This window comes from Solibacillus sp. CAU 1738 (genome assembly GCF_039888725.1).
In the GTDB taxonomy this organism is placed as follows: Bacteria; Bacillota; Bacilli; order Bacillales_A; family Planococcaceae; genus Metasolibacillus.
The window spans coordinates 57672-115342 of the sequence record NZ_JBDQQN010000003.1 but is presented as its reverse complement, the minus strand read 5'-3'; the positions used below and the strand labels follow the sequence as shown (position 1 = coordinate 115342).

The 57671-nt window shown below is 37.2% G+C and carries 41 protein-coding genes, 1 pseudogene and 2 riboswitches (1 of these 44 only partly in view); of the genes and pseudogenes, 14 read left to right on the top strand and 28 right to left on the bottom strand.

Translation table 11 applies throughout. The annotated features are described in order from the left end of the window. Positions 1-172: the 5' portion of an amidohydrolase gene (locus tag AAFN87_RS10105; protein ID WP_347790941.1), read on the bottom strand. 1124 nt of this gene lie to the left of the window's left edge; only the first 172 of its 1296 coding nucleotides appear in the window; its start codon is at positions 170-172; its stop codon lies off the left edge, out of view. Positions 173-225: 53 nt separating this feature from the next. Next, positions 226-432: pseudogene (locus AAFN87_RS10100) on the bottom strand (AbgT family transporter); the annotation flags it as partial. Between the two features lie 122 nt (positions 433-554). Here AAFN87_RS10100 and AAFN87_RS10095 point away from each other — a divergent pair. Then, positions 555-1877: a helix-turn-helix domain-containing protein gene (locus tag AAFN87_RS10095; RefSeq protein ID WP_347790940.1), complete on the top strand. Its 1323-nt coding sequence runs from the start codon at positions 555-557 to the stop codon at positions 1875-1877. A gap of 1195 nt (positions 1878-3072) precedes the next feature. On the opposite strand, the gene AAFN87_RS10090 is transcribed toward AAFN87_RS10095, so the two are convergent. The 5 genes from AAFN87_RS10090 to AAFN87_RS10070 form a co-directional block, all read right to left on the bottom strand. Further along, positions 3073-3390: a hypothetical protein gene (locus tag AAFN87_RS10090; RefSeq protein WP_347790939.1), complete on the bottom strand. Its 318-nt coding sequence runs from the start codon at positions 3388-3390 to the stop codon at positions 3073-3075. Between the two features lie 212 nt (positions 3391-3602). Then, the gene (locus AAFN87_RS10085; RefSeq protein WP_347790938.1) at positions 3603-4892 is read right to left on the bottom strand and encodes a nucleobase:cation symporter-2 family protein; all 1290 of its coding nucleotides are present in this window, start codon (positions 4890-4892) and stop codon (positions 3603-3605) included. A 99-nt stretch (positions 4893-4991) separates the two neighbouring features. Then, positions 4992-5564, bottom strand: a complete 573-nt coding sequence (locus AAFN87_RS10080; RefSeq protein ID WP_347790937.1) for a xanthine phosphoribosyltransferase — start codon at positions 5562-5564, stop codon at positions 4992-4994. Positions 5565-5707: 143 nt separating this feature from the next. After that, positions 5708-5809, bottom strand: a riboswitch (purine riboswitch). A 138-nt stretch (positions 5810-5947) separates the two neighbouring features. Then, the gene (locus AAFN87_RS10075) at positions 5948-6631 is read right to left on the bottom strand and encodes an RNA 2'-phosphotransferase (RefSeq protein WP_347790936.1); all 684 of its coding nucleotides are present in this window, start codon (positions 6629-6631) and stop codon (positions 5948-5950) included. Between the two features lie 260 nt (positions 6632-6891). Next, positions 6892-8346: an amino acid permease gene (locus AAFN87_RS10070; protein WP_347790935.1), complete on the bottom strand. Its 1455-nt coding sequence runs from the start codon at positions 8344-8346 to the stop codon at positions 6892-6894. A gap of 84 nt (positions 8347-8430) precedes the next feature. Next, a riboswitch (Lysine riboswitch) is annotated at positions 8431-8608 on the bottom strand. 154 nt (positions 8609-8762) lie between these two features. Here AAFN87_RS10070 and AAFN87_RS10065 point away from each other — a divergent pair. Then, complete coding sequence (locus AAFN87_RS10065) at positions 8763-9965, top strand: CynX/NimT family MFS transporter (protein WP_347790934.1); 1203 nt, start codon at positions 8763-8765, stop codon at positions 9963-9965. Positions 9966-10138: 173 nt separating this feature from the next. On the opposite strand, the gene AAFN87_RS10060 is transcribed toward AAFN87_RS10065, so the two are convergent. After that, a complete protein-coding gene (locus AAFN87_RS10060; RefSeq protein ID WP_347790933.1) occupies positions 10139-10336 on the bottom strand; it encodes a hypothetical protein in 198 nt (65 codons plus the stop codon). Between the two features lie 226 nt (positions 10337-10562). Between AAFN87_RS10060 and AAFN87_RS10055 the strand changes: the two genes are divergently transcribed. Beyond that, positions 10563-11114 (top strand): restriction endonuclease, encoded by a 552-nt coding sequence (locus tag AAFN87_RS10055; protein ID WP_347790932.1) that lies wholly within the window; start codon positions 10563-10565, stop codon positions 11112-11114. A 79-nt stretch (positions 11115-11193) separates the two neighbouring features. On the opposite strand, the gene AAFN87_RS10050 is transcribed toward AAFN87_RS10055, so the two are convergent. The 5 genes from AAFN87_RS10050 to AAFN87_RS10030 form a co-directional block, all read right to left on the bottom strand. Next, positions 11194-12240 (bottom strand): nitric oxide synthase oxygenase, encoded by a 1047-nt coding sequence (locus AAFN87_RS10050; RefSeq protein WP_347790931.1) that lies wholly within the window; start codon positions 12238-12240, stop codon positions 11194-11196. Between the two features lie 221 nt (positions 12241-12461). Beyond that, positions 12462-13433, bottom strand: a complete 972-nt coding sequence (locus AAFN87_RS10045) for an agmatinase family protein (RefSeq protein WP_347790930.1) — start codon at positions 13431-13433, stop codon at positions 12462-12464. Further along, a complete protein-coding gene (gene hutI / locus AAFN87_RS10040; protein WP_347790929.1) occupies positions 13430-14698 on the bottom strand; it encodes an imidazolonepropionase in 1269 nt (422 codons plus the stop codon). Before hutI ends, AAFN87_RS10045 begins: the two co-directional genes overlap by 4 nt. 6 nt (positions 14699-14704) lie before the next feature. Then, positions 14705-16366: a urocanate hydratase gene (hutU, locus tag AAFN87_RS10035; protein WP_347790928.1), complete on the bottom strand. Its 1662-nt coding sequence runs from the start codon at positions 16364-16366 to the stop codon at positions 14705-14707. Between the two features lie 15 nt (positions 16367-16381). Continuing rightward, the gene (locus AAFN87_RS10030) at positions 16382-17716 is read right to left on the bottom strand and encodes a YjiH family protein (protein WP_347790927.1); all 1335 of its coding nucleotides are present in this window, start codon (positions 17714-17716) and stop codon (positions 16382-16384) included. 162 nt (positions 17717-17878) lie between these two features. Here AAFN87_RS10030 and AAFN87_RS10025 point away from each other — a divergent pair, with 162 nt between their 5' ends. The 3 genes from AAFN87_RS10025 to ahpF all read left to right on the top strand — a co-directional run bounded on the left by AAFN87_RS10025 (position 17879) and on the right by ahpF (position 21808). After that, the gene (locus tag AAFN87_RS10025; protein WP_347790926.1) at positions 17879-19336 is read left to right on the top strand and encodes a helix-turn-helix domain-containing protein; all 1458 of its coding nucleotides are present in this window, start codon (positions 17879-17881) and stop codon (positions 19334-19336) included. 364 nt (positions 19337-19700) lie between these two features. Further along, positions 19701-20264: an alkyl hydroperoxide reductase subunit C gene (gene ahpC, locus AAFN87_RS10020; protein WP_347790925.1), complete on the top strand. Its 564-nt coding sequence runs from the start codon at positions 19701-19703 to the stop codon at positions 20262-20264. A gap of 14 nt (positions 20265-20278) precedes the next feature. After that, positions 20279-21808 carry an alkyl hydroperoxide reductase subunit F gene (gene ahpF / locus AAFN87_RS10015; protein WP_347790924.1) on the top strand — a complete coding sequence of 510 codons (1530 nt, stop codon included), beginning with the start codon at positions 20279-20281 and terminating at the stop codon, positions 21806-21808. A gap of 304 nt (positions 21809-22112) precedes the next feature. Here the strand turns inward: ahpF and AAFN87_RS10010 are convergent, their stop codons facing one another. The 6 genes from AAFN87_RS10010 to AAFN87_RS09985 all read right to left on the bottom strand — a co-directional run bounded on the left by AAFN87_RS10010 (position 22113) and on the right by AAFN87_RS09985 (position 29615). Then, the gene (locus tag AAFN87_RS10010) at positions 22113-23909 is read right to left on the bottom strand and encodes an ABC transporter ATP-binding protein/permease (protein ID WP_347790923.1); all 1797 of its coding nucleotides are present in this window, start codon (positions 23907-23909) and stop codon (positions 22113-22115) included. Next, positions 23909-25852 (bottom strand): ABC transporter ATP-binding protein/permease, encoded by a 1944-nt coding sequence (locus AAFN87_RS10005; RefSeq protein ID WP_347790922.1) that lies wholly within the window; start codon positions 25850-25852, stop codon positions 23909-23911. Before AAFN87_RS10005 ends, AAFN87_RS10010 begins: the two co-directional genes overlap by 1 nt. A gap of 20 nt (positions 25853-25872) precedes the next feature. Continuing rightward, on the bottom strand, positions 25873-26547 hold the full coding sequence (locus AAFN87_RS10000) for an ABC transporter ATP-binding protein (RefSeq protein ID WP_347790921.1): 675 nt from the start codon (positions 26545-26547) through the stop codon (positions 25873-25875). Positions 26548-26558: 11 nt separating this feature from the next. Then, positions 26559-27968 (bottom strand): ABC transporter permease, encoded by a 1410-nt coding sequence (locus AAFN87_RS09995; protein WP_347790920.1) that lies wholly within the window; start codon positions 27966-27968, stop codon positions 26559-26561. Between the two features lie 266 nt (positions 27969-28234). Beyond that, positions 28235-28663, bottom strand: coding sequence for a hypothetical protein (locus tag AAFN87_RS09990; RefSeq protein WP_347790919.1), 429 nt, complete (start codon positions 28661-28663; stop codon positions 28235-28237). A 295-nt stretch (positions 28664-28958) separates the two neighbouring features. Further along, positions 28959-29615 carry a DUF4097 family beta strand repeat-containing protein gene (locus AAFN87_RS09985; protein ID WP_347790918.1) on the bottom strand — a complete coding sequence of 219 codons (657 nt, stop codon included), beginning with the start codon at positions 29613-29615 and terminating at the stop codon, positions 28959-28961. A gap of 152 nt (positions 29616-29767) precedes the next feature. Between AAFN87_RS09985 and AAFN87_RS09980 the strand changes: the two genes are divergently transcribed. Genes AAFN87_RS09980 through AAFN87_RS09970 form a run of 3 tightly spaced genes read left to right on the top strand, consistent with a single transcriptional unit; the run spans position 29768 to position 31367 of the window. Next, positions 29768-29917, top strand: a complete 150-nt coding sequence (locus tag AAFN87_RS09980) for a hypothetical protein (RefSeq protein WP_347790917.1) — start codon at positions 29768-29770, stop codon at positions 29915-29917. 23 nt (positions 29918-29940) lie between these two features. Further along, on the top strand, positions 29941-30714 hold the full coding sequence (locus tag AAFN87_RS09975; protein ID WP_347790916.1) for a MerR family transcriptional regulator: 774 nt from the start codon (positions 29941-29943) through the stop codon (positions 30712-30714). Further along, positions 30711-31367: a GAP family protein gene (locus AAFN87_RS09970; RefSeq protein ID WP_347790915.1), complete on the top strand. Its 657-nt coding sequence runs from the start codon at positions 30711-30713 to the stop codon at positions 31365-31367. Before AAFN87_RS09975 ends, AAFN87_RS09970 begins: the two co-directional genes overlap by 4 nt. A 268-nt stretch (positions 31368-31635) precedes the next feature. Here AAFN87_RS09970 and AAFN87_RS09965 read toward each other — a convergent pair whose 3' ends face one another. The 3 genes from AAFN87_RS09965 to AAFN87_RS09955 form a co-directional block, all read right to left on the bottom strand. After that, positions 31636-32775, bottom strand: a complete 1140-nt coding sequence (locus tag AAFN87_RS09965) for a sensor histidine kinase (RefSeq protein WP_347790914.1) — start codon at positions 32773-32775, stop codon at positions 31636-31638. Next, on the bottom strand, positions 32775-33458 hold the full coding sequence (locus AAFN87_RS09960; protein ID WP_347790913.1) for a response regulator transcription factor: 684 nt from the start codon (positions 33456-33458) through the stop codon (positions 32775-32777). The genes AAFN87_RS09965 and AAFN87_RS09960 overlap by 1 nt, the downstream gene beginning before the upstream one ends. 228 nt (positions 33459-33686) lie before the next feature. After that, positions 33687-35540, bottom strand: a complete 1854-nt coding sequence (locus tag AAFN87_RS09955; RefSeq protein ID WP_347791448.1) for an SLC13 family permease — start codon at positions 35538-35540, stop codon at positions 33687-33689. Between the two features lie 431 nt (positions 35541-35971). Between AAFN87_RS09955 and AAFN87_RS09950 the strand changes: the two genes are divergently transcribed. Then, a complete protein-coding gene (locus AAFN87_RS09950; protein WP_481886470.1) occupies positions 35972-37468 on the top strand; it encodes a catalase in 1497 nt (498 codons plus the stop codon). Between the two features lie 162 nt (positions 37469-37630). Here AAFN87_RS09950 and AAFN87_RS09945 read toward each other — a convergent pair whose 3' ends face one another. Then, positions 37631-38560, bottom strand: coding sequence for an AEC family transporter (locus tag AAFN87_RS09945; protein WP_347790912.1), 930 nt, complete (start codon positions 38558-38560; stop codon positions 37631-37633). Between the two features lie 116 nt (positions 38561-38676). Beyond that, the gene (locus AAFN87_RS09940; protein WP_347790911.1) at positions 38677-43683 is read right to left on the bottom strand and encodes an S-layer homology domain-containing protein; all 5007 of its coding nucleotides are present in this window, start codon (positions 43681-43683) and stop codon (positions 38677-38679) included. Between the two features lie 272 nt (positions 43684-43955). Between AAFN87_RS09940 and AAFN87_RS09935 the strand changes: the two genes are divergently transcribed. Then, entirely contained in the window at positions 43956-44987 is a 1032-nt protein-coding gene (locus AAFN87_RS09935) for an S-layer homology domain-containing protein (protein WP_347790910.1), read from the top strand. Positions 44988-45049: 62 nt separating this feature from the next. Here the strand turns inward: AAFN87_RS09935 and AAFN87_RS09930 are convergent, their stop codons facing one another. Further along, on the bottom strand, positions 45050-49396 hold the full coding sequence (locus AAFN87_RS09930; RefSeq protein ID WP_347790909.1) for an S-layer homology domain-containing protein: 4347 nt from the start codon (positions 49394-49396) through the stop codon (positions 45050-45052). A gap of 561 nt (positions 49397-49957) precedes the next feature. Beyond that, positions 49958-51559, bottom strand: coding sequence for a gamma-glutamyltransferase family protein (locus tag AAFN87_RS09925; protein ID WP_347790908.1), 1602 nt, complete (start codon positions 51557-51559; stop codon positions 49958-49960). A 224-nt stretch (positions 51560-51783) separates the two neighbouring features. Here AAFN87_RS09925 and AAFN87_RS09920 point away from each other — a divergent pair, with 224 nt between their 5' ends. Together AAFN87_RS09920 and AAFN87_RS09915 are read left to right on the top strand one after the other, a co-directional pair. Further along, the gene (locus AAFN87_RS09920) at positions 51784-52968 is read left to right on the top strand and encodes a CaiB/BaiF CoA transferase family protein (RefSeq protein ID WP_347790907.1); all 1185 of its coding nucleotides are present in this window, start codon (positions 51784-51786) and stop codon (positions 52966-52968) included. Positions 52969-53130: 162 nt separating this feature from the next. Further along, complete coding sequence (locus AAFN87_RS09915; protein ID WP_347790906.1) at positions 53131-53709, top strand: hypothetical protein; 579 nt, start codon at positions 53131-53133, stop codon at positions 53707-53709. On the opposite strand, the gene AAFN87_RS09910 is transcribed toward AAFN87_RS09915, so the two are convergent. Then, positions 53689-55116 (bottom strand): Fe-S-cluster redox enzyme, encoded by a 1428-nt coding sequence (locus tag AAFN87_RS09910; RefSeq protein WP_347790905.1) that lies wholly within the window; start codon positions 55114-55116, stop codon positions 53689-53691. The genes AAFN87_RS09915 and AAFN87_RS09910 overlap by 21 nt on opposite strands. Positions 55117-55404: 288 nt before the next feature. Here AAFN87_RS09910 and AAFN87_RS09905 point away from each other — a divergent pair, with 288 nt between their 5' ends. Then, the gene (locus AAFN87_RS09905) at positions 55405-57009 is read left to right on the top strand and encodes a Na/Pi cotransporter family protein (protein WP_347791446.1); all 1605 of its coding nucleotides are present in this window, start codon (positions 55405-55407) and stop codon (positions 57007-57009) included. 87 nt (positions 57010-57096) lie between these two features. Here AAFN87_RS09905 and AAFN87_RS09900 read toward each other — a convergent pair whose 3' ends face one another. After that, a complete protein-coding gene (locus AAFN87_RS09900) occupies positions 57097-57627 on the bottom strand; it encodes a PadR family transcriptional regulator (protein WP_347790904.1) in 531 nt (176 codons plus the stop codon). Positions 57628-57671 lie beyond the last annotated feature (44 nt).

Here is a 57671-nt window from a genome sequence, read left to right as displayed (position 1 = left end):
CTACAACAACTTCCTTGCCAACTTTTACATCATATCCCCAATCGTTCAAATAATTCGCAATAATAGATGATGTACGAAACTCCAACCAACCTACTTCTGGATACTGGTGGAAATCACGACGCCATTCAATTAATGTTTGTAAATAATCTTTATCTAGTTGGATGGATTTCATTTTAAACACCTTTCTAGTTTAATAAGTGATGTACTCCTAGACCAATCGGGATATTAAATAGTACAAATACTAGCATGAATAGGATCCGCAATTAAAAAGACAATCGTATACGGAATCATTAATGACATCAATGTGCCGATACCTGCGCGTTTGTTATATACTTGCATAAACCCTAGGATAATAACAAAATAGGTGTTTAACGGAGTTACCATATCTATTGATAACTCATCTATACGATATGCTAATCGAATAAACGCTGGGTGATAACTAAGTACTTAATATCCGCCTTTTTTTTATTCTGGACATATTTTTGCAATGTCTTAAAATAAATTTAAACTAAACTGAAAATTAATACAATAGGGAAAATAGGGGGAATTTAAAATTGTACAAAATCTGCATCTTCTCTACGAAATACTCTTATGTTTGGATGGAAAAAATTAAGCAGCTACAATTAGATAATGTGTCATATACTTTTTATTTTTATAACTCTTCGATAGAACTAGAGGCGTTATTTTTGGAGCATGCAAATAAGTTTGACGGCATAGCGTTTAGTGGTCAAATTCCATATTTACATATTCAAAGCAAGCTTCCTAACGAGGCGAATTTTGTCCCAAGAACGTTTTTTGATATTTCACAAAGGGATTTTTACTATACACTAGCTGAAATTCAGTATAAAGACCCTAGCTTTTCATTAAAGGAATCTATTATTGATTTTATCTATAATGAAAATAATTACTTAGACTTAAAACAGTGGTTACCACAAGAAGATTTTCCTTATATTTTAAGTGATACAATCGAAATATTTGGCCATCCAGATACCTATGACATTGTTAGTAATCGTCATTTATCGTTGTGGCGTGAAAAGAAGGTGCGCTATTCCTTTACGCGTCTAACGAATTTACATCAACACTTGAAAGAAGATCATATTGAGCCCATTCTAGTCGTACCAACTGAGTATAGTATGGTTATTACTTTAACAAAGCTTATTAAAGAAATTGAACTTGTACAGTTAACTAATAGCCAAGTAGTAACAGGTCGCCTTATTTTCTCAACAGCTCAAAATGATGCACATGAAATTGAATATCGTCAAATCGCATTATATAAAGCAATTTTAGATTTTAATCGTGAACTCGGCATTCCATTAATTACTTTTAAAAGTGCGATCCACTATGAAATCATCACAAATTACATCGACTTGTTAACGATTACAAACAATTTAAAATCTTGTTCTCTTACGGACTTTCTTGAAAAAGAACTTCCTTTTAAAGTTAAAATCGGATGGGGTATAGGAAAAACATTAGATGAATCACGTTTACAGGCAGAAAAAGCAGCAACATTTTGTCAAGGTGGATTTACACAAAGCTATGTACTAACAAAAGAAAATCAGGTAATCGGTCCACTTGATGGTCAAAGCCAGATGACACCGGCAATGAATGACAAAGAATTAAATGAAGTAGCAGAACAAACAAATTTGGCGCTATTTCAACTCCAAAAAATTAGTGCCGTGTTAGAAAAATTAAAGACAGATGAAGTGATGGCGGAAGATTTGGCAGCACATTTATCTATCTCTATTAGAACAGCTAATCGCATTTTAAAAAGATTACAAGAAACAGGTTACGCAACTGTGTTAGAAAAGAAACTTTTACACGTAAAAGGTCGTCCGCCTAAAGTTTATAAAATATCATTACACAAAACGGTAGAGTAAACTTTCTAACATACTATAAAAAATGACAAAACTTTATTTTGTTACAAATCATATACAACATATTTAAAAATAAGTGCCATTCCGAATGTTTAATTATTAATATTAAAAAGCATTCGGAAATGCACTTATTTATTTTTAAGTCGTATGTCAATTTTGAGAAAATGGCTTTTTACTCAAAAAATATTTTGAATTCAATAATTACCGCATATTTTTCATAAGTTGATTGTTAGAAATCACAAATAATTATTACTAACTCTTTTATTTGATTCGCTTTTATATGATGTTTTAGTTCATTTTTAACTTAGAAGGCGTCTGTTTTTTCAAAGCAATACTTAGTGAGACTCTATAAAAAGCGGACAATTCTTTAAGACGTTTATACCGAATGGCTCAAATTAGAGAGTTATATATGGATTATTTTGATCTTCACCATAACTTGGGGTTGATTTCCGTTCCCCCAGCGTGCTTTCCTGGGGGCGTCCGATGAGCCGCTTCACTCGCAAGCTCGCTCCAGGGTCTCGGGCCAACAGGACGTTGGTCACGAAGGCGTTGTCACATGATGTGACGATCCTAGCCTTTGTACATATTTGACGCTAATCCCCAAGGAGTCACGCTGGCTCCACTCCAATCAACAAGTGCTTTATAAATAATTTCATCTTCTAATTCTAATAAAGAGCCATTTTATCCAATATACATATATTGCTATTTCTTCGCTGTAATTTGTTGATAAAATTTAGCGAAATACAGAGCGGCGAGGAGACGGAAGCAACTTTCCCGTTCGATTGCGACCTCGAAGGGCTGAGCGCTGAAGCTAGACACTGCTAGAACTTCAGAAATTTATATTTATCTTTCAAAAAAAAAGCTTCGAAGTTTTATACCTCGAAGCATTTTCATTAGCAATATATTCTAATATGAAATAATCACACACTACTTAAACTAAAGCTCATTTTTAATCATGCGTTTCACTTTTATAATCAATTGAATTCGCAATCTGAACCATCACTTCAGCTGTTACTGTTTCCGAAACTCTATTATCAATACTGAATATATATTGCCATTGATCTTTTTAGAATACTAAAAAATTAAAAGGGAAATTAGGCACCTCCATATATTTCGCTTCACTACCATTACTTAGTTTGAAGATTTTTGTAATAAATTTACCGAAATCCATTTTATTCCTTATAGGGCGAACACTAATTTAAAAATGGTTTTCCGGTATTTGATCACTAATAAATTTCACTTCAAAGGAATCTTTTATGCTGTCATTCGAACGAATAAATTGCCCGAAATGATGTGTAAAACTTATCGGTGATACACTAAGTGGCAGCTTAAGTTTTTGTTTATAATAATCTTCAAATTCCTCAAGTCCTGCCTCAACCGTTTTATACCCACCCTTTGTAAAAATCTCTTCAAATGATTCAGGCCGAGGAACATCTTTGGAATTTGCATTTATTGAGTCATAGCTCAACCAATATATGAATAATCCAAATAAAAACAAAAAAAATCTTTTGTTCAAATGCAACACTCCAAATCTATAGTTAGGAATATGTTCTCCGTTTGAACTGAAACTATCCTCTCGTTAACTCACATTTTGTTGAAAATAATGTTTCCCGCAATACTTCACTACGTAAAAAATCACCTACCTTAACTAGATTAAATAGTTAAAGTAGGTGATAACATTCCAATTCCAATGAAAATGTGGGGTATTCACTGAAATCTTTATTCACATTAGAAATGCATTGGGTCTTCTTTTTTCGGTCCAATCATATTGAATACGATGTTTAGGAAAATCGCTGTTACAGAACCACAAACAATACCGTTTGAAGTTAAAATATTCAAACCAAATGTTGTTGGTAATGCTGCGAATAAGCCTGGTACTACCGATACGCCGACCCCAAGACCAACCGCAATAGCTGCTACCATCGCATTTTCCATTGATTTCATAATTTCTGGTGCTAGCATTTTAATACCTTGCGTAACAACCATACCGAACATCGCTAACATCGCCGCACCAAGTACTGGTGTTGGAATGATTGTTGTTAAAGCAGCAACTTTTGGTAAGAAACCAAGTACAAGTAGCATACCACCTGTAATGAAAATTACTTTACGGTCACGCACGCCAGACATTTGGATAAGACCAACGTTTTGCGAGAAAGTTGTATAAGGGAATGCGTTGAAAATACCTCCAATAATTGAAGCTAGTCCTTCTGCACGATACCCTTTTGATAAGTCTTTTGAAGTTAAATCCTTTTTACAAATATCACTTAAAGCATAGTAAACACCTGTTGACTCAACTAGAGAAACCATCGCAACAAGTGTCATCGTTACGATTGCAGATATGTCAAATGTCGGTGTTGCAAGATAGAACGGTTTAGCTACATGTAGCCAAGAAGCCTCTACGACTGGCGCTAAGCTTACTTTCCCCATAAATCCACCAACAATAGTTCCAAACAATAAACCTAATAAAATCGAAATAGCACGAATGAATCCTGTTGAAAATCGGTAAATTACTAGAATAATAAGCAAAGTAATGAACGCCAGTGCAACATTAGAGCCTGATGCAAAATCAGGTGCTCCTTGGCCACCGCCCATATTATTAATAGCAACGGGAATTAAGCTGACACCAATAATTGTTACAACAGACCCTGTTACAACTGGCGGGAAGAACGGTACCAGTAAACCAAAAACGCCTGAAATGATTACGATAATAATACCAGAAGCGATAATTGCTCCGTAAATATCGCCTAAGCCACCTGATTTACCAATTGCTATTATTGGGCTCACTGCAGTAAATGTACAGCCAAGTACGACAGGCAAACCAATTCCTACGAATTTACCTCTCCACACTTGTAGTAATGTTGCGATCCCGCACATCATAATATCGATAGCTACTAAATACGTCAATTGCGCTGAAGTGAAGCCAAGCTCGCCTCCGATAATGAGCGGGACTAAAATAGCCCCCGCATACATCGCAAGCAAATGCTGAATACCAAGTGTCGTTGCCTTAAAGTTATTCATAAAAAGAAAATCCTCCTAAGTTAGAAAAGAGCTAAGCGCTTGTCCTTTCGAGCGCATCCGTCTTGACAGAATGAAAACTTCTTTAACCTGAGCTATTTATTAATCAAAAAATTCAACTTTACCATTTGCTAAAGATTTAATATTTGCTAATGATTCAATGCGGAGACCTTCTTCACGTAATTGCTTACCACCATCTTGGAAACCTTTTTCGATGACGATACCAGCACCAACAACATTGGCACCTGCTTGTTTAGCGATATCTAGTAAACCTCTAAGTGCTTCGCCGTTTGCTAGGAAATCGTCGATAATGATGATATTATCATCTGCTGATAGGAAGCTTTTTGAAACAGAAATTTCATTTGTTTCATTTTTTGTGAAAGAATGTACTTTTGAAGAATATAAGTTATCTGTTAAAGTTAATGATTTGCGTTTACGAGCGAATACTACTGGCGCTCCAAGTGTTAAACCTAAAAATGTTGCTGGCGCAATACCAGAAGATTCAATTGTTAATACTTTTGTAATGACTTGATCACTAAAGCGATTCGCAAATTCCTCACCAACCTCTTTCATTAACATTGGATCAATTTGGTGATTTAAAAATGAATCTACTTTTAGTACAACGTCCGATAATACTTTTCCTTCTTGCTCAATTTTATCTTTTAAAAGCTTCATAAAAAGCTCCTCCTCTATTTAGCTGAAACTTTACTAATATAAAAAACCCGAAAGGCCCCCTTTCAAAAAAGAGAAGAGCCTTCCGAGTTTTAAAAATCGAAAGAAATATTAGCAAACGACAAAATACGCCATGAACATTCGCCTTGCTAACTACTACTTCCCATAGTCGACTTCTTTACGGTAAGTCGGTAGAAACTCGCAAGCCCTATCCTCGCTATTATATGAGTAAAGTTTTAAGTTTTATAAGAATGTTCCAATTATAATCTTCGTATTTTCGAAATGCAATGGTATATAAAATAATAAAACGATTCGGATTTTTCGGAATTCAGCATGTTATTTATCCATTTCATAATACAATGTTCGTTTTTACCGAATTACTACATTTAGACGTATAATTCGCGAATACGTTCCTTAAAGTTTGCAAAAGATGCACCGTCTTTTCCAAAATACCTCATACTACGACAAGCCAGCACTTGAATTTTATGACCATTTTCTAGTTGTATTTCAGCAAAAACACCTAATTCCTCTAAATGTTGCACTTTGTCAATGGACGCTTTATCATCTATTAACTGCCCATCCAAAAGTAATCGAAACTGCTGCACCGCTTGCGTACCATGTAAAATAATCGTATCCGGCTGAAATTCATGTACAACCTCTTTAAATATTTGTTGTCCCTTGAAATATGCGTCTGGCATTTGTTTGCGTGCCTGTTTTAATTCCTCTGCACTGTTCGTTTGTAGTGCGTTAACATAAGTAACAACTACATTTTCGTCAAACTCCTGCTTCATCCATTGAACAAAGCTAAGTGTACCACTATATTCGCGGGATTGTTTCACGATTTGATAGCCGTATAATTCTTCAAACAAATCACCATATACTAATGAGTCAATATAAACACTTTCGCTAGTTGATTCACTGTCAATTTTTGGTGTAGGGTGTGCCCCTACTAAAAAGACACGCGATTTATATGGATTGCCGTCTACTTGGAAAGGTCGAAAATCAATTTCACCAGATGAACCGATTACCCATTCACGAATTTTTTTATAAAATCCTACTGATACCGTCATATACTCGCTTCCTTTAGCATTCATCCTTTGCAAACTGCTTACCCAACATTGTTTGTATATACGGGAATAGCATTGCAATTAGATAGTGAATTTTTATTTCTTCTATAATACTACGATAATACCATCTATGTTTGGGTTTCATTAATTTCACATTAAAAACTTCAATATTTTTATTATAGCATTACCTATTGGAAAAATATCCAATTATTAGAATACATTAAAAATCGGCAAAATTCACGTAAGGAACTTTGCCGATTGTTTTAATAATCCAAATCACATTCTTGTAGCGGAATGAGTTTTGTTTTGTATTTAATTTTATAGCCTAACCACAGTGCTCCGAATAGTGGAATACCGATATAAGAAATGATTATGCCCTCCCAGTCAATGGAACCACCAGTAAATGCCGTATAGTTTTGTCCTAAAATAACAATTAAGCACATTGTAAAGGCAAAAAGTGGACCGAATGGATATAGCTTTGCACGGTATGGTAATGCATTCAAATCTCGACCTTGTGCGATATAAGCTTTTCGAAAACGATAATGACTAATAGCTATACCGAGCCAAGCAATAAAACCTGACAAACCCGAAGCATTTAGTAGCCATATATAAACGACACCATCACCAAAAAACGAAGCTAAAAACGCTATACTACCAACAGCTATTGTTGCTAAAAGTGCATATACAGGTATTCCGCGTTTACTTACTTTCGCAAAAATTTTCGGTGCTTTACCGTCTACAGCTAGCTGCCATAGCATGCGACTTGCTGCATATAGCCCTGAATTCCCTGCAGAAAGTATAGCCGTTAAAATAATAGCGTTCATGACAGATGCCGCGAAAGCTATACCTAATTTGTCGAATACTAATGTGAATGGCGAAACGGCAATATCTTCAGACAGTAAACGTGAATCAGTATAAGGAATGAGTAATCCAATCGCGCCAATTGCGAAAATATAAAACAATAAAATACGCCAAAATACCGAACGAACCGCCTTTGGAATATTTTTCCCTGGATCATCCGTCTCCCCTGCTGTAACCCCTAAAAGCTCTGTCCCTTGGAATGAGAACCCCGCTGCTAAAAAAATACCGAACATTGCGAGGAAGCCACCTTTAAATGGCGCTTCTCCAATGAAAAAGTTTTCAAACCCTATTGGATCATGACCACGTAAAATACCGAAAATCATTAAGAAACTGACGATAATAAAGACGATTACCGTCACCACTTTAATCATTGAAAACCAATATTCGCTTTCGCCGTACGCTCTGACAGAAAGTAAATTAAATGTTAGTATAATGGCGATAAATAATACTGTCCACATGGCAGATGAACTGTCCGGGAACCAATATTTCATAATAAGTGATACTGCCGCAATTTCAGCAGCAATTGTTATCGCCCAGTTGTACCAGTAGTTCCAACCAAGTGCAAAACCAAGTGCTGGATCAACAAATTTTGTTGCATACGTACTAAATGAACCGGAAGTTGGCATAAACGCTGCCATCTCGCCTAAGCTCGTCATTAAAAAGAACACCATAATACCAATTAAACTGTATGCTACTAGCGCACCACCTGGACCCGCCTGGGCAATCGACGCACCACTCGCTAAAAATAATCCTGTACCAATTGTTCCGCCTAAAGAAATCATCGTAATATGACGACTTTTCAGACTCCGTTTCAGCTCAACTTTTTGACCAAGCTGATTTACTTTATTTTTGCTCATAATATCTCCTTTGTTTAATTCAAGTATAATGAAATATAAAAAGCCGCCACAAGCGATGTGACGACATAAAAAATCTCATCAGACTTGAAAGATAGCTCAACACGCAGATGCGTGACAGTTCTGTTCCTTATCGAAAACAGCCCCAGCATAAATACGTTAGAGCGTATATACACTTCGGCAATCATTCCTTTTGTAAAAGCTTCACCAATTCTCTAAAATCTAAGCTATACTACTAATAATAATTGCGACCTCTACCTCACTTATCATGAGGCAATAATATATGAATATAATAACACGGTTAAGTTTAGCATATCATATTTTTGCGCGCAACCTCTTTTGAATTCTGTATTCATGAACAATTCAGAAATAACCACACTGCTGGTATAATACAATTACTGACTATTAGGAGGGATTTTATGGACAATGATTCAACAATCCAAAAAAGCAAAAAAATAATAATTAATAAACATACACTACTTTTCGTTATTGCGATTTTCTTAATTGCAACAACCTTACGAACACCGCTCACAGTAGTTGGACCTATTATTTCATTCATTCGTGAAGGGCTAGGGATTTCGAATGTACTTGCAGGATTTTTAACTACGATCCCACTACTAGCATTTGCGGTTGTATCACCATTCGCTGCACCTATTTCGCGCAAATTTGGTATGGAGCTAACGCTGTTTTATTCTGTTATATTATTGTTAGGCGGTATAGTCATTCGCTCGTTAGGGCTAACATCGCTACTCGTACTAGGAACGGTACTCATCGGGGTTGCAATCGCATTTGGTAATGTGCTTATTCCGAGTTACTTTAAACTGAAATTCCCATTACATATTGGTATATTAACTGGGATTTATACGGTTTCTATGAATTTATCTGCCGGTTTGGCAGCTGGGTTTAGTCATCCAATTGCGTCATCATCATTTGGCTGGCAAGGCTCACTTAGTTTTTCAGGCATATTGTGTGTGCTGACACTTATTGCTTGGTTGCCATTACTTCGAGGGAAAAAAGTAGAAGTTGCCGCACCAAGTACTGAACAGGCAAGTAAAAAATTATCACGATCCACTCTTGCTTGGGCAATAGCCTTCGCGATGGGTTTCCAATCATTTTTATTTTATTGTACAGCGACTTGGATTCCAGAAATTTATATAGCACAAGGTATAGATCCTGAAAACGCAGGATGGCTTGTAACCATTATGCAGTTCTCACAAATTCCGATGACGTTTATTATGCCCATTTTAGCAGCAAAATTAACATCTCAACGCCCAATTGTTATCTTCTTTACGGTATGTTATTTCATTGGATTTACTGGCATGATTATGGAATGGACAAGTTTGGCGGTAGTTTGGATGATTTTCCTTGGCTTTGCAGGAGGAGCATCATTTGGGCTTTGTATGATGCTATTCAATTTGCGTACTAAAACAGCTTACGATGCAGCCGAATTATCGGGTTTTGCGCAGTCAATTGGTTATTTACTTGCAGCTATAGGCCCAGTCGCATTTGGTTTTATTCACGATTTAACGGATAGCTGGTTTATGCCGAATGTGTTGTTTATGATAGCAGCTACACTGTTATTCATTACCGGTATGATTAGTTCAAAAAACCGATATGTATAAGGTGAGCCCATTAATTGCATTAAACTAACATTCATTAAAAAATACACAATTTATTCAATTAAGAAAGTGGCTGCTTCATAAGAGAGGCAGCCACTTTTGTTAAAAGATTTTTTAGTAAGTTCACGCTTAACTAGCCCTAATTCCGGCGAGCCCTTTCGCTGCATTTACATAGTTTAACGTGTCATTAAGTAGCTAAATGTTAATACTATATACATAGCGGTAATGAACATTACTGTTATATGTTTCCTAGTATCTTCTTGTTTTTTACGCTTCTTTTTTATGAAATTGACTAACTCAAATAAAAAAATACCTAAAAAAATTATACTCATAGTAACAGAAATAAACTTTACTATATATTCAAACGTATCCATTTCAGTCCTCCTGGATCTAGTGTTTGTCATTATAATATTTTTTTAGTAAAAATTTTCATCCCAACTACTTTATCACGCTAATCCCCTTATTATTTCTTGGTGCAGTTGATATCCTCATAGAATTATTTTACTACATTAATGGATGCTTTTATGGGAGTTAGTAAATACGAACATTTGTACTTTTTATGTTATAATAATGGCAGAGAGTAATAAAGGAGTAAAGACTTTGCGAAAACGTAGAAAGAAAAGACAAAAAAACAAGTCGTTTATTCCAATGTTCCTGCTTCTGGCGGGTGCTGGTGGGTGGTATGTGATGAAAACACTTGAAGGAATTATTGGTGCGATTGTCATTTATTTAGTTTGCTACCTTAGCTTTAATATTTGGAGAAAAACAAGACATAGCGCGCGTTTGCGGAAAGCTGGTATTAAAGAAGTTGACGTTATGACCGGTGAGGAATTCGAACATTTCTTAGGAGAATTATTTAAGCGGCGGGGATTTAAAGTATCGTATACTGCTACTTCCGGTGATTATGGGGCGGACCTGATTTTAAAAGACGGAAAAGATATTATTGCTGTTCAGGCAAAACGCTATTCTAGTTCAGTCGGCGTAAAAGCGGTACAGGAAATTATCGGTGCAGTGAAAATGTACGACGCGAATGAAGCATGGGTTGTCACAAATAGCCATTTTACAAAGCAAGCCATTAAACTGGCGAATATTAACGATGTGTATTTAATCGATCGCCAAGAATTAATTGATTTAATTTTGAATAAACGATAAAAAGTTGCCTGCTGCATTTAGTTTATGCAGAGGCGACTTTTTCTTTGTTGACGCTGTTCTGTCTTGCCACATTATCTTATCAAAACGGCTCTTTTTGATAAAAATAGTTCGGCTTCTTAATAATATTGGCTATGGGTTGATGGTAAATATGCGTTGTGGCAGGAGACAATGGCGGAATCAACCACGTCCAGTTACCTGTAATATCACGTTCTGCCAAGCCTTCTTGTTGCTCGAATAATTTAAACTGCTGTGCGGCTGTATGATGATCAACTATGCTAACGCCTGCTTCCTTAAAAGAATGCAACACAGCAATATTGAGTTCAACGAGCGCGCGATCCTTCCAAAGTGAACTATTCGTATCTCGCTTTAAACCAATGGCATCTGCAACAGCCGGTAACATATTGTAACGTTTTGTATCGGCGAAATTGCGTGCACCAATTTCCGTTCCCATATACCATCCGTTAAAAGGAGCAGCAGTAAAATCAATGCCCCCACAGCTAAAACGCATACTCGAAATAATCGGCACCGCATACCATTTTAAGTTCAGTTCATCAATCGCTTTGTAGTCGGGATGCGTCACGTTTACTTCAAGCACATGTTCTTTCGGGATTTCAAAAAAATTCGGGATCTGCTCGTCTACTTGAATAACAAGCGGTAAAACATCAAAAGCCGTCCCCTCTCCCTGCCAACCAAGCTTCATACATAACTCAGTGAAACGAACTGATTCGGGATCCCCAACAATACCCTCATCTGTTTCGTAGCCAGCATAACGTATTAGCTGATGATTCCAAATACGCACACGACCAGGAGCGAAAATGGTAATAATCGGTTTAATTTTACCCCCATTTGTTGCAACATCAATATGCCGCAGTAGTGCTTCAAAAATCGCTTGCTCGTCTAAAAGGTGACGCTCATCAAATACTTGCAACGATTGCCAAAACAAGCGCCCTATACATTTATTACTATTGCGCCAAGCAACACGCGCACCAAATGTTATTTCCTCAGTTGTCGGTACGTATTCACCTTGTAGCTCTATTTGCTGAAGACGGCTCATTAACCAATGTTCCGTTTGATTTGTTTCATTTTTATATAAAGTTAAAAAGTCTCGCATTTCTTGAAAATTCATTGCCGTATTCCCCCAATATAACTTCATTGTAGAGAAAATGCCGTGCGAAACCAACGCGTCTGCTGCCAAATAAAACATGTATTTTTAATATATGACTAAAAGTGTTCAAACTCTTTTTATGTTGAAGGAGGATATTGTTGATTATTAAATTCCGGATTAAGGTCAATAGCCTTCTTCATTAGGTTCAAAACGGAAACAAGACACAAAAATACACATAGGGATCAATCCCCATGTGTATTTTTCATATGCATATACCTCGACACGAGCGTCGTCAAAAATGCGTACGTCACTGCCTTAACTGTTTGTGCCTCTTGCGTATCACGATGCGGATCGATGCAGACAAAGTCTACCGCGCATACAAGATTGGATTTGCCAACTTCAAATAATAAATCAAAGAGCTCATCTGTCCGCATACCGCCTGGTGTTGAAGCAGGAACGCCCGGCGCATAAGTAATATCGAGCACATCTATATCAACAGTCACATAAATAACATCCACTTTTTCACTAAGTGCTTGCATCACTTCGGCAATTTGCTGCTGGATGCCTGTTTTCCGTAGCTGCTTTAATGTAATGATATTTACATTATAGTACCGCGCAGCTTCGATTAATGACGGCGCATTATAAAAACCGTGCAAACCGATATTGTATACATCCTCACCACGGACGACACCAGCTTCAAGTAACTGTCGAATCGGCGTGCCATTTGACGGACCATTCGATAAATCACGTAAATCTAAATGCGTATCAAATTGCAAAATTCCGATACGTTTACCTTCTTTGAGTGCTCGAACAAGCGGCGCAGTAATCGAATGATCTCCGCCAATCGATACGTAAAAGCTTTGCGGATAACGTTCCATCACTTCTCGCATCGCTTGTTCAATATTAGTATGACATTGCAAAATATCCGTCGTATGCATTTTTACATCGCCAATATCCGCTACACGTAATTCTCGAAAATCAACTTGTTCATCAATATAATAAGTAGAAAACAACTCCCAGCTTTTACGAAAAGCAATAGGAAATTCAGATGCTGCCGACGCACTAATAGATGAACGCGAAAGTGGAACGCCTAGCAATACAACGTCAGGGACCTCACTTAGCTCAGCTACCGGACAAATCCAGTCCTTCACTTTCATGTCCTGACTAACTATACGATTCCATGAAAAACTAGGCTGCACAATCACTTCACTCATACGAGTACGCCTTCTTTCACAACGACTTCACCATTTTTTATAACTGTATGTGTATGATTCATGCCGTAAAAATATTGCATCTGCTTGTAATTCGGTACATTTAAAATAAGAATATCTGCTTTTTTCTGTGCTTCAAGTGAACCGATTTCATCTCCGCGATTAATGGCATACGCTGCATTTATCGTTGTGGCTGTCAGTACTTCCTCCAATGTCATGCCCATATTTAAGCAAGCTAAATTTTGGATAAATGGCAAGCTGATTGTTGGAGAAGAGCCTGGGTTAAAATCTGTTGAAATCGCAACAGGTACGCCTGAATCAATCATTAATCGACCTCTAGCAAACGGTGCTCGTAGGAAAAATGCCGTTCCCGGTAAAAGCACTGCAATCGTGCTAGCATCGGCCATCCGCTTGATTCCTTCATCAGAAGCGACAAGCAAGTGCTCAGCCGAAATAGCCCCTACCTCCGCTGCAAGCTCTGCCCCTTCATATGGTTCGATTTCATCTGCATGAATTTTCGGTATTAAGCCGAGCTTTTTACCCGCAAGTAGTATTCGACGAGACTGCTCAGGCGTAAAGACTCCCTTTTCACAAAACACGTCATTAAACTCTGCTAACTTGTGCTCTGCAACTTGTGGCAGCATATGATCAATAATGATATTGACATAATCATCTTCATTGCCTTTATATTCTTTCGGAACGGCATGCGCCCCCATAAATGTCGACACAATATCAATTGGATGGTTGTCATGCAATTTTTTTGCAACTTCCATTTGCTTGCGCTCTGTTTCCCAATCAAGCCCGTAACCCGATTTCGCTTCTACTGTTGTCACACCGTATTTTAAGAAATCATTTAAATGGGCATACGTTTTTTCGTATAGCTCATCAAAGCTTGCCGCACGCGTATGAAGCGTCGTTGAGTGAATACCGCCACCAGCATTCATAATGTCCATATAAGTTGCACCACAGAGACGCATGTTGAACTCATTTTCACGCGTCCCACCGTGCACTAAATGGGTATGACAATCTACTAATCCAGGCATTACAATTTTCCCACATGCATCGATAATTTCAGCATCCTGTATTAAATGTGGAAATTCATCATGTAATTGCTGAAGCGGTGCGATGCCAGCAATTTTTTCACCTTCGATCAAAACGGCCACACCTGTTAACACATTTATTTCACCCATCGCTTGTTTTGTACGCGGCCCCTTTTGTTCACTCGCTAACGTAATCACTTCATTTGCATTAACAATCAATTTCGCCATCATCTATCAATCCTTTAACATAGGCATATGCACGCCTTTTTCTTTTGCCGTTTGAATGGCGATATCATAACCCGCATCTGCATGACGTACTACTCCCATTCCTGGATCATTAACTAATACGCGTTGGATTTTTTCTGCTGCTAGCTCGCTCCCATCTGCGACTAAAACTTGCCCAGCATGCTGTGAGTAACCCATCCCAACACCACCACCGTGATGTAGGCTTACCCAACTCGCGCCACTTGCTGTATTGAGTAGGGCATTTAATAACGGCCAATCTGATACCGCATCGGTTCCATCAAGCATGCCTTCTGTTTCACGATTTGGGGAGGCAACAGAGCCCGAATCTAAATGGTCACGACCAAAAACAATCGGTGCTTTCAGCTCACCACTCGCCACCATTTCATTCACTCGCAGTGCAAAGCGGTGACGGTCTCCGTATCCTAACCAGCAAATACGCGCAGGTAAGCCTTGCCATTTCACCATTTTTTGCGCCATATCAATCCAGTTTACGAGTGCTGCATCTTCAGCAAACATTTCCTTAGCAAGTGCATCTGTTTTATAAATATCTTCCGGGTCACCTGATAATGCCGCCCATCGGAAAGGACCTTTCCCTTCACAAAACAGCGGTCGAATATAAGCTGGTACGAACCCCGGGAAATCAAATGCATTTTCTACACCCATTTCCTGAGCATAAGCGCGAATATTATTACCGTAATCGAAAACTTCTGCACCCGCCTTTTGGAATTCAAGCATTGTGCGTACATGCTCTGCCATCGTTTCCTTCGCCTTTTGTTCATACGTTTTCGGATCTGCCTTGCGCAGTGCGAACGCTTCCTGTAACGTCATTTCATTGGGCACGTAGCCATTAATTGGATCATGCGCTGACGTTTGGTCGGTGACGAAATCTGGGATAATGCCGCGGTTTAGTAGCTCGCGATTCACATCTGCGCAGTTCCCTACCAGTCCGATTGATGCGGGCTCTTTTTTCGCCGTTAATTCATTCACTAGTGCCATTGCTTCATCTACCGTTTCTACAACATAATCACAATAGCCTTCTTTTATTTTACGGTCGATTTTCGCACGATCGACTTCCACGACTAAAATAACAGCGCCCGCCATTTTCCCTGCAAGTGGTTGTGCTCCACTCATTCCACCCATACCACCTGTTAAAATGAATTTGCCACGCAAGTCAGCTGTGCCAAACACTTTTTTTCCTGCCTCGACAAAGCTTAAATAAGTCCCTTGCAAAATGCCTTGTGCACCGATGTAAATCCAGCTACCCGCTGTCATTTGACCATACATCATTAAATTACGCTCTTCTAATTCGTAAAACTTATCCCAGTTTGCCCACGCAGGTACTAAATTCGAGTTAGCAATAAGTACTCGTGGTGCATTTTCATGTGTGCGGAATACGGCTACCGGTTTTCCTGATTGCACAATTAGGGTTTCATCGTTTTCTAATTGTTTTAGTGACGCAATAATCTGGTCAAAGCTTTGCCAATCGCGCGCCGCTTTGCCAATCCCACCGTATACGACTAATTCATCCGGATTTTCAGCTACTTCCGGGTCTAAGTTATTCATAAGCATGCGCATCGCAGCCTCTTGTGTCCATCCTTTACATGTTAGCTCATTGCCTGTTGGTGCTTTAATATTTGTTTTGAATACCAAAATCGCTCTCTCCTTTTAGCCAAATAATAAAAATGCAATTGGTGTAACTAAAATCAATGTCAATACAACACGCTCAAACCAAATAATGATCATTTGACGAATTGTAAGAGGAATATCTGTTGATAAAATGACCGGAATAACAGCTGAGAAAAATAAAATAGCTGAAATCGAAACAACCGCAACAATAAATTTAGTTACCATTACTGCTTGTGTCACAAGTAATGATGGTAAAAACATTTCTGCTATCGATAGTGATAAAGCTTTCGCCGTTAACATCGGCTCTGGTAACTGCAATAAATACGTAAATGGTGCAAAGATATAGGCAACTACATCAAATACCGGCGTATACGTAGCCAACACTACTCCTAAAAGACCAATAGATAAGATCGATGGAATAACGCCCATCGTCATAATGACGCCGTCTTTTAAATGCAAATATAAATTCTTTAGTAGTGAAGGATTGGCATCGACTGCAATCATTGCTTCATTCCACGCTGTTTTCAGACGATCTTTTTTAACGATTATTTCCGGCTGAGGTGTTGCGCCTTCGCAATAATCATTACTCATTGAACGTAACGGATAAATGCGTGCCGTAATCGCCGTGACTACAAACGTGATTACTAACGTAACCCAGAAAAAAGCATTCCAATGTTCCATTAAATCGAGTGTTTTTGCGACAACAACCATAAATGTTGCCGATACTGTCGAGAAACCTGTCGCAATAATAGCGGACTCTTTAATTGTATATTTGCCATCTTTGAATACTCGATTTGTTAAAAGCAATCCTACTGAATAACTGCCGACAAATGACGCCACCGCATCTACCGCTGAGCGTCCAGGTGTTCTAAAAACGGGCTTCATTACCGGCTGCATGAACACGCCAATAAACTCTAGCAATCCGTAGCTAACTAGTAATGCTAGGAAAATAGCTCCTATAGGAATCAGTACCCCGACCGGCTTAATAAGCTTTTCCATCAAAAATGGACCGATATCGGGATTAAATAACCAAGCTGGACCAAAATTAAAAATCAGCATGACTCCAGCAGCTAATCCACCGACTTTTAATATTGATAACACAATATCCACCTTTGACTTTTTCCACTTTTTTGTGACAAATGGATATAGCGCACCAAAAATTAAAATCAATAAAATATATACGTTCACAAGTTGCGGGGCATTCTTAGATACAAATGTGACAATGTGATCCACTAAAATAGAGGATTTCCCTTGCCACTCAAACGTAACAAAAAAGCTAAAAATACCGATTAAACTGCAAATAATCATTTTGACAGCGGAAAATGTTTGCACTTTTTTGGACACTTCAAATCGACTACTTTCATTTAACTCCATAAACGCTCCCCCCTTTTCATTTATTATAGTTTTGTTTATTTTCTGAATAAATGGAATTTTGAGCAGTCTTATAGTAAAATTTTTATAGAATATCAGAAAACTCTTTACTTAATAGGAAAAATATATGAAATAGTATTTTTATATTGTTCGGAGGGGTATTTATTGCATATTTTAATGGTAGATCGGGACATGGCGGAATTACGCGGGATGGAGTGGTATTTAACAACATATTTATCGAGTAATGCGGAAATTTATTGTGTCACAACGAATGATGAGGCACTACATTATTTACAAAACCACATAGTAAATGTAGTCATCGGTGATATTGAACTGATGAATGAATCAATTCGATTAGCAATAGCTCAGCAATCTGCACTTTTTATTGCTACTACTGCACAGCCGATATTTTTACATGCGATGAAGGCTATACAATTGCAAGCTGTTCAATTATTCGTCAAACCGGTACCATTAGACGCTCTTAAAAAAATTTTACTGTCACTGACAATTCCTAAAGTATCAACACCCCCTGTCATTAATGATGCGACTAATCAATCATTGTACAAGAGAATTTTTTTACATGACCCGGCAATTTTCGAGTGTAAAACGAAGCAGTTTTTCATTATAGAACCGGATCATTCTACACAAATATTGCCTTTATACAATTGGTTATTAACATTGCCTATTTTTACCGAACTGATTGCTAATCCATTGCATAAGAGGATTTTATGTATTGCCCATAATATGAATTTACAGCAGCTGACACTTAGTGCACGTATGCTTATTGAAGAATGGCATATGCTGCATGATAGTTATATAAATATTGGCATTTATGACGGATTGGACACGACTCTTCAGAAAATGTATAACGACACAAAAAAAGCGCTCACTTTGCGCTTTTATAAAGGCTATAAGCAAATAATTTTCAGCTCAGAGCAAATTGCTTTCACCCCACTCGACCCACTGCTCACACCAGATGAGCAGCAGTTTTGGATTCAAAGTTTAGAATCAGGTGATATTCAGGCAATCAAACAATTTTTACAACGCCTAACAGAAACGAGTACATATTATCAGCAAGGTGATGTACGCATTCATTTAACGAGTATTCTAGCTCAAATTCGTCGCTTTATGATGAAGTATCATTTACAGCAACAATCAAAAATTGAAGCTTCTTATAGAAAGTTATTTAACCTTATATTGGAAGGTCCTATTTTATATTCGATCATTCAGGAAATAACATTATTTACACAAACATTAATGCATTCTGTGACAATGTCGAAACAGCAACTAAAGGCTGATTATAGTGAACTAGCTACAGAAATCGTTTACCGTGATTTCGCAGATACATCACTATCTTTGCATTCGGTTGCAAAGAAACTCGGGGTTAGCGCGAATTATTTAAGCTCGTTATTTTCGAAAAAGCAAGGCATACCTTTTAAACGTTATGTGCAAAATGTACGTATACAGCAAGCACTTAAAGTGTTAACGGAAACGAATTTTTCAATTGCCGAAGTGGCACAAATGAACGGTTTTGAAGATGTGAATTATTTTATTAAAGTGTTTAAGCAGCAACAAGGCACAACACCTTACCGGTACCGCTCCCAATGGCTGAGTGAGCAGTGAATGAAGTATAAGCGGACAGAGATTTGTATCGTTTTAAAACTCTGTTATTACAGCTGGCATTAAAAAATATTCAGTTTATCAATTATAAAATCAATTATTTCTGACTATTGCAACTAATATATTATCTATTTTGTTATGTTACTAGTTTTCTCAAATAACAAGTCTTTTAATTGTGGCTAAATTTTCTCAATTGGATGGTTTATATTTCATTTATGCATAAATCTTTTAAGATTCGGGGACCATAACACTTGACGAATTATTAGTTTTCTACCATAATTTTGTCGTAAGCAATAATTATTCTAAAAAAGAAATTAGTACATTTAATTATTGCGGTTTATTAACCAATTTTAGGAGGATTTTTATTATGTCATTAATCGGTAAAGAGTTACAACCATTTTCAGCTAAAGCATTCCAACAAGGTGAATTCATTGATGTATCTTTAGACAGCATGAAAGGTAAATGGAGTGTAGTATGTTTCTACCCAGCTGACTTCACATTCGTTTGTCCAACTGAATTAGAAGACCTACAAAACCAATATGCAACATTAAAACAATTAGGTGTAGAAGTTTACTCAGTATCAACTGACACACACTTCACACACAAAGCATGGCACGATTCTTCACCAGCAATCGGTAAAATCGAATACATCATGATTGGTGACCCATCTCATACAATCTCAAACATTTTTGATGTACTTGACGAAGAAGCTGGTCTTGCTCAACGCGGTACATTCATTATCGATCCAGACGGTATTGTACAAGCAATGGAAATTAACGCTGACGGTATCGGGCGTGACGCAAGCATTCTTGTAAACAAAATTAAAGCAGCTCAATATGTACGTAACAATCCAGGTGAAGTTTGCCCAGCAAAATGGCAAGAAGGTTCTGAAACATTAAAACCAAGCCTTGATTTAGTAGGTAAAATCTAAGGAGACGATTCCTAATGACATTAGATGCAGAAATCAAAGCACAACTAGCCCAATATCTTGAGCTGTTAGAGGGCGATATCGTTCTAAAAATAAGCGCTGGTTCAGATGATGTTTCTCGCGACATGCTAGCTTTAGTAGATGAGTTAAAATCCATGTCATCTCACATTCATGTAGAGCATACGCAGCTACATAGAACACCGAGCTTTAGCGTAAATCGTATTGGTGAAGACACAGGCATCGTTTTTGCAGGCGTGCCTCTTGGACATGAATTTACTTCATTAGTGTTGGCATTACTTCAAGTAAGTGGCCGCGCTCCAAAAGTCGACGAAGATGTGATTAATCAAATTAAAAACATTAAAGGTGAATATCGATTCGAGTCATACATCAGCTTAAGCTGTCACAACTGTCCAGATGTTGTTCAAGCATTAAATATTATGAGTGTGTTAAATCCTACTATTTCGCACACTATGATTGATGGTGCTGCATTTAAAGAAGAAGTAGAAAGCAAAGATATTCTAGCTGTACCTACTGTTTATTTAAATGGCGAGCCATTTGGTAGTGGACGTATGACGTTAGCTGAAATTTTAGCTAAATTAGGTACTGGTCCTGACGCTTCAGAATTTGACAATAAAGATCCTTTCGATGTACTTGTTGTAGGCGGTGGTCCTGCTGGTGCTAGTGCGGCTATTTACGCTGCTCGTAAAGGCATTCGCACAGGTATTGTTGCAGAACGCTTTGGCGGTCAAGTTAATGATACGTTAGCTATCGAAAACATTATCGGTACAAAGTATACAGAAGGTCCAAAATTTGTAGCAAGTCTTGAAGAGCACGCAAAAGACTATCCTATCGAAATTATGAATTTACAACGCGCTACTCGTTTAGAAAAGAAAGATTTAATCGAAATCGAACTGGAAAACGGTGCGGTGCTAAAAAGTAAAACAGTTATCCTATCGACAGGTGCTCGTTGGCGAAATGTTGGCGTTCCAGGTGAAGCTGAATTCAAAAACAAAGGTGTAGCATATTGCCCTCACTGTGATGGTCCGTTATTTGCTGGAAAAGATGTTGCGGTTATCGGCGGTGGTAACTCTGGTATCGAAGCAGCCATTGATCTAGCTGGAATCGTAAAACACGTAACGGTAATTGAATTCAACGCAGAACTAAAAGCTGACCAAGTACTTCAAGATCGTCTACGTAGTTTACCTAACGTAACAATTGTGACAAATGCACAAACACAAGAGATTACTGGAACAGATAAAGTTAACGGTATTACTTATGTAGATCGTGTCTCTGGTGAAGCACATCACGTTGAATTACAAGGTGTATTCATTTTAATTGGTCTTGTACCTAATACAGACTGGTTAGGTGATACTCTTGAGAAAACACGTATGGGTGAAATCATTGTCGACAAACAAGGTGCTACTACAATCCCAGGTGTATTTGCTGCAGGAGACTGTACAGATAGCGCCTATAAACAAATCATTATTTCAATGGGTTCAGGTGCAACAGCAGCACTTGGCGCATTTGATTACTTAATTCGTAACTAATTTTTCAAAAGACAAAAGACTCTAGACAAACGGTGAATTGGCCATTTGTTTAGAGTTTTTTTGATTAAAATTAGTTCATTAAAGCGAAACGTGCCAACTTTAAATTACAAAATAGATTCTCAATAGCTGTAACCCCGCTATCTAAATAGCTGTTAAAGAAAGAGAAGAATTTGAATAAATCAACGTATAAAAAGCCCCTCCCAACTTGAATAAACACAAGTTGAGAGGGTTGACTTAATTACTATCTGGTAAATCAGATCGTAAACTACCATTTTTTATTTGGAAATTTAGTATTCGTACAACTCTATTTCCTTAAAGCAACTGCAGGCTCAGTGTGAATAAGTTTATAACTTGCAAAAATACTAATTAGTACAACTACAAATCCTGTAGATATTATTGAAACAAAAATTTGCAAAGGTGAAACGCTAATTGCTAAACCAAACGTTATTCCAATGAGATATGCTCCTCCGATAAGCACAGCATTGAAAATTGCTGCCATAGCGGATAAAAGAATATTTTCGCTAATAATAATCGTTTGTATTGTGATTTTCTTGAAGCCTAATGCTGATAATAGCCCCAATTCCTTATATCTTGAATTTTGTAGTTTAACAAGTAATACTGCACTGATGAACAAACCGATTGCCAAAATCAATATTGAAACAGTAAGGAATAGGCGACTAAGACTTTTGAATGTATTTTGCAAAGCTCCAACTTCACTAGCCGCGTTTTTACTGTCAATTTTTTTTACACTAAGCATTTCGCTCACTGCCACTATATCTTCAAAATCTTTTACATCATAACTGATAGAATAAACTTGCTCATCCTTAATGTCAGTATAAAATCCTTGTTCAATATCGGAGCTGACAAAGAAATCATCATACCCCGCATTATAAATACCACTTATAGTTAGTTTGTGCTCTTGATCTTTATATTTAAGTGTTATTTTTTTACCTACTAAATCGCTAATATTACTTGCAAACTTTTTAGCTAGACTGGGCGTTAGGGCAATTTCATTCGCCTCTTTTTTTGGCATTGTCCCGTATGACATACTTTCCGTTGCTTTCGGCATCGGATATTTTTCTAACATTGTTTCGTTGTTGTCACCCATACTTAAGCTCACATCGTGTAACTTATATTGACGATAAATATTTTCAATACGCTCATCTGCATATAATAGGTCAAATACTTCCTCGTCATCTTCAGCTTTTATATAGCCATTGTTATAAGCTGTATTTTTCTCCTCGAAGTCTGATATCGACTGCTGCATAATATTGCCCGAAGACAAGGACAGCATAAAGCAAAAAACGCCGATAGAAATGGCCAAACTGATAGCAACATAACGTGTGAAATGCACCTTGAAATTTTTTAGTCCCCTTTTGAAAGATGATACTTTTATAGTTGGTTTAATTGTTAGGTTTTGTTCGCAAGCAATCTCTTCTTGAATTCTTACATCTTTTGCAACAACTTTACCATTTTCAATAGAAATCACTTCATCTGCAAAATCACATAATTTTGGGTCGTGGGTAATGACGATAACTAACCTATCCTTTGAAATCTCTTTTAGCAAAGTAATAATTTCAGTGGAATTACGACGATCAAGCGCTCCGGTAGGCTCATCCGCTAAAATGATACTTGGATTACTAATTAACGCTCTTGCAATGGCAACCCTTTGCTTTTGCCCGCCCGACAAATTTTCGATTTTTTCACTTTCTTTTTCTGAAATACCGATTTTGTTTAATAATTCTTTGGCATTCTCTACATTGCTTTGTTTATCTAAACTGTTTAACTCACAATGAAGCATGATATTTTCAAGTACAGTATATCCGCTTAACAGATGATAGTTTTGAAATATAAAGCCTATATTATCTCTGCGATAAGCACATAGCTCGTCCTTATTCATTTTACTGATTGATGTGCCGCAAACGGTAATATCACCGCTATAATCGCTATCAAAGCCTGCAAGCATATTCAGCAATGTGCTTTTTCCACTGCCAGATGCGCCGAGCAAGCATACAAGTCCTTTGTTTGGAAATGTAAAGTTTGTATCGTCAAGAATAACCGAATTACCGTATTTTTTTGTAAGATTTTGAACTTGTATCACTACCGGTCACCTTTCTTTAAAGCTGTTGTGATGTTTGTTCTTACATACGCTATGACTGTTGTTCCATAAGCAATAACCGCTACGCCAAGTATTAGAAGCATTCCTTTAGTCAGCATTTCTGCATTTAAAACATTTACAGAAAATAAAGCTTCGGTAGCCATATTAATAAGTGGAGATGTGACAAGCATTAGTAAAATGCTAGTTACAGCTACGGTAATCATTTCTGCTAAATTCAACAAGTTCAAATGACGGTTGTTAAATCCGCACACCTTATAAATAGCATATTCGCGTTTTCTCATAACGCCCGTTATCAGGAAAATAGCTATGACCATCACAACAGATAAAATCCCTATAATTGAACTTGCAGAACCTGTTTGCTCGGTTGTTTGAGTATTTAATCTAACAATGTCCTCAACTAGCTCAAATCTACCAAGGGGGACAATGCCTTGTTCGTTAAGTTCATCCTTAATGGCAATCATATCAGCAGGCGTTTTTGCTCGAATAAGGAAATTTGTTTCATTCCCTTTCATGTCTGCCTGATTTCTCAAATCACCGAGCGCTGATTTGCTGAAAAAGAAGGCGTCATCAACAGAGAACTCTATCATTTCACCTTCATATTCATTAGCAGCCGTTGTATCTGCCACACCTACAATAGTAGCTTTGATTTTGGCGTCTTTCAGTTCAGGACTACCTGTATCCCAATTATAAATAGAGGAGCTGAAATCAATTTCTTTACCAATTGCTTGATCATTTTCAATTCCTAATGATTTCACAAAGCTCTCAGGAACAACTACCTCATAATCCGCACCCGCTGGCATTTTTCCTGTTAGAAGTTTATTTATAAAAGGAACGCTACCTGTGCTTGCTACCTGGTAATTTTCCCCGTCCACTGTAATGGAGATGTTATCAAAAGCTTGTAAAAAGGTTGTGAAGGCAACACGCTCATCACTTAAATACTTCTCATACAAGCCTCCAATATCTTGAATTACATCGGCATTTGGCTGTTCATCATCGTTACCATCCGTCCCTCCTGCGCTCATAAAGCTTCCAACAATACTGATATCCAGTAGCGCGTCACCATAAGCATCAAATAGCTCATCGAAAGCTTCTTGGCTACTACTGTTAATTGCTCCGCCCAGTGTTGTAAGTAATAATATTGCCGCTACCATTAGCGAAAGTGTAGATATTGTAAAACGTCCAATACTTCTTTTTATCCCCGTCCGAGATATGGTAAAAGCATTTTTAATTGATAACTTACTCTTACTCCATATTTTTAGTTCGGGTGATGTTGCCAAATAATTGCCCGCTGAAGAAACGAGTTCGCCCTTATCAAGCTCAAAAACATTGTCTTTTACGTTAATTAAAGAGGTATCGTGCGTCACGATAATAACTGTTCTGTTCTTTGAAATCGTTCTTAAAATTTCCATTGTGACCTTTGAGCTTTTTTCATCTAATGCACTTGTTGGCTCATCTGCAATGATGACCTGTGGATTTTTCATAAGCTCTCGTGCAATGGCCACACGCTGTTTCTGTCCGCCCGAAAGAGTCTTAACTTGTTGGTTTGCAATATCGAAAATTTTAAGTTCTTTCAGTATTTTCTCTGCATTTTTTGTTTGTTGAACATCTTTTAAATACTGTGGTAACAACACATTCTCAAGCACCGTTAAATCCTCTAGTAAATTAAAATCCTGCCATACGAAACCAAAGATATTGTTGTAAAAATAGCTTTTCTCCTCGTTTGTTAAGGTTTTAATGTCTTTTCCACCATACGAAACAGATCCGTCAAAATTTTGCTCCATACCACTCATGATTTTTAGCAAGGTGGTTTTGCCACTCCCAGACGCACCAACAATAAAATTAAGCCCTTTTCCTATATCAACGGAAATATTATTTAAGGCGAAATCGCCGTTATATTTTTTCGATACATTTTTTAGTTCAAACATATATTTTCCCCTTTTCTAAGTTAGTATTTTTTCTTCACAAGGGAAAGTTTACCATTTTCAATACCCCAAACTTCATCTGCATAGCCTGCAACCTTTTCGGAATGGGTCACAATGATCACACATTTATCTTCCTTTTCGGAAAGTGATGTTAGTATTTTCATAATGCTTTCTTCTGTTGCAGTATCCAAATTCCCAGTTGGTTCATCAGCTATAATGATGTCTGGATCATGCGACAATGCTCTTGCAATACCGATACGCTGTTGTTCCCCGCCACTTAATTTAAGAACTTTTCTGTCGGCTGTTTCCTTGTCGATACCAACCTTTTGCAAAAGGTTGTAAGCAAATTCTTTTTTGTTATCTATTTTTACACCGCTAATATCCATCGAGAGCATAATATTTTCAATAGCTGTGGCATTGGTAAGTAAATTATAACTTTGGAAAATCACTCCGATCTTTTTAGAACGATAATCATCGCGGTCAATTGTTTTTAAGTTTTGGCCTCTATATAAAATTTCTCCGTCCTTACAAAGATCCAGTCCTGAAAGTAAGGCTAATAAAGTAGTTTTTCCTGAACCTGATTTCCCAATGATTGTGTAAGTTTTCTTTTGCTCAAAGGAAATGCTTATATTATTTAGTACCTTCTTTTTTGTACCTTCATAAACATAAGAAAGATTATTTACTGTTAGTACACCCATTTTGTACCCTCCTAATTTCTTTCCGAAAGAATTTTAATTGGCTCATATTTTGTAATATAAATCAGTGACATTGAACTAGAAATAATCACGAGTAAGCTACCAATTAGAAATATTGCTAATACAACACTTAAATCCAATTCTGCATTTAATGAATCTATCATTTCAACATCATTTGGTAATGCTACGCTAGCACCACCGAAATTACTCCCTGCATTATCCATTTGTTCTTGCTTTTGCTCAATTTGTTCAGCAAGAAGTTTATCTGATACTGGTTGAGAAGCAAGCCCGCCTATCCCAATACCAATAGTTACAGCAACCATTGTTACAATGATTGACTCATACACTAACGTTTTAATAACGTTTAATTTTTTCATTCCGATTGCTCTTAAAACACCGATTTCATATTTGCGTTCTCTTAAAGTAATTAAGTTTAAAAGGACTAGTATTATACCTCCTAAGATTAGGACTACAACTAAAAATACTGTACTTATTTTTTGGACACTTTCAACAGGACCCGCAATCTGCTTGTACAAATATTCATTATTTGTAAAACTGTAATACTCACTTAGTCCCTTACCTTGTGCTTCTTTTACAAAAGCTTCTAAGTCATCCGGAGAATGTAAGAAATATTTAATGCGTGACATCGAATTTGCTTGTTCGCCCACAAGCGATGCTGCCGTTTCATAATTAGTAAGAAGCTCGTTTCTACGTGTCATATACGGATCTTTGTATGCAAAATCTGCAGAAGCGTCTTTAGTTAAATCTTGATATATGCCTGTTATAGTTAGTGGTATATCTTTTTCTACATCAGCTATTGAACGTAAAACAATCGTATCGCCCGACTTAAGTTTGTTAAGCTTCGCTAAATCTTCACTAATAACAACTTCATTGTCATTTTCAAATATTCTACCGTTAATGATTTTGCGTTCGCCTTTCTTGAATTCTTCAAAAAGCTGATATGATGTACTTCCAATCACTTTTAAATTCGGCTGTCCAAGGTCTGGTCCACCACCAACAGCACCGTCACTGCCTTGTATCCCTGAATTTTCCTCTTGATTTATGGATGTAATGTTATTTGAAACTGCAGGAGCTTCCAAATAAAAATAATAATCCTTTATGTAATCAGAGTTAGCATAACCCTTAAGTTCTTCAATCGTTGCAGTTGGTAGATTATTCATATCTCCACTTTCATAAATCTTTTCATAATCAAGTTCAACATTTACTTCACTTCCAAATTGATTTTTATAATCAGTTATAATGCTTGATGTCGCACCGTTGATTATCAATGCAATGACGCAAGTAACTGCAATAATACCCATTACTATAGCCATTAAAAGGTTTCTACCCTTATTTCTTTTAATGTTCTTCATTGCGTTTTTTAAAATATACATCTCAATTCCTCCTAAATTCCATGTCTCCATTGTAAAACAATCCTTGTTAAATTCTTGTTAAGAAAAGCGCAAGCGCCCTGTTCAGCCCCGACAAGCGCTGGATGGCCAGCAAACGAAAGCATTCTTCCCGCTTTCGCTTGTGGGACAGAAGCGACCTTGAGGGGCTGGGCGCTGAAGCTAGACAATGCTCTAATACCAGAAATTTACACTTTCATATTTCCTAAAAAATCCGCAGAAAAAAGGCTTTGAATAGTCGGTAATAACCACTATCCAAAGCCTTTTTTGTATTCCGTTTGTTATTTATTACCATTTTCTACTGGTGTGGATTCTGTTAGTTCTAGAGCTTCAATAAGCTTACCCTCTTCTTCAAGCTGAGCAATTAGTTCATCTACCGTAATTCCTTTTTCTTTAGCCATTTCTTCTAAGCTAACTGATTCAGTAGAATTTGTAGGTACACTTATACTGCCTGACATATTTGACTCAGTAGCACCTTCAGTGTTAACTGAATCAGTTAAACTTGCCGCTGTTGTAATCGTTCCTTCTTTTTCAAGTTGAGTAATCAGTTCATCTAACGTGATTCCTTTTTCTTTAGCCATTTCTTCTAAGTTGACTGGTTCACTAGATTTAGTTGTTTCCCACATGTCGCTGTTGCTTGCAGCATATGCAGATCCTGCAACAGTAGATAACCCAAGCATAAGTGTAGCAATTTGTAATTTTCTCTTCATGTTAAATTCCTCCTAAAATGTTTTAAGCCTCTTTCCAAGAGATTTCACTTTGAAAAAATGTTTTGTTGAAATCACTCTAAGTATCCATTGTAATCTTAGATCTTTTTTCAACAAATGAACTTAGTAGCTCCTCTATAATATTTACTATCCCCCTAACTGAATTAGTCATCTATTTATTCACAAGAGAAAGTCTGCAACCTTTCCACTTGATATCACCAGTTTATAACAACTCATGTTAAATCTTTGTTAAGAGTTAAAATTTTCGAAAATTTTAGAGGAAAGCCGTTCAGATGTTTTATTTAACTGTTATATTTCCAGAGGTAGTTTGGAGTTGTACAGTAAACGAACCATCCCCCGTTTTCCCTTGTGTCCTTCGGTTACTTTGCTTACTATCCTCCAGAGGAATAGCAACATATTGTTTTCCACTACCTGATTGCAAAACCCAGTTCACATTAGAGTCCTTGTCTTCCAAAGCTAATAGAACGTTTCCACTTTTTATAGAAACATTAATGTCATTATTTATTTCTAGATAGTCCAGAGATACATTCCCGCTTTTTCCTTTAATATAAAGATTTTGCGTATTCAGGTTTTTTATCTTTACGTTACCGGAAGAACCTTCAATCGTTACTTTCCCCTCATAATTGGTTGGAATACGAACAGATAATTGTGGCATTTTCCCGATATTTATGATGTTCCTGAAATCACTTTCTAGCCGAATATTAATTTGTTCTTTCTCCTCATCAAAAATAATTCCCGGTCCATTATTATTAAGCCAGGAAGCTTCAACCAACTCGATATCTGCTGATTCAACTTCTACCGTTGTGCTTCCGTGGTCAATATAGATGTTTTTTACCTCCTTAAGGACCGTATTTTTTGTATCCTCTTCATTAGAACCACAAGCGCTTAGAAAAAGAATGCCTACCAAAAATAAAGAAACGTAATATTTATTCATTCCTATCTCCTCATCTCTTCATAATTATTTTAAAACTAATTATATAAGGTTACGTAACGTCACTAGCAAGAATTTCTTAATAAACACTTGAAAGTGACGCAACGTCATTTTGTATAATGAAGCCAATGATAAAGATAAGGGGGATGTTAAAAGTGAAACAAGGAGATATCATTATTTACGCATGTGTAGTCATTGGAGCAGGAATTGGCCTTGTGCTTGATCAAGCTTTTCCTGGCGTGTTAGTCGGTCTTGGATTTGGTTATTTAATTAAAATTGGTTTATTTAAAAATAAAGATTATTAAATTCAATCCGGAGGTGTCTGCACTTGATTCACATAAAAGAAGTTGCGAAACAGACGAAAATTACGGTTAGAACGCTTAGGTACTATGATCAGATCGGATTACTAACAGTTTCTTCAAAAACTGAAGGAGGGCATCGTCTATATACAGAAGAGGATTTAAAGCGGCTACAGCAAATTCAATTTTTAAAAGGAATTGGTTGTAGCTTAAAAGATATTAAAGTTATGCTATCTGATCCTAAATGGAATTGGTCCAATAGTTTGAAGAGCCAATTAGTTTATATTATGGAAGAGCAAGATAAATTAAAAGGTATAGAGTCCTCTCTGCGGGAATTGATAAATGGGATTGCAGTAGAAGGTGGAGATGATCAACTTGCAATACAGAAACTTATTCAGTTATCGACTAATAATAAATCAGGGTTACTAAGCTATAGAGAGAGCATATTTAATGATACGGAACTTAATCTTTTGACAAGGGTTCCTAAAATGAGGGGAGAAGATCCGGATTCTTTGGAGTGGATTGCTCTGTTAGGTCAGATAAAAAGACTGATAAAGAATGATCCTGCGTCATCAAGAGTGCAAAGCATAGTAAGGCGCATGCTGGAAAAGCAAATGGAAGATTTTAATGACGAAGAGGAATTTATCAATAAATTATGGGATATCAGGAAGTCCCCAATGCAATCAGAAAAGCTTGGACTTTACCCGATTGAACAAGAGGTTCTTGATTTTATGGAGCGAGCATATGAAATTCACATTTCTTCCCTTCGATCATCTACTACCCAGCAAGGAGGAGAATCGTGAGTATTGAATTACTTCTTACAGTAGGAGGACTGGCTCTATTAGATACGCTTAGTCCGGCCACTTTGGGGGTCACGGTATATTTGCTGTTAACTGAAAGAAAGCGATTAAGCTCTAGTTTAATGATTTATTTATTGACAGTAGCAGCTTTTTATTTTGGAGTAGGCGTTTCTCTAATGTTTGGCCTAGATGTTATAATGACTTCCTTTTCCTCCATTTTTCAAAATCGAATTGTGAGTTGGGTAATGCTGATCATTGGGGGGATATTGTTTATAGCAAGCTTTTACTTTCCTACAAGTAAAACATCCGATTTTCCAAAGCCCAAGTCCAAAAGTAAGGCATCCATGGTTGCACTCGGGTTTACGACATCATTGATTGAAGCGGGGACAGCATTTCCTTATTTTGCCGCTATTGGTCTTATGACAACCTCAAACTTAGCTCTATTTCAGTGGCTGCCGATTTTAGCTAGTTATAATTTTATAATGGTGCTGCCACCCTTAATCATGTTTACACTGCATTTATTATTGGGACGAGTGATGCAAAGACCATTAGAAATGCTTCGAATCCGGCTTTCGATGAATTCAGGATCAGCTATTTCATGGATCATGTGTATCGTTGGGCTGATTTTGATTTTTAACAGTTTGGATTATCTGTAAGTAGTCTATAACGATACACATTGTGGATAAATGTAAAGTATCTTTGAGTAGACCTGCATAAAATCAAGTTCAACATCGTGAATGAATTTTCTGTTGTCTTATTTTAACCTTATCTAAATACAAGCGAAACTAAACAACCAGTCGCCGGTTCAGTTCCGACAACTGGTTGGTCAATCCTTTTTGATCTCTGTCTTTTATACGGGGATCAGGCACGATAGGTGCAAATAACCCCTAAAACAATTTCCAGTTAATTCTTTTTCGTATCCTTTTAAGTTAATGTAATGTTAAAACAAGTACCGCCGTTGTCATTGTCCGTAACTGTAATTTGACCGTTGTGCTTGTTAATAATGCTTTGCACAATGGAAAGTCCCAAGCCTGAGCCACCCAATTCTCGAGAGCGTGATTGGTCTATGCGGTAAAATGGTTCAAATATATTCTTTTTTTCCTCATCAGGGATACCCATTCCCGTGTCTTTAATTTCTACTGTTATCTGATTTTTATCAGCATTAACAAGTATCATTACCTTACCGCCGTCAATATTGTATTTAATACCATTTTCAACAATGTTATAAAACGCTCGATACAGTAAGTCTATATTTCCATCCACAACACTTTCATCGCAATCCAAATAAAGGATAACCTCTTTTTCTTCTGCAACATGAGAAAGTTCAGAAACAATTTCTTCAAAAATATCCTTTAAGCAGATCGTTTCTTTCTCAAAATTATCATTCATATTTGTCATATCTAAAAGTGTATATACAAGCTCCGATAATCGTTGTGTCTGCTTTTCAAAAATGGTAATAAGTGCATCATACTCTTCTGTAGAATGTACGTTTTTCTTTTTAAATACATCTACCTTTGTTTTTAGTACCGCAAGTGGCGTTCGGAGTTCGTGGGCAGCATTTGCAGAAAAGCGGCTTTGCATTATAAAAGCATCGTTTAGCTTATCCGTCATTTCATTAAAAGAATGCGTTAAATCAGCTATTTCATCATTAGTTGGTGGAATGTCCATTGTTTCCGATAGATTATGCACAGTCCTATTTTTTATTTGATTATTTAGTGTATCAAGTGGTTTTAATACTTTGCCCGAGACATAGTATGTCAATACGCCACCACAGACAATGATTAAAAGCATATAAAAAACACTTTCAAATCGAAATTCTGTTCTTGCTTTTTGTGCACCAACAGAGGGGGTAAGCATCATGGCATTTGGTGGGATTTGCATATTGTCAATAACATTGCCATCTTCACCGACTACTTGTGCAGGTAATGAAGCGGCCGCATCAATTCTTGTTGCCATTATACCTGCAGAAAAATTTAAAATTATTGTAAGCCCTACACAGCAAATTGTTAATAAAATGACCATCATGGCAGTAAGTCGCAGTCGAATCGGCATTTTTTTAAACATCAAGCGTCACCATCATCTTTAGTAATAAAATAACCCGCACCAATCTTTGTACGTATTGGATCATAATCTAAAAGAGCTTTCAGTTTTTTTCGTAATGTAGCTATGTGAACTCGAATAGCACCACTAAAGCTATCGGCATTTTTATCCCAGACATGTTCAATCAACTCTTCTTGACTGACAACCTTTTCTTGATTAAGCAAGAAATATTCAAGCAATGAAAATTCTTTTTTAGTAAGGATCAATTCATTTTCTCCTACAAAGGCGGTTCGTTTTGTTAGATTAATATTTATATTTCCGCATGTCAAAATGCTATGTTCCTGCACAAATTTTCGTCTTAATAAATTTCTGATTCTTGCTTCCAATTCCGCAAAGTCAAATGGTTTAGTTAAATAATCATTCGCACCAATATCTAAACCTTTAACTTTATCATTGACACTACTTCTTGCACTAAGGATTAAAACTTTTAATTCTTTATTGTCTTCTCTTAACTTTTCTAATACCTTTAATCCGTCCATTTTCGGAAGATTTAAGTCCAGTATTATTAAGTCATAATTTTCAACATAAGCTAGTTCATAAGCATCTTCGCCATTACTACAAGTATCAACTGCATAACCTTCTATTCTAAGTCCCTCAGCGATAGCTTCCTGTAAATCTAACTCATCTTCAACAACAAGAATTCTCATATCTTAATCACCTCATATTCATTATTAATAGGTGTGTGTTAAATCTATGTTAAGTATATATTATCAAATTATATTATTTTTCAGCCAAGGAATGTATCCATTTTCTACGGTGCTTACTTGCGATTCAAACTCATAATTAAATATATGATTTCTAGGACCCCCTTTTGGGAAGTCAATTTTTCCGTACCTTAATAAAAAAAACCGCCCATTAAGAGCGGTTCGTTTTTTCTAAAAAGGAAATAATAACGGTACAGCAATCATCATGACGATAAACATAATGATTTGTAGTGGTACGCCGACTTTTACGAAGTCCATAAATTTATAGCCACCTGCAGTTAATACAAGGGAATTTGTTGGGGAAGCGATTGGTGTTGCGAATGCCATCCCGGCAGCAGCTGCTACCGCAATCATAAATGTGTGCGGATTGGCGTCCATAGTAATTGCGGCGGTCATCGCAATTGGTGCAAATAGTACAGCGGTTGCGGTATTGCTTACAAATTGACCGAACACAACCGTCAATAAATATACACCGATTAATACACCATATGGGCCAAAATCACCTAGGGTCCGAATAATAGCATCCGATAATATGACCATTCCTCCTGTTTTTTCCAAGGCAGTCGCCATCGGAAGCATTGCTGCGACAAGCACAATACTCTCGAAGTTCATTTTATTGTATGCATCGTCCATATTGCGTAAACAGCCTGTTATTATCATTAACACTGCCCCGATTAATACCGAAATAACTGCATCGAATACTTCAAATACCATGAGTCCGACCATAAGCACCATAATGGCACCAGCAATAGGGGCTTTTCCTGTTGCGGCTGCGACACCCGCATGTTCACGTGGTTGCCCAACAACAACTACATCATATGTTTCGCGTGAAAGTAGCTCTATTTCATCCCAAGAGCCCTGCACTAAAATTGCATCCCCGAATCGGAGCTTTTGATGAGCCATGTTTTGTAGTAAATAATCCCCTTTTCGGTTAATCCCGATAATATTTAAATTGTACTTTTCGCGGAAACCGATTTTACTAACCGTTTCTCCGATTAACCTTGACTGTGGTGTTAATAAAACCTCTGCGACACCGATTTTTTTCGAAATAAGCTCGTGTGCCTCATAAGTATCGTTCAAGTCTATTTTCAAATCAAAATCTGTCGCAAAACGTTCTACATCATCAATCATTCCTTGAACATAAAGTGCATCATTCACATGGATAATGCTCGTTGGCCCTGCCAGCTCTTGATAAGTCATCGGCAATAAATTAATCCCTTCCGAAGCGCGACGCTGAATTTTCATAATGCAAATTTGGTATTTTGCCGGTAATTTTAATTCAGCTAATGGTTGCCCGATAATCGGTGATGTTTCCGGCACAACGATGCAAAATAGCTTATCTTTCAAATCGTATTGTTTAACAATCTTCTTCGGTGACAATTTATAACCTGCATCGGATTGTGAGCGATTTTTTTCATTTGGCAGTAGCTTATTGCGAACTAGTACTAAATACACGATGACCGTTACCGTTGCAATAATGCCAACCGGTGTAATTGTAAAAAAACCCAGTTTTTCATAACCATTATCCACTAAAATCTGCGAAACAATTAAGTTTGGCGGTGAGGCAATTAATGTCATCAACCCTGACATACTGGCGATATACGATAGTGGCATTAAAAATTTTGACGGACTGACATTAATGCTCATTGCAACACTAACGACAATCGGCAACATAAGCGCTACCGTTCCCGTATTGCTCATGAATGCGCCAACTGTTGCCACAATGATTAGAAGTAATACGAATAATCTCAATTCGTTATCACCTGACCATTTTAATAGAAGATTGCCAGCCATACTCGCTAGTCCTGTTCGTAGTATTCCAGCCCCTACTACAAATAAAGCGGCAATCATAATAACGACAGAATTCGAAAATCCTGCAAGTGCTTCTGCTGGCGTTAAAACTCCTAAAATGACGAACGCAAGGAGTGCGAGTAATGCAACTAAATCACCGCGCACACGATTCGTCATAAAGAGTACAATTGTAATTGCCAAAATAATAAATGTTACTGTTAATTGCACGTTTATAATCCCCCCACATAATATCCATTACCTATTGTATCGAAAATCATGCGAAAATTTGTCTATTCCAATATTTCTCTAGTAAAATGTCATAATTCATATGAAAGAGAGCTATAATGAACCAATTTTTATTTTCAATTAGACATATGTATTTTCAACAGGAGCATAGTGGAAACTAGAAACAGTGCGCCCCTTCTCCTAATCAATCTTATTTAAAGCGGCTTTATATAAAGTGTTTTTTCACTATTCTCCGTTATTTTAAGCCGATATTCACTAGTTATCACCCTTTTCTACTTTTATATTATTTTTTCACAATTTACCTTTAATATAAAAATTACTTAAAAAGAATTATTATAATTTAGTAGCAATTATGATTATCTTTTGTTATGATTATTAAAGAAGGTTTTTAAATTATATATTTTAGGAGGCACATCTTTATGACAATGGATAAACAACGCCGTTTTACAACAGCTGGTGGTGCACCAGTAGTTAGTAACCACGATTCTATGTCTGCAGGTAGTCGTGGCCCACTTTTATTACAAGACGTTTGGTTAGTTGAAAAATTAGCAAACTTTAACCGTGAAGTTATTCCTGAGCGTCGTATGCACGCAAAAGGTTCAGGTGCGTATGGTACTTTCACTGTAACGCATGATATTACTAAATACACAAAAGCAGCAATCTTCTCAGAAGTTGGTAAGCAAACAGAAATGTTCGCACGTTTCTCCACTGTAGCAGGTGAGCGCGGCGCTGCTGATGCAGAGCGTGATATTCGCGGATTTGCTTTAAAATTCTACACTGAAGAAGGTAACTGGGATTTAGTTGGTAACAACACACCTGTATTCTTCTTCCGTGATCCATTACACTTTATAGACTTAAACCATGTTGTTAAGCGTGATCCACGCACAAATATGCACAACCCTAATAGCAACTGGGATTTCTGGACTTCATTACCTGAAGCACTACACCAAGTAACAATTGTAATGTCTGACCGTGGTATTCCTAAAAACTACCGTCAAATGCACGGGTTTGGTTCTCACACATACAGCTTTATCAATGCCGACAACGAACGCGTATGGGTAAAATTCCACTTCCGTACAGAACAAGGTATTGAAAACTTAACAGGCGCTGAGGCGGCAGAATTAATTGGTAACGACCGTGAATCTTCACAACGCGACCTTTACGAATCAATCGAAGCAGGTAACTTCCCGAAATGGAAAATGTATATTCAAGTAATGACTGAAGAGCAAGCTCGCGCATTACCTTACAACCCATTCGACTTAACTAAAGTTTGGTATAAAGGCGACTTCCCACTAATTCCAGTTGGTGAATTCGAGTTAACTAGAAATCCGGAAAACTACTTTGCTGACGTAGAACAAGCAGCATTTGCTCCATCTAACATTGTACCTGGCATTGGCTTCTCACCTGACAAAATGTTACAAGGGCGTATTTTTGCTTATGCAGATGCGCAGCGCTACCGTTTAGGCGTGAACCATTACATGCTGCCAGTAAACGCACCAAAATGCCCATTCCGCACATTCCACCGCGATGGCGCTATGCGTTTTGATGGCAACTTAGGCTCAACAATGAGCTACGAGCCAAACAGCTACGGTGAGTGGGAGCACAACGTAGATTTAAAAGAGCCTGAATTACGCATCGATGGCAATGCTGGCATCCACGATTTCCGTGAAGATGACAATAACTACTTCGAGCAACCAGGTAAGCTATTCCGCTTAATGAGTGCCGAAGAGCAACAACGTTTATTTGAAACAACTGCTGCTGAAATGGCACCAGTAGAAGAATTCATTAAACGTCGCCACATCCTACACTGCTACCTTGCTGATCCAGCTTACGGTGAAGGTGTTGCGAAGGCTATGGGTCTTTCTTTAGAAGGTATGAATCTTGAAAATCCATATGTAGAAAAAGTAAATCAATAATTAACTAGTTAAGCTATAGAAAAAGTGGAGCTGCAAATTGCAGCTCCACTTTTTATTTTCGGGATTTCTTAATCACTTATGCGTGAAAATAAAACCAGGTTTTTTTCACCTGTCAAATTCTAGATATATCATAATACCCCTTATATGCCAGCTAATCAATCTTTATACAAACAAAATTGTTGAAAGATAAATGACGATCGTTACAGTAATACAACTAATAATCGTTGAAAATAAGACTGTTTGTGCCGCTGTATCGGATTGTACATCGTATTCTAATGCTAAACTCGAGCTATTACGAGAAGTCGGGAAAGCACTTGCGATAAATAGTGATTGCGCGACAACACCATCTAGCTGTAAAGCAAAAATAATAAGGAGCGCTACTGCTGGCCCAATAATTAGGCGTGTAAAGCAGCTAATAAAAATAGTTTTATTTAACATCGTACGCATTTCTATTTGCGATAGCTGTGCGCCAAGTGTAATAAGTGCCACTGCAATAAATCCCTCCGCTACGTGATCAAGTGGGATATAGAGCATTTGCGGTATATAAATATCAAGTACATTTAGCAATACGCCAATAATCAACGCATGAATAATCGGCATTTTGAGGAAATCCTTCACAATCTCCTTCCCTGATTTCGTTGCAGAAATTAAATTGTACAACCCATATGTATAAGTCGTCATATTTTGAAATATAACGAGTATGACTTGAATAGCAACCCCTATTGGCTGTGTCACAAAAATCATTTGCGCTACCGGAATGCCATAGTTACCGGAATTAATAAGTACGACGCTATTTTTAAAAACAGCCGCTTCTTGGCGATCAAGCTTCATCCATTTAGCGAAATAATGGCCTAAAATCATTTGAGAGCCAATAAATAATACAATAAATACCCCAACCTGGGCTAATACACTCATTTGAATTGAAGTTTCATATAAATTCACTAAGACGGCTGCTGGCATAAAGCAATATGTAATAAGCTGCGATAGTGCCTTTAAATTAAAGGCGAATTTTCTTTGTAGCACCGCTCCCAATACAAGTAGTACAAGAATAGGCGCAACAATTTGGAAGAAAATCATCGACAAATACATCATGACAAATCGTCCTTTCCTTCTATTACCGATGACTATAATTATACAGAAGTGCTCATGTAGAAATATCTTTCAAAAAACACATGCTAGAGAAAGCTCTCTGCATGTGTTATTCATTATTATAATCCTGCTATTTCCATCGTTAAATAAAGTACTTCTGCCATTTCTGAACGGGTTAAAGGACTATTTGGATTAAATTCACCCTTTTCATTAGCGGAGAAAATACCGAGCATATCCATTACTACGATGCTCTTCATCCCCTCTTCTGAGAACTGATTGCCATCTGTAAACGTTAAATTTGTAGGCGTTGCGATTGCATAAATATCCACTTTTAAATAGTCTAAATAGCGATGAATTATTACCGCCGCTTGCTGACGTGTAAGGTGTCCGTTCGCATTAAAGCGTGTTGGCCCCGTTCCGTTCATCACACCCGCCTCAAACAATGCTTGAATTTCACTAGCATACGCTTTGCCACGTATATCGTTGAATTGCACATGAGAAGTCGACGTTAAGTTAGCCCCCTTCGCAAGCATTACCGCAAAATCTGCACGGGTAATTGCATCTTTCGGGAAATAATTATTCCCTATTGTGCCAGCTAAAACACCCCTTTTAGATAACTCTTCAATGTACGTCCGATTCGGGTCATGCATTGCATCAATAAACGTGCGAGGTGTGTTAGATACTTCATAATTACCAGTTGATTTTGTTTTAATTGTAAATATACCATCTTTCACTTCAAATGGTACTTGCTCGCGCGTATTTTTACCATCAATCTTATAAACTGTTGCATTAGAAGAAGATTTAATTTCTGTCGTTGGAATCTTAATTTCTACTTGCTCAGCAAAAGCAATAGACTGTCCGTTCACTGATACAATAAAGTCAAATTCCCCTTCTTCAATCGTTAATGAAACCGATACTGTGCCATATGTTTTTTGTAAATCTTTTATCGGTAGTTTCACTTGGACACCACTCGTAGCTGTAATAACAAGTGGCTCTTGCTGATGCAAAATAATGTCTCTCGGAATATACGCAAATAATTCTTCACCGTAAGAAGTGAATTGCAAATCGGTACCGTCTTGTACAAATGCGACATATTCATTATCAGGAATGTACTTTAAAGAAGCAGGATTGGATTCGTCTGTTGGCCAAATAATACCTGTTAAATCCTCTTTTTTCGTATTGCCATGTGTTGGTTGCTTTGGTGGACCAGACGGATTTTTCGACACTTGTTCCTCAAGTTTTTGCAATTTCGATAATGTAGTCACATACTGTTTCGCCTCATTAGAAAGACTATTGTAATAAGTGCGCGCATACGCAATTGTGCTATTAGACGATTGCCTTGAAACACTTGCCATAAATTTATCAAATGCTGCTGCACTTGCTTTTGCCGCTGCGATAGCCGCTTCCTGTTTAGCAAATTCTGCAAGTAAGGATTGAACAAAAGAATAGTTGATGACATACTTCTTCGCTGTAGCAGAAAGCGCTGTGTATGCCGCTTGAACCGCTAACACTTCCTCTTTTGTCGATGAACGTGTCAATTTACTAATCATCGCATTCACTACTTGCGCTTGCTCTTTCGCCTTTTTCTCATCTACTTCTTCCGTTACCTTTAGATGCTCCTCTGCATCAAGTAACTTTGTAATAGATTTGATATAGCCAAGTGCCTTAGCAGATAGAGCGTTATATGCGGCACGCGCTGCTAAAATTTCTTCTTTGGGCGATTGTATCGTTAATTTATCTATTAAAGCTTGTACAGCCTCCGCTTGTTCTTTCGCTGTTTTTTCTTCTAGGTCATTTTTAAACTTTTCTTCCAAAGCAACTAATGTTGGATAGTTTGTAACAAGTAACTTCGCCTCTGCATGAAGCGCATCATAAGCTTTACGAGCTGCCTCTATTTCTTCAACTTTGGCGTTGTTATTGAGCTTTTCAATCATCGCTATTACGGTAGCAGCTGACTTCTCTAAATCTTCCTTCGCTTCAAGTCCTGCCTCTAACGTCACAAGTTTATTTAATAAATCAGCTTCTATATATCTTTTTGCTTTTTCAGATAAACCATTATACGCCTTTCGTGCATCTGTAATCGCCTGTTTTGAAGATTTTCCATCTAGTTTGGCGATTTGGTCATTTACTTTTTTTGCAGCTTCTTTTTCTGCTGGATCAATAAATGCCTCTTCTAGTTTTTCAAGCACTTCTAATTTTGTAAGTTTAGCTATTGCCCCTGCTGTTAAACTATCGACTAATGCTCGAACAAATTGTATTTCGGCATTTGTTGAAACTGAAGTTAATTTACTTATTTCTATATCAACATAAGCCGCTTCTAATGTTTCGAGCTGGTCAATATTCGTTACTTTGGCCTGTGCCCCTGCATATAACGCCTTAAATAACGAGCGTGCGTGATCTAAAGCCGTTTTAGAAGGAGCTTCCCCTAATGCTGTAATAGCTGCTACAACTGGCTTTGCTTCTAGTATTTCAAGCTTTGCAATATTAGTAATTTGCGCCTTTTCTGATGCCGATAGCAATTCATATTCTGTGCGTATTGCTAATAATTCGTCTGCTGCAGCACTTTCTGTAAGTGACCCTAATTTAGTATCTAACGTTTTCACTTTTAAAGCAGATACATACTCATCAAGCTTAGCCTTTACAGCACTTGGGACTTTCGTTTTCGCAAAATCCGATAAATTTCCGTATGCTTCATTTGCCTGTTTAATATCTTCTGGGGAAGAGTCACTAGTTAAACTATTTATTAGGGCAATTACAGCTTCCGCTCGTACTAGGCTCGTTCGAATATCATCATTTATTTTGTCAAGCTTATCTCGTAAAATTTGGCTAATTGCACTTTGCTGCTCTGTTGTTAACTTGCCAAAAGCTTCATTTGCAGCCTTTACAGCAGCTTCTGAAATATTGATTGCATCTAGGTTTTCAATTAAAAGTGATACTTCTAAAACTTGTTCATCTGTCCCTGCAATCGCGTCGACTCCCTTTTCCAAAATTGTAATAACAGTCGAGTCGATGGATGTAATATGGCCCTTAACTGCCTGTTTAAAATCGTTATATTCTGCACGAGCAGCAATGACATCCGTTAATTTAGGAGGGGTTGCCCATGCTTTCACTTTAGTTACAAAGCTCTCTGCCGTTTCTTTATATTGCTTAGCTTTTACAATGGCGTCTTTTAATTTTGAATTACTTACTACAGCTTGTTGGCGAGCTTTCAACGCATCATAAGCTTGCTTTGCCCGTTCAACATCCGCAATATATGTCGTAACATTGTCATTCAAAACAGCAATTTGATACTCAATTTCGTATGCTACTACTTTTTCTGTAGCCATTTTCTGTTCCTGCATCTTTAAAAATTCAAAAATGTCCATATCAATAATTGAGCGTTGAGCTAACGGCATTTTATCGTAATCCGCACGTGCCTTTTCAATTTGTGTGTATGGTGTGTCATCACCAAAAGCTCTCACTGTATTATGCCAAATAGTAACAGCCGGTATTAGCCCTACAGATGCATTTTCTGCCTCTTTTAGTATGTTAATATTTAGTACTTTCAGCTGATCTTCAAGGCTTAAATTATTAAATTCCGACCTTGCTTTTGTCACGTCTGCTATAAACGTTGATGAACTACTATTTAGTTCTGCAATTTGTAGCATGACACGATTGACGTGTGATTGATTATCTCCAATAATATTGCGTTCTTTTGCTAATGTTTCAAATTCTACAATTTTCTCATTCGTAATAATTGCTTTTTGGCTATCCGTTAATTTCCCAATTAATACATGTGCATTAACAATTTTTAAAGCAATATCACTCGCATCAACATTTTTCCAGATATCCGTTAACAAAGCTTGTAGTTGTTGAACAATAGGGTCTTCCTTACTTAAATCTATAGTTTTCGTCCCGCCACTAGCTGTTATATACGTTAAGATGGAGCTGGCGATATTGACGCTCGTTACTGTTTCTTCAGCTAACAATGTCAATCCTGTGCCATCAATCTTTACTTTATATAAAAAGCCGCCATGTGAAGCGTCACTAAAATAAAGCCAGTTATTGTACTGTTGTAAATACTCCGCTTTTACATTTGATATGACAATCGAATCACCAGAAGATACATTATTTAACTCAAGCTTTTTAATAACCCCAGTTGCTCGATCAGCAAAAAATAATTCATTTTTCACTTGTACTGAGGAGCTTATTTTATGCATAGCGGAATAATCAGTACCACCATTTGTAATCGTATGATAGTCTTTCCCTGTATCCTCTACATATTTCGCAGCTTGATTTTGACGCAGTAAAAAATGAGCATAAGAAATAGAGTTTATAGGCTGATTCGATACACCTGAAAACAAAGTATCATCCATCATACTATCTAAGTAATACCACTGCCCATCTACCTTAACTGCATTCCAAGCATGGTTTATGCCATTTACTTTACCTGTAACATAATCAACTTCTACATTTAGTACTTTCAAAAGTCTATATGCTAATAATGCATATGCTTGCGCAGCACCCTTTTTTTCCTCGATTAATGTTGCGGCAGCATAAGGGCTTCCATTAGTAGCTATAGAATATGTCGAATTTAAAATAATATAGTCATGAACCGCTTTAATCTTCTCAAAGTCTGTTGCACCCGCTCCTAAACCAAATGTTTGCACTATGTAATTCACTTGAGTTGTCACATTAGACTCTTTCGTTGCTGTCGTTAAATAATGAAGCTGCATCGAAATCGTTGCTTTAGCCGAATCGTATTTATAAGTATATTCATAGCCATTGAATGTACCTTCTTTATAGCGATTTTTTAATATAGTATTTATAGTATCGCTAATAAGATTTTTTAGATCAGTACCATTCGCAAAGCTTCCTGTATACACAATTTGTATTTCCGTTTTATATTGCCCCATATATATTTCAAGTGCTTCCTTCAACGCTCCTGCATCATTCGCTTCAATCTTTACCGGTGCAGAACTGGATGAGGACGTAGCAGGCAGTTGAATTTTTGGAAATTGCCCTGGGACAACTACATTTTCTTCCTGCGATATTTGACTCGCACTTACCTTCATATCCTCTGCTACAAAAGCAGCTGCTGGAATTGCAAGTATTGTTGCCGTTAATAACTTTGTATTTTTCTTCATCTCTTGAATCCTCCATATTTTTAGTTAGGAAATATATACGAGGTATATCTTTACAATTATACAAATTATCTCATGTAAAATTTTGTTTGAACACAATCATTTTACTCATTATTTGTAAAATAGGTAAAACTTATTACATAATTATGGTAATGTTAGTTGAAATTTCTCTTTCGGTCATTCAAACTAATAGATAGAATGGAAAAATATTCACTTTTTGTATTGCATACTATACAAGGGAAAAGTAGTAACTATACACGAAAGGAGAATCTTTTATGAAAAACATAGTTTCGACTATATTTTTAGTAACGTTGTTCGTATTTTCATTCACTACTTTAAAGTCGGAAGCGGCTAGTTTTAAAGACGTACCAGAAGAGCATTATGCATATGAAGCTATACAATGGGCGCAAAAATTTGAAATTATTGATGGCTATCCGAATGGTACATTTAAGCCAAATGAAACAATGACAGAACAACAATTTGCGAAACTTTTAGCTAATTATTTTGACTTAGATATGACGTATGATGAATTAAATAAACAAACAAGCGCCGAGGTTTGGTCAGATGAGTTTTATAATCGATTAGCGAGCTACGGGGTACCATTAAACGGTTACCTTCATAATAATATTCGTGCAAAGGCTGTAAAACGTGGTGTTGTAGCGCAGGCAATTGCGCATTTAGCTGATGGAAAAAAAGGATTGAATGATTCGATTCAGTTTTTACTCGACCATAATATTTCTACTGGGCAAAACCCAAAGTATGAAAATCGTGATTTACAAAAGTTTTTCGGCGTAGAGAATAATTTGACGCGCGCCCAAGTAGTTATGCTATTGTATCGCATGGATTCGATGGATTTTTACTATATTTCAGATGATGCCGAAGAAATCTATGAAAATACTCGTAACCTATCATTAAATGAACGTGCTAATAATGCAAAAAAACAATTAGATAGCTCCTTACAACAAAACCCTCCTAGTAATAATGCTTGGGATGGTAGCTACCGTTATGTGTATAAATGGGGCAATGGAGCATACGATAGCAATGCACGCCATGCAATCATTTCCGATGCAAACAAAGAAGAATTTTTTGTAAAATTATCTGCATATGATGGAAAAGATACAGGCGCAACAGAGGGTTATGCCTCAATCATTTCTCAAACAAAAGCAGTTATGAATGAATCCTCTAAAGGGAATCGCTGCGTCATTGAATTTGAACACTTAAACAACGCTATTAAAATAACAGAAGTAGATTGCAGTGCTGAGAGAATGAGTGGCACTAATTTTTCTGGGACTTTGAGGAAGCAATGATAAAAACCCGCAAACAGCTTGGTGAAAGCTGTTTGCGGGTTTTCCACTGTTCTTACATATAATTATTTTGCTTTTATTAGATCATAGAGTTGGCCATCCTTCATCGCTTGTACAATATTTCCATACTTATCGACTGTCAATAAGTATACTTTTTGCTTTTGCATAAATATTGCAGATCCATTAATTGATTTCGCTTCTAAATGGAACTCGAAACTAGCTTGCGATAAATCACTAGCACTAATGTCTTTTTTACCGAATTGCGTAATACCTTGTTTTGCAACAATGCCTGTCTCTGCAGACTGAATAATATCTTGTGCCGTAATAATAGACGATGTATCTGCATTGACAACTGCATAGTAGTACGTTTGGTCCCAAGTTAAATCAGTATTAATCTCAGCACTAATTGTCATTGTTTTAGATGTTTTAACATCAAATCCGCCTAATGTACCTGTTAAATATGCTTCGACAATTTTATTATTAACTCCCGTTGCATATTTGTATTCTGCAATAGAATGCTCAGGAACAAATGTCAACTTACCTAAATCTGTAATGTTTTGAAGATTAGTAGAGTTCATATCGACAATAATATCTGCTTCATGTACTTGTGTTAAAGTAAACACTAATTTTCTTGAATCCCATGTATTCACGTTAGTTAAGTCCTGCCAACCTATCTCTGCTACCGTTTTACCTGTAACAGTTTGAATCTCTTGTTTCAATTTAGCTAAAGCAGCATTTTGTTCACTTTGGTTTAACGGAATCGTTGCACCTCCAGAAGGTAATGCGATTGCTTCGGAGAATGTAATTGAGAAAGTTTGATCTTCAACAAAGTCAACCGCAGACGTCCCTACTACTTGAGGAATTTTGCTGAAATCCGCTTTAGTTAATTTTCTTATAACCGGTTCAATCTTCGGTTTCGTACCATCCGAATAAAATTCCTGCATCATAATAGGACCATTTGGTTGGTTTAAATCAGAATGATCGTTTCCAGTATTCAAACTATAAACAGTAAAGTTCCCATAACGATCTTTTACCCCCATTACAAGGACATACTCTTTATGTGGTGTAAGCCCTGTAATATCGACCGAATTTTCCACATTGGCATTCATCGGACGATCCATTACCCCACCGATTCCTTTAAATGCTGCTTCGCGCTCTGCGTCCGTTTTTGTTAGATCTGTTGTACCGTCAATTGGCTTTAACTTACCTTCACTTGTATATACTAGCGGATTCAATATTTTTGTATTCGTTACTGGGTCTAATACATATTTTTCAAGCGCCTTATAGTAAACTGTTCCATCTTCAGTTGGCGTAAATTTTAATGCCGCTGTTTTATCGCCTTCTTTAGGTGTCACTGAAATATTACTTACTAAAGGTGGTTTCGCATCTGTAATTAGCTGTTGTTTGCTAATAATTGATAAATTCCCCGAACGATCTCGAAGTATCATATATAAATCATATGTTGTAAAGGAATCTGGCTTAAGTGTCGTTAAGTCTAAATAGAATTTTTGCTTCCCTACTTCTGTACTAACTGGATCTTTTTTGTCACCTAAATATATTTTACCGCCACCAGCTTTATCGAATTTAGTTGTAGGTTTTGTTCCAAACTCTTCATAGAAGTCTCGTTCATCAATACCTAACGCTTCCAAATCTGTTGTATTAGGCATTACTAAATAAAACACAGATCCAGCTTTGTTCGCTGTATATTCTACTTCAGCTGTTTTGCCACCAGGATTTTTTGTTATTTTAATATTTGAAAGTACTGGTGTTAACCCATCCGTATGCGTATAGGTTGCATAGTTCCGCGGTGTTGTTTCAGCTGGTACTGTATTAACGTTCTCAAATTCTAAATCTGCTAAGTCTTTTACGCCCGGTAATACATTAACCTTTAATGTATCTCCATTAACAAAACCTGTTTCTGAAGGGATTGTTAAAAGAACGCGTGGTTTCCCACCATTTTCTTCATACTTTACGGCAGAAGGTTTAATCGTTTTTTGACCCGTTGTATTAATAATAACCGTACCTGATAGGTCATAGTTTTGAACATCATTCGCTGTTTTCGGGTCTAGCTTTTCACTGAAATACATGTAAAACTGGTTTTTACCGTAAGGCACTAAATCTTTATCTCGGTTTGGAGCAGAACCTACCACATAAGGATGCTGTGTATCAGGTGCTAGTGTTGTCACTGTTACTTTTTCAGCTGGGTCATTAGATAGAATACCTGAATCATCCTTCATGACAACAAAAATTTCATACGGTTTATTTGGCTCTAAGTTCGTAATAATATGCTCTACTGCTTCTTTCGATGATGCAGTACCTTTACCTGTGTAGTTGGCCACAATATAATCTGTTGTCGGCGCAGGTGTAGAAGAAGCATAACGAACATAATAATAGTACTCCCCTGGCTCAGATGGCTTAAATTTAATTTTCACACGATCTCCACCGTGTAGCGCTTCTGCTTCCAAATTTAAAACACGAGGTGGCGTTCCATCTGTCGTTTCAAACTCCGCTTCCATTTTATCTGAAATATTTTCTGCGTTATCGACAACAACTAAATATAAAACGTATTCTGTTTTATCTTTTAAATCATTAATGGTAAACGTAACAGGCTTCCCTGCTGTTGCAGTGCCGCGCTTTTCTTTATTTTCTTGTAATATTTCACGAATTGTTGGTGGACGCTGAGATGCTTCACGGACTGCATAATAGTACGTTCCATCTTCATTTGATGTAAACGTTGCTATAGCAGACGTTCCCTCACCTTTTACTTTTAAACCTGTTACAACAGGACGCGTTTCATCTGGTGTTTCTTGGTTTTCAATAGGGTCTCGGTCAACAGGCTTGTCATCTGTATCAACAATATTGCCAATATTATCGTTATCATTATAATAATCATCAAAAATATCATTCGGCGTTTTATCTTTAGGTATAATAACCTTGCCAATATAAACAAACTCACCAATATCAATCCAACCAAATGAATTATCTACATATAAAAAGTCTATATAGCTATCTGTATTGAAGTACGTGCTTTTGTAATTGTTTTTATAAACTGTTTCAATATTATGCACACCGTAAATTTTTAAGTTACGGTCGCCTTCTAAATAAAGCGTCGTCATATCTGCATAAATTTCCACATTTTCAACATCACGTGCAATTGTTACACGACTAAGTGTCGTATCAGAAGAAATAAATGTACCCGTTTGCTCGATTAAAAGGTTCGATACATGCGTATTTTCAAAATCAATATACCGCTCTACTTTTGCCATTCGTGCTGTATAGTTCTTATTAGGCTTGGAAGGGTCTTTGCCTGGCTTTAACGTTTCATCTTCGTCTGGGTTTAAATAGTCATCATCATCATCAGTCGGTTTATCCCAATCGATAAAACCAAATCCAGATATGCTTGCAATATTTAAACTTTTTAGGCGTTCTGTATATGTAGCTAATGACTTTCTTGGCGTTTCTGCAATTGTCACATTTCCAGTTAATGTCCAGTTCTTTAAACGTAAATACGAGCCATTAATGACAAGCTCTCCACCAAAACTCGTATAACCACCATCTAATGCTAGTAGTCTATTTGAAGTCCCTGATGCATTAATCGTTAATTTAGTTATAGAAGATAGAATTTTCCCGTTAAACGTTCCATCAATTTCTGCCCCTTTTAAAATAGCAGCATTCGATTCATTAATAATGGAGCGTAGTGCTGGTTGGATCGTGTATTGCACACCATTAATGTGAACTAAATCCCCTTTTATATCGCCAATGATGTAAGAAGGATTGCCTTTATCTGCTTTTTCTGCGCGCCAAATAAATGTCGCTAGCTGCGCGCGCGTCACTGTACTAAATGGTTCAAACGTATTCGCCGTTTTCCCTTTTGTAATACCTAAATCATAAAGTGTTTGAATATAGAATGCATTGCTTGTCTCACTCGTAACATCGATGAAATGATCTTTAATTTTTGTTGAAACACCTAGCTTATATCCTAACGTGATGATTTTCGACATTTGCCCACGTGTAATCGGCTCATCTGGTTTAAATGTGCGATCCGAAAAACCGTTCATAATCCCAGCATTCGCTAAAGTTGCGATGTAAGCATAGTAAGGGTTGCCTTTTGGTACATCTTTAAATTTTGGATCTGATTGGTTTCGTGAATTTAAGCCCAGTGCGAGTGTCAGCATTTTTGCCGCCTGTCCACGTGTTATTTCTAAACTTGGTCTAAATGTTCCGTCCTCAAAGCCACTTACTACACCTCGATTATATAAATCTATAATAGGTTTATAGTAATCCGCATTTGGATTTAAATCTTTAAACATATATGCATTTGTCGGCTGTGGTATGGCAACTAATACGCCACTTGCAGCTAATACAGTTGCGATTGCAGCTTTGTTCAGTTTTTTTGCTTTGTTGTTTTCCATGTGATCCTCCCTCTGCCTAGCAGTATTTATGTAAACTATTAAATTTTGATTAGAAAGGTATATTCGCGATCAAATTAAGGTAAGATGCTTTCCCTATTTATGTCGTTTCTTGACGACCCAAAAATAAACCCTATATCTATTCTATCGGTTTAAAGCGTATATTCGTATAGGAGGAAATAGCAAAATGAGCACGTTTTCTAGCTTTTTATCCCGCGTATCTAATGATAATAGACTACCATGCAGTTTGTTTTTATGATGACTAATGACTAGAAACGACAATATGCGCTTTTACATGCCTTATAATTAGTTCTCATAAACGCGAAAAACCTGATAAACTGAGATTTATACCAGTGTATAAACAAATTATTTGGTCATTCCCGTTACGGCGATAACCTTATTATTAAATAATACCCTATAAAAGGTAAACTAGTTATATATACGGTATTATTTTATTTTTTGAGCTTAATATATTGAGCGTACTATAATCTCAAAAGACATTTTGATATAAATGACGAAAACAGCCTTCGGAAACATTTCCGAAGGCTGTTTATTTGCATTATATTACCACACAGCTATCTGCCCGTCAGTACGTGATTCAGTACCACCCATCAGTACGCCATCCTCTGTCCGCCAAATAATTTGCCCGCGACCGAAGCTCCCAAAGTCATTTGTCATTCGAATATCATGCCCTTTTCGCTTCAATTCTTCTACTAAATAAAGCGGGAAATGTGGCTCCACTACAATCGTTTTACCACTTGTCCATTGCCACCTCGGCATATCAAGTGCAGCTTGCGGGTTTAACTGAAAGTCAACTGTATGCGAAATGATTTGCATATGTCCTTGAGGCTGCATATACCCGCCCATTACACCAAATGGACCGATTGCTTCGCCTGCTTTCGTTAAAAAGCCTGGAATAATTGTATTATACGACCGTTTTCCACCGCACAGTGCATTAGGGGAATGTTCCTCTAGGGAAAAATCGCGTCCACGATTTTGCATAGCAATGCCAGTACCCGGAATTACAATGCCTGAGCCGAAGCCCATATAATTACTTTGAATATAAGATACCATATTGCCATCCGCATCTGCTGTCGCTAAATAAACAGTTCCCCCATGCGGCAAATCCATCGGTAACGGGTCAGCCGCCTCCCCCGTAATTTGTTCTGCCTTCATGCGAGCATACTCATCCGATAATAAATATTCGACTTTAATAGGCATACTAGAATGCTCGGTAATAAATGCTTTTCCATCTGCGAACGCTGCCTTTATGGCTTCAATTTGCGCATGAATTGTATCTGCTTCCTGCCAATGTGGTTTTTCTAACTGCTTATAAATATTTAGTGCCATCAGCGCTACAATCCCCTGACCATTCGGCGGAATCTCCCATACATCATACCCACGATAGTTTGTAGATACAGGGGTTACCCACTCTGGCTCGTAGCTTGCTAAATCTTCTTTTGATAAAAAGCCGTTATGCCGCTTCATATATGTAACAATTTTTTCTGCAAGCTCGCCCTCATAAAAATCACGTCCATCTGTTTCTGCTATTTTTTTGAGTGTTTGTGCATGGGCAGGTGATGACCACATTTCTCCTATTTGAGGTGGTCTTCCATTTGGTGCAAACGTTTCAAACCAAGCTGCAAACTCCTCGCCTGTTGCCATTTCCTTATACTTTTTATATGCTATTTCCCAATATTTACCCAAAATTGGCGTTAACGGATATCCTTGCTCAGCGTAGCTAATAGCTGGAGCAAGCGTTTCCTGTAGCGATAGCTTCCCGAATTTTTTTGATAGCTCCGCCCAGGCTGCTGGTACACCAGGCACCGTTACTGGGATCACTCCGTATGTAGGTATTTGATCAAAGCCTCGTGCGCGTAATGCTTCAATTGATATAGACTGCGGTGCCGGACCAGAGCTATTTAAACCATGCATTTCGCCGTTCATCCATACAATTGCATAGGCATCTCCTCCAATGCCGTTTGAAGTAGGCTCAACAACGGTTAATGCTGCAGCTGTTGCAATTGCAGCATCTACTGCATTGCCGCCCTTCTTCAATATATCTAGCCCCGCTTGTGCTGCTAGTGGCTGGGATGTAGCGACCATTCCGTTTCGAGCAAAAGTCGTATAGCGCTGTGAATGAAAGGGCTGTTTCAAAAAATCCATAGTACCTCATCCTTATGTAAGTTTTTTAAATTACCAGTTCTAATATGAACAATAATTCTATTTTTAATTGTAACAAATTCCCCTTTTAATTTTCAGATTATTTTTAATATAATGTTATTATATTATTTTATTTCACAAAAAGAACTGTTATAATACTGATTAAGTTTATTGCACCTGTATTATTACAGTATTTTGTTATTGACCATTAAAAGGGGGATAGGGAAATGACAATTCTTTCTGATTTAAAAATTCTTGATTTTTCATCTTCATTGCCTGGTCCGTTTGCGACAATGATGTTTGCTGATTTAGGTGCAGACGTTATTCATGTCGAATCATCTCGGCGCGTTGATATGATGCGTATTATGCCACCAACTGACGAGGACAGTGAGTCGTATGTTCATCAGCATTTGAACCGTTCTAAACGCTCACTGACACTTAATTTAAAAACAGCGGAAGCCGTCACCATCGTGAAAGAGCTTATTCAGGAATACGATATTATTATTGAAGGGTTCCGCCCAGGGGTCATGAAACGCCTTGGACTCGATTTTGAAACATTACGTGAAGTAAATCCAAAGCTCATTTATTGCTCGATTACGGGTTACGGACAAACAGGACCATTTGCCAAGAGACCTGGACATGATAATAATTATTTATCCATTGCAGGTGTACTCGACCACTCGCGCTTAAAAGATAAAAAACCAGTTGCTATGGGAATTCAAATTGCAGACGTTTCGGGAGGTACATTGCACGCAGCAGTAGGGGTGCTCGCTGCGGCATTACATCGTGAAAAAACAGGAGAAGGAAAATATATCGACGTTTCTATAACAGATGCTACATTCACAATGAATGCATTATCTGGCTCCGCGTTTTTAGGTGGTGGACATTTGCCACAGCCCGAAGGAGAAATTTTAAATGGCGGTACATTTTATGATTACTACAAAACAAAAGACGGGCGCTACTTCTCTGTCGGGAGTCTAGAGCCGCAGTTCCGCAAGCTACTTTGTGAAGCGCTTGATATTCCAGAAATAATCGATAATACGTTTAATGATTCACCGTATACTCAACACCGTTTTAAAGAAGCGATTTGCGATGCATTTTGTACAAAAACATTCGATGAGTGGTTGGAAGTTTTCAACGATGATTTTCATGGTTGCGTGGAACCTGTACTTACATTTGAAGAATCTTGTCATCATCCACAAATTCAAGCTCGCAACATGCTTGTTGAAGTACGAAAGGCAGACGGTTCAACACAGCAACAAATTGGCACTGCGCTAAAATTTGATGGTAACTTGCCCATCTATAAATTTGTCGGTGCAAAAATGGGTGCACATACGGACGAAATTTTAAATTCCCAAGGTTATAATGAAGAACAAATAAAAGCACTACGAGAAAAAGGAGTGCTACAATGATAGAAGGCTGCGAGCAATTACATTATGTTCGCGGCCTGTTTTATTGAATCTTTTTTATATTTAAAACGTATTACTATTTAAAGGGAAAAATTAAGAATTTTTTCATTATTATCCAAGTTTTTCTTAATATTTATTTGTTATTGTAAAGGTGAGGTGATTTTAATGAGTAAGGTGATTTATATTGTTTTAACCGAGACAGGTTCTCTACTTTCACGTGCAATTCAACTATATACACAAGAAAACTTTAATCACGTGTCGATTGCATTTGATCGTGATTTACAAGAGATGTATAGTTTTGGACGCAAATTTGATAAAAATCCATTTATCGGTGGGTTTGTGCAAGAAAATGCTAATTCTAAGCTACTTCGCTCTGCAAATTGCGCCATATATGAATGTACAGTAACCGACGAACAATATGAACTGCTTCAGCAAAAGATTCATTATTATAAAATACATATGGAAAAATACCGCTATAACTTTATTGGCTTAATCGGTATTGCTTGCCATATTAAATTAGAGCGTGAATATGCGTTTTTCTGCTCGCAATTTATTGCTACATTGTTTAAAGAAGCTGGGCTATGTTTAGACGGGCGCTGTCCTTATTTTACAAAGCCGACTGATTTTACGCGACTACACTATTTAAAATTGTGCTACAGCGGGAAATTAAATAATTTTATCTTTGTACCGCGCACTGAACCAATGCCAAATATCCCAATCAATTCAATCGGTAAGCTTGCGTGAATGAACAATCGCTGCCACAAACGTACGAAGCTGTTCAAAATGGGAATCTATAAATAAATATTTTTTATAAATTTCCATTAGCTTCTCAAATAGCTCGAACTGTTCTGTTGCCCAAAGTGATTTTAGTATATTGCACAAATGCTTCGATGTCATTTGAGCAATTTTGGCATACGGGCTGGTCTTTTTCATATATTCAGCTAACCAAACGTCTAATGAATGGCGCATATGTTGAGGTGAACCGTGTACGATATATGCAATATCCTGTTGCACATTTGCCTCTATTTTATGTAATAAATCAGGGTCGCTTGGTGCATTCAAATAATTATAAATAGCCGTGCTTGATGCAATTTCATGCTCTTTTAAAAGCTTTAGCACTTGCTTATATTGCTGTTTTTGGACAAGCGCATGAATAATCGTATAAAACACAAACTCGACATAGTTTTCATTATATACCTTCACTATTGCATGTGGCTGCGGCTTTAGCATTGTTAGTGCATCGCTATATTCTAGCATTAGCTCTACTGCATGATTATTTAAACGATCGTCCTCTATTAAAAACAACCCTTGTTGAACAATTTGTTCTGTATCTTTACGAGAGGCTGCTTCGTTTAACAACAAATAGGCAAGTAGAGTCTTTTCTTTTTCTGTTAGCGCCCACTTCCCATCACTCCACATGTTTTTAATATGGGCGATACGTTTTTTTAGCTTTAAAAAATGCCTTCTACCACTCGTAAAATGTGTCACTACGTCCATTAAATGCAGCTGCTTTAAGGGAAAAGAACGGTTATTGTTTTGATCTAAAGCTGCAATGAGTTGATGTATAATCGTTGCTGCCCGATTTTTCGATACGAGGAGTTGGAGCCCGTCTCGTAATTCTTGCATTAATTTTAGTGGATGTTCAATTTGCCACAGCTTTGCCTGCTTAAATAAAGAATAAAGCTTTTTTGCATAGACCGCGCGCCAAAATAATTCATCTTGCAAAAAAATAGTATGTACTAGCCACTGCTCCCCTACTTTATGTAACATGATTTCCAGTACATGACTATTAGGCATCTGTAGTTCCCTTCCAACGACAAAGGAAATAAAATCATCTACTTTCAATGTTGGATGTAACGCGATATAGTGTTCAAATTTTGCCATGTTGTCCGGCGAAAAGAAATCGATAAGCCTCTCCTGCGCTATCCCATCTAGTGCCTGAAAAAACGTTGAGCCCTCTCCCCAATTCTTTTTTGCAATTGAATACGCCATACGAATACCTAACTGGTCCCCAACTAAAAGGAGTTCAAGTGGCAAGACAACACCCCAAATGGATGTCGCTTCGTTCACAATCATTTCAACAGCGCGCTCCAGTTTTTCACCTGTATTCCCTTGCGCCATGTCATATAATTGCTCATCAACTTTTAACAAGTTTCCCCCTCCATTCACGTAAACCTTATACCTAAAATATACCAAACCATCTGTTGATATGCTCCTTTTTTTATTTTCCTATTTAATCACATGTCCAAAAACTTCTATTATACAAAAAAATTATGAATGATATATTGAGCGTATTGTCGGAAAAAAGAAGTATTTGTAAAGGTAATGTAAATTTTTCTTTGCAAGTTTGTAATTCGATTTACACTATATAGCTTTACATGAATAATGAACGAGAAGATAAAATACGAGGTGGAATAATTGGGCATTAATTGGATAGAAATGATTTTTCACTTCCTTGGAGGTCTTGGTTTATTTTTATTTGCAATTAAGTTTATGGGCGATGGGTTACAAAAGGTAGCTAGTAATCGGCTCCGAGACATCTTAAATACATTTACAACAAACCCGTTTATGGGCGTCCTTGTTGGCATCGCTATAACCTTGCTCACCCAATCGAGTACCGCGACAACCGTTATTACGGTCAGTCTAGTAAGTGCTAAATTTTTAACGCTGAGACAAGCGATAGGCATCATTATGGGGGCGAATATTGGTACAACAGTGACTGTCTTTATTATCGGCATCGATGTAGGGGAAATCGCTTATCCGATCTTAGCGATTGGCGCGATGCTATTGCTTATGAAAAAAAGTGCATTGCAACATATAGGACAAGTACTATTCGGCTTTGCTGGACTATTTATTGGTATTGAAATGATGACAAATGGTATGCAGCCGTTACATCAATGGCAGGCATTTATTGATTTTACGGTCCATATAGAGCATATGCCCGTACTTAGTATTTTTGCAGGAGCGATTTTCACATTAATTGTGCAGGCGTCCTCTGCGACTGTTAGTATATTACAAAACTTATATGCAGAGCATTTAATTACAATACAAAGTGCGTTACCTGTTTTATTTGGCGAAAATATTGGCACAACGGTGACAGTTGTTATTGCTTCACTCGGCGCTTCTATTGTTGCCAAACGTGCTGCTGCTATACATGTGCTATTCAATGTAATCGGTACTATTATTTTTATGATTTTCCTTATTCCTTTCTCAAACTATGTCGAATGGATTGCCAACTTGTTACATTTGGAGCCCAAAATGCAAATTGCTGTCGCACACGGATCGTTTAATATTATTAATACTATTATCCAGCTACCTTTTACTGGTGTATTAGCTTGGATTGTGACTAAATTATTACCTGGCGAAGAGTATGCTACCTACATGTCGCAGCAGCAATTAGATAAAGCGCTTATTCCAACATCTCCTGGAATCGCGCTATCACAAGTAAAGCAAGAAGTGATACGTATGGGAGAATATTGTGTACAAAGCTTAGATGAGGCACTGCAATATTTACTCACATGTGATCGGAAACATGCAAGTACTGCCGCCCACCTTGAAGAAGCAATTAACCAATTAGATGTGTCGACGACTACCTATCTTGTATCGCTATCAAAGCAATCATTATCGAGCGTGGATTCTACATTTCACTATGTGCTACTTGATAATATTCGAGATCTTGAACGGATTGGTGATCACTCAGAAAACATAATAGAGTTGATAGATTACAAAGAAAAGATGAACGTGCCATTAAGTACTGTCGCATTAGAAGAATTGCAGAAAATGTTTGAATTAACGATTGCAACAGTTAGTCTCACAATACGCGCACTAGATCAGCGAAATATTGCTTTCGCAAAAGATGTACTCGTTTGTGAGGAGCAAATTGATGCGATGGAGCAAACATTACGCGAACGCCATATCGAGCGTTTAAATAATTGCACTTGTGCAAGCTCAGCAAGCCTTATTTACGCAGACATACTAAGTAACTTAGAACGTATTAGTGACCACGCAGTAAATATTGCAGAGACGGTTATTAAAGTGCAATAAAAATGGACGCCTGCTAGAATCATAGCGGCGCCTTTTTTTGTGTGGATATTATAAGATTGGGAACTTTTATAAAAAGCAATTTTATGTTCATAGTCCTTCATAATGAGCAATTAAATTTTTGATTAATTGAAGTTGTAACTCATATTGTTGAAATACATTTTCGAAAAGCATTTCTGTCACGGGATCAAGAGGCATATATTTTCGCTTCTCTTTAATCCCAAGCTTTTGTTGATGTAATTGTTGTTCTAAAAGCACTAGCTGTATTTTTAATGAATGAACAATTTGTTCCTTTTCTAAATGTTCAATAAAGCTTAACCCCGTATATAAATTACTTGGTAAATGAACAGAGGAAACTTGAAATGATTCTATTAATAAGTCATGAAATGCGACTTCACCTTGTTCTGTAATTTTATAAATAGCTTTGGAACGATTACCCGTTTGTTCAATCGAATCAATTTCAACAAGCTTTTCCTTTTCCATCTTTTTAAGCGCATGATAGATGGATCCTGGTAGTATACCTGCCCATTCATCCGAATGACTTTTTAATAAAATTTGTTGAATTTCATATCCAGACATTGGTTTTAATTTTAATAAACCTAATACCATTAATCTCGCCATTGTGCATTCCCCTCAACATTAAATATTCAATATTGAGTATTATT

Excerpts from the sequence above, each read along its gene's own strand:
- ahpC (WP_347790925.1), top strand. The coding sequence starts at position 19,701 with ATGTCATTAATCGGTAAAGAGTTACAACCATTTTCAGCTAAAGCATTC.
- AAFN87_RS09920 (WP_347790907.1), top strand. The coding sequence starts at position 51,784 with ATGACAATTCTTTCTGATTTAAAAATTCTTGATTTTTCATCTTCATTG.
- AAFN87_RS09985 (WP_347790918.1), bottom strand. The coding sequence starts at position 29,615 with ATGAATAAATATTACGTTTCTTTATTTTTGGTAGGCATTCTTTTTCTA.
- AAFN87_RS09930 (WP_347790909.1), bottom strand. The coding sequence starts at position 49,396 with ATGGAAAACAACAAAGCAAAAAAACTGAACAAAGCTGCAATCGCAACT.
- AAFN87_RS09995 (WP_347790920.1), bottom strand. The coding sequence starts at position 27,968 with ATGGAGACATGGAATTTAGGAGGAATTGAGATGTATATTTTAAAAAAC.
- AAFN87_RS10005 (WP_347790922.1), bottom strand. The coding sequence starts at position 25,852 with ATGTTTGAACTAAAAAATGTATCGAAAAAATATAACGGCGATTTCGCC.
- AAFN87_RS09935 (WP_347790910.1), top strand. The coding sequence starts at position 43,956 with ATGAAAAACATAGTTTCGACTATATTTTTAGTAACGTTGTTCGTATTT.
- AAFN87_RS10085 (WP_347790938.1), bottom strand. The coding sequence starts at position 4,892 with ATGAATAACTTTAAGGCAACGACACTTGGTATTCAGCATTTGCTTGCG.
- AAFN87_RS10000 (WP_347790921.1), bottom strand. The coding sequence starts at position 26,547 with ATGGGTGTACTAACAGTAAATAATCTTTCTTATGTTTATGAAGGTACA.
- AAFN87_RS09925 (WP_347790908.1), bottom strand. The coding sequence starts at position 51,559 with ATGGATTTTTTGAAACAGCCCTTTCATTCACAGCGCTATACGACTTTT.
- AAFN87_RS10045 (WP_347790930.1), bottom strand. The coding sequence starts at position 13,433 with ATGAGTGAAGTGATTGTGCAGCCTAGTTTTTCATGGAATCGTATAGTT.
- AAFN87_RS09990 (WP_347790919.1), bottom strand. The coding sequence starts at position 28,663 with ATGAAGAGAAAATTACAAATTGCTACACTTATGCTTGGGTTATCTACT.
- AAFN87_RS10075 (WP_347790936.1), bottom strand. The coding sequence starts at position 6,631 with ATGACGGTATCAGTAGGATTTTATAAAAAAATTCGTGAATGGGTAATC.
- AAFN87_RS10050 (WP_347790931.1), bottom strand. The coding sequence starts at position 12,240 with ATGAATTTTCAAGAAATGCGAGACTTTTTAACTTTATATAAAAATGAA.
- hutI (WP_347790929.1), bottom strand. The coding sequence starts at position 14,698 with ATGGCGAAATTGATTGTTAATGCAAATGAAGTGATTACGTTAGCGAGT.
- AAFN87_RS09915 (WP_347790906.1), top strand. The coding sequence starts at position 53,131 with ATGAGTAAGGTGATTTATATTGTTTTAACCGAGACAGGTTCTCTACTT.
- AAFN87_RS10030 (WP_347790927.1), bottom strand. The coding sequence starts at position 17,716 with ATGGAGTTAAATGAAAGTAGTCGATTTGAAGTGTCCAAAAAAGTGCAA.
- AAFN87_RS10060 (WP_347790933.1), bottom strand. The coding sequence starts at position 10,336 with ATGGATACGTTTGAATATATAGTAAAGTTTATTTCTGTTACTATGAGT.
- AAFN87_RS09900 (WP_347790904.1), bottom strand. The coding sequence starts at position 57,627 with ATGGCGAGATTAATGGTATTAGGTTTATTAAAATTAAAACCAATGTCT.
- AAFN87_RS10070 (WP_347790935.1), bottom strand. The coding sequence starts at position 8,346 with ATGAGCAAAAATAAAGTAAATCAGCTTGGTCAAAAAGTTGAGCTGAAA.
- AAFN87_RS10080 (WP_347790937.1), bottom strand. The coding sequence starts at position 5,564 with ATGAAGCTTTTAAAAGATAAAATTGAGCAAGAAGGAAAAGTATTATCG.
- AAFN87_RS09950 (WP_481886470.1), top strand. The coding sequence starts at position 35,972 with ATGACAATGGATAAACAACGCCGTTTTACAACAGCTGGTGGTGCACCA.
- AAFN87_RS09960 (WP_347790913.1), bottom strand. The coding sequence starts at position 33,458 with ATGAGAATTCTTGTTGTTGAAGATGAGTTAGATTTACAGGAAGCTATC.
- AAFN87_RS09940 (WP_347790911.1), bottom strand. The coding sequence starts at position 43,683 with ATGAAGAAAAATACAAAGTTATTAACGGCAACAATACTTGCAATTCCA.
- ahpF (WP_347790924.1), top strand. The coding sequence starts at position 20,279 with ATGACATTAGATGCAGAAATCAAAGCACAACTAGCCCAATATCTTGAG.
- AAFN87_RS09905 (WP_347791446.1), top strand. The coding sequence starts at position 55,405 with ATGATTTTTCACTTCCTTGGAGGTCTTGGTTTATTTTTATTTGCAATT.
- AAFN87_RS10065 (WP_347790934.1), top strand. The coding sequence starts at position 8,763 with ATGGACAATGATTCAACAATCCAAAAAAGCAAAAAAATAATAATTAAT.
- AAFN87_RS09965 (WP_347790914.1), bottom strand. The coding sequence starts at position 32,775 with ATGTTTAAAAAAATGCCGATTCGACTGCGACTTACTGCCATGATGGTC.
- AAFN87_RS09945 (WP_347790912.1), bottom strand. The coding sequence starts at position 38,560 with ATGATGTATTTGTCGATGATTTTCTTCCAAATTGTTGCGCCTATTCTT.